We start from the raw sequence: 53664 nt of genomic DNA, 5'->3' as shown, positions 1-53664 counted from the left end.
GTCGCGATCGGCACCCACTGGGCCTTCCTCGTCTGCGCCGCCATCGCCGTCCTCGGCTTCCTCGCCGCCCTCTTCATCAAGGAAGTCCCCCTCCGAAGCACCAACCCCACCCCGGCGGACAGCGACACGAACGCGGACAAGGCCACCCCGGCCCTCCAGGACTCAACCGCCCACTGACCAACCCGGCCCCCCGGCCCCCCCCGGCCCCCCCCCGGCCCCCCGGCACCCCGGCCCCGAAGGACGAACCAGTCCTCCGGGGCCGGGCCGTTGCCGTGCCGCATGCCGCATGCCGCAGGCCGCATTCAGGAATTGGGCCCGCCTACCTGATCACGTAGTGGTCGTGCGGAACGGCGCGGCTCCAGACACCTTCGAAAGCCTCCGCGCAGAGTTTCGCCGCGGCCGGGTCCTCGCTCATCTCGCCGCCGGCGGACGAGCCGTCGCCGGTGAAGTGGTTCCAGCGGATCAGGCGGCCGTCGACGAGCCAGAAGTCGGTGCCGGGGAGGGCGAGGTCGCGGGCCTGCCTCCGAGCCAGCCAGCGCACGTCTTCGCCGGCCGCGACGTTCGTGAACGTTCCGTCGTACAGGAAACGGGTGTACTCGCTCACCGGCTCAGAGACGATCCGGGCCCGTCGCACGCTGACACCGCGGGCGACGGTGGCCGAGACGAGGTCGAGCCAGGGCCGCCACCATGAGGCCCGGTCGGCGGGGTCATGGCGGTGTCCGGCACGCCATTCGGCGAACGGTCCGGTCTCGTAGTCGACGGCATAGGCGTCGCGCATCTCGAGATGAACGACGGTGCGTTGCGCGGAGCCCAGCAGCTCAGGCCAGGTGGGGACGCTCAAGGGCATCGCAGGCCCCTCCCTCATGACGGCCACCGTCAGGCGGACTCGATGTTGGCGGCGGCCGTGGTGATTTCGCGGCCGGACGGGATACGGATGTACGCGAGCTCCACCCAGTGTTCGAGGCCGGTCGACGAGACGTTCTCGTTGACGACGGCCATCAGCTCGCCCTCGGCGCCCGAGGCGATGTCGCGGACGCGCGTGCGGAGCAGCCGGTGCGGTACGTACGCGTAGCGCTCACTCATCGGACTGGGCCGGCGCCGTCGCGGATAACCGCTCGAAGCCGGCCAGGGCGCGGTCGAGGAGCTCGGCACTGGGCTCCCGCATCGCGGTGAGAGCGCCGTCCGGGCTGTCGGGTGTGTCGAGGCTCAGTACGTTACGGGGGGTCGGGCTTGTCACGGGATGCTCCCTACCGTCGTCAGCGGGTGTTGAGACCAGCCTGACCACTTCCCGGGGGCACAGCGCTCACAGATCTGTGAGCGCTACAGGCCCACCCACCGGGCCAGCCCGCCCAAGCCGTCGGGCGCCCGCCGCGACATGTGCACCAGACCTCGGATCGTGGCTCGGGTGCCCGGTAGGTGCCGTGTCTGCTCCGGCGCCACCTTTCGAGCACCCGCCAGGTACTTCAGCGACGCCTTCGCGGACCCCGCCTCCATCTCCACGAGGGCGCGGTCAACCAGGTAGCGGGCGCGCCGGGACGTCAGGGTCGACGCCGGAAGCGTCAGCGCGCGGGCCTGGCCGAGGGCGGTGTCGAAGTCGCCCATGGTGATCGACGCGCCGAGCTCGTGCAGATGCACGTTGGTCCGCCCGAAGCTGAGCCAGTGCACGTCGCCGGCCTCGCCACCCACACGGTCCGCCAGGTCGCGTGCCGCAGCGAGATGGGACTCGACGGCGCTCGCGTCCCCGTCCTTCGCGGCCACCGTGGCGAGGCCCAGGTGAAGTTGACCGCTCACCGCGAGCGCTTCACGGCCGGTTCCGCCGGCGAGCAGGCTCTGTCCCGACAGGATCAGCGGTCGGCTCGTGGCACAGCGCCACAGGGTTGCCCGTTTGTACCGCTGCACCGCCTCGATGCACGGATCCGACGCCCGGCCGGCCGCCCAGCCCATTCGGTCCAGCGCCACTCGGGCGAGGTCCGGGTGGTCCAGTTTCAGCGCCACGTCGTGTGCGGTGCGGTATGAGGAGGCCAGAGCACGCCACGTCTCCGTGGAAGGGGTCGTCGACACGGTGTGCGTCAGTTCCACCACCAGGGACGGGAGCGCTGTGGCCACGGCATGCAGGCGAGTGGCACGAACCTGTCGGCACAGGAAGTCTGCTGCGGCGATCAGCTCGTGCTCGGGCCGGACGAGTGCGAGGTCGGGGTTGGGTCCGAGGTCGAACCGGTCGAGAGCTTCCCGAACGGGGGCCACCAGCGCGACCAGCCGGTCAGCGGGAACTGAGGCCATCGCGGGGGATCCGGTCAGCTTGGACGTGTCCACCCGGAGCGCTTGGGCGACCGCTGCCACGAAACCGGGCGTGGCAGGGCGCGCGCCGCACTCGACCTGGTTCAGGAGACTCAGGCTGTACGGGATCTTCTCGGCCAGCTCGCGTTGCGTCAGTCTCCTGAGGCGCCGCTGTTCGCGAATCCGGGAACCCGTGTGGCCGTCGTCAGGTAGAGGCATGCTCGTCTCCGTCCAGGGCTCGTCATCGAGGACGTTACCCGCGTGGCCGCCGCCCCATCGCCGATCACCCTGACTCCTCGTGCACGGGCGGTGGTTGCGTAGGGTCGGGTGCTATGACGACGAGGACCCTCCACCTGCTCTGCTCGGCCGCCCCGCCCGTCTTCGAGATCGCCGGCGTGGTGGAAGAGGCGCAGCGTCGGGGGTGGGACGTGTGCCTCGGGCTGACGCCGACCGCCGCGGAGTGGCTCGACGAGAGCCTGCCCGGCCTGGCCGCACTGACGGGTCATCCGGTGAGGACCCGCTACAGGCGGCCCGGGCAACCTGATGTGTGGCCGACGGCGGACGCGGTTCTCGTCGCTCCGGCGACCACGAACACGATCAACCGGTGGGCGCTGGGCATCACCGACACATGGCTCGTCGGGGTCGTCGCCGAGGGCCTCGGCAAGGGCATTCCGATGGTGGCGATGCCGTGCGTCAACTCGGCGTACGCCCAGCATCCGCAGCTTCCACTGTCGCTGGAGACCCTTCGCAGCGCCGGCGTCCGGGTGCTGTACGGGCCCGGTGGCTTCGAGCCGAACGCGCCCGGTGAGAAGCGGCCGTACCCGTGGCAGCTGGCGCTGGACGCGGTGGACGCCCTCGGGACGTAGCGGGATGTACGGACTCAGCACGACGCCCCCTCTCGCCCGGAGGCGGGAGGGGGCGTTTTCGTGTGCGGGGTCAGGGGCGGGGGCCGTTGGAGGGCGGCGTCGCCACCGTGGTCACGGTGTGAGGCCCGGCTGGGCCGACGGGACCGGGAGTTGGTCCGGGGCCGGCTTGGCGTCCGATGGCTTCGGGTCGGGCGGGGATGACGCGAGGGCTGCTCGGGCCGACAGGAGGGCCGGGCCGCACAGGGCGAGGGCCAGGAAGATGCCGCCGCCCGCGATGACGAAGACCAGGCGGGGGTTGCCGTCGGGGTTCATCAGGCTGCCGGCCAGGTAGCCGGCCGTGCTGCCGAAGAAGGCGGCGGAGGACAGCGTGCCGCCGACCCGGCCCAGTACCTCGGTGGGCACGGCCTTCTGCAGCAGGGTTTCCTCGCCGACGTTGGCCACGCCGTTGCCGAGACCCGCGATCAGCTGCATGGCGATCGCCGCGAACAGCACCGGAGCGGCGGCCGTCAGCAGCAGGCCGAGGCCCGTGAAGAACCAGCCCGCGAGCAGCACCCACACCGGCGAGCGGCTCTCGGCCGCGCGGACCAGCCACAGCGAGGCGGCGACCATCGCGACGCCGAAGGACGCGGACAGTACGCCGTACCCGGTCTCGCCGGTGTTCAGCGAGTGCTCGGCGAGGAAGACCAGCGCCAGGTTGTCCAGGGAGCCGAAGAACAGGCCGAGCAGGAGCAGCAGCACGATCGCGCGGGACACCCGGTGGTGGCGTACGAACTTCAGGCCCTCGACGGTGTCGCCCAGCAGGGTCCGGCGTTCGCCGGTGCGCAGCGGCTCCAGCGCCGGGATGCGCGTCAGCAGCAGGGCCGATACGACGAAGGTGCCCGCGTTGATCGCGAGCGCCCCGTACGCGCTGCCCCAGGCGGTGAACAGGCCGCCGAGGATCGGGCCGAGCGCGGCCTGGAGGTTGAAGGCTGTGCCCATCCACGCGTTGGCGGGCATCAGGTCCGCCTCGTCGACCAGGCGGGGGACCACCGTACGGCCGGCCGCGGAGAACACGGTGGACGCGGAGGCGGCCACCACGACCAGCGGCACCAGCAGGGCCAGGTCCGGGCGGGCCAGCACGATGATGCCGAAGACCGCGGCCTGCACCAGCTCGGCGGCGATCAGCAGGCGCCGCACGCCCATCCGGTCCGCGAGCGCACCGGCCAGCGGTCCGAAGAACCGCGGCACGGACTCGGCCAGGAGGATCAGCGAGACGGCGGTGCCGGCGTGCTCGCCGCGGCTCACCAGCAGGACGAGGGCCACCATGGCCGCACCGTCGCCGATCAGCGAGACCGAGCGCGCCAGCCAGAACTGGCGGAACAGCCGGTGGCGTCGGATCAGATTGGGTTCTGCGGCCAAGGCCTTGGTCCTTTCAAGGGGTGAAGGTGTCCGCCCGCGCGTTCCGCCCGGCGGTTGCGCCCGCGGACCGGGTCAGACCACGGCCCGGCCGTGCTCGCCGCGCCGGGATCCGGCGCTGCGCCGCAGGTCCGCGGTGAGGTTGATGCGCTTGAGCCAGCGGTCGGTGCCGTCGTAGCGGGCCGCGAACGGCCGGCGCCCGTGCACCGCGCGCTTGTTGTCGATGACGAAGAGGTCGCCGTTGCCGATCGTCACGTCGGTCAGCTTCGCCTCGATCGCGGCCAGCAGCGCGCTCTGCGCCTCGGCGGCCTGCGGGTCGAGCGGGTTGCTGTGCATGAACGGCGGGTCGACGCGCAGCCACGGGGCGGCGGGGTCGCCGTCCAGCAGGGCGATCGGCTCGGGCCGGTTCGCCATGGTGTCGATACGGCGGAACTGCTCGCCCTCGGTCGCCTCGGTGGCGTCGGCGGCGCCGGTGGCCTGGTTGAAGCTCTTGGTGTGCGACTGGTCCGGCAGGATCGCGAAGCGCTTCTCGAACAGGACCGTGCGGTGCTCGTCGGAGAGCTCGATGTCCTGCATGGCCGCGAAGGTCGTGGCGACGGCGTCGTGGTTGCGCAGGCCCATCAGCATCATCCAGTCCGCGCGGTGCGGGTGGAAGGCGTCCTCGGTGTGCCAGTCGAGCGTGGCCGTGGAGCCGGAGCCGAGCTGGTCGAACTCGTGCCCGGGGACCGGGTAGAGGTCGAGGATCAGCCGTCCGCGCTGCTGGCTGCTGAAGGAGAAGGGCTCGCCGAGCAGGGAGCCGATCAGCCGCAGCACGGCGTCGGCGTGCCGCAGTTCGGGGCGGTCGGGGCGCTCCTGGTAGCGCGTGGGGGTGGCCCCCAGCGCGTTCTCGTCGATGAGCAGCCCGCTGAGCAGGAATCCCGCGTGCGGGGTCCCGGCCAGGCGGAAGTCGGTCATCACCCGGCGCAGCGAGCGCGGCAGGTCGTGGGACATCAGGGCGGCGAGCTGGAGGGAGCGGCGGGCGTCGAGGTCCGCGGAGTCCCGCGCGTACTCGTGCGCGAGCGCGGCCACCCGGTGGCTTTCGTCGGGCAGGAGTTCGATGCGCGGGACGCCCGGTCCCGGCTGTGACACCGCGGCGGACGCCGCGGCAGGCGGTGCGATGGTGTGCATGGTGGCTCCTCAGGAGACGCGAGGTTGCCGCAGCCTCTCAGGGCCCACTCGATTCGCACTCGAAACGGCCCGTACGGCCGCCGGGCCGAGCCGCTCTACACCATGTTCCGGCCCCCGGCACCCGCTCTGGCCTGGATCTCTTGCGCTCTTCAAGCGGTCCTGTAGCCGAGCCGGTTGTGCTTCATCCCAGAACGCAACGGTCCCCCCGCCGGGACCGCGGCGACACGAGAACCCGATACGGGGACTCGACAGGGAACCCCGACACGGGAACACGGCACGGGAAGAGGTGAGCGAAGCATGAGCACGACGGTCACGGTCAACGCGGCGAAGCGCAGGATCTACGTATCCGCCTTCAGCCGGTCCGCCTACCTCCCCGCCGTCTGGGGCGCCCTGCGCTCCTACGCCGACACCCAGCCCGACCTCGTCGAGGCCTACACCTTCGAGCAGCCGTTCTTCCTGCCCGAGCAGGCCAAGGACCCGGTCTCGCTGATGGAGGACCCGGCGGTCTTCGCGATGTCCTGCTACCTGTGGAACTTCAACAAGAACATGGCGGCCTGCCGGGCCGTGAAGGAGCGCTTCCCCGACGCGGTCACCGTGGTCGGCGGCCCCCACGTGCCGGACAACGCCACCGAGTTCCTGGCGAAGCACCCCTACATCGACTTCGCCATCCACAAGGAGGGCGAGGCGCCCTTCTCCGAACTGCTGCGGGCGCTGCTCCACGACGAGCCCGACTTCGCCTCGGTCCCCTCGCTCAGCTACCGGGACCAGGACGGCAAGGTCCGCCGCAACCCGCTCGGCGGGCAGCTGCCCCGCGAGATCGACGTGCCCAGCCCCTGGCTCACCGGCCTGATGGACCCCTCCTTCGAGGCGGCCCGGGCGGCCGGCTACCAGCCGACCGTGCTGTGGGAGACCAACCGCGGCTGCCCCTACAGCTGCACCTTCTGCGACTGGGGCTCCGCGAACCAGTCGAAGATCCGCAAGTTCGACGAGGACCGGCTGCACGCCGAGATCGACTACTTCACCGAGCAGAACGTCTCGGCGATCCTGTGCGCCGACGCCAACTTCGGCATCCTCCCGCGTGACGTCGGCCTCGCCGAGCACCTCGTGCGCAACAAGCAGGAGAGCGGCTACCCGGGCAAGTTCGTCACGAGCTACGCCAAGAACGCCAACGACCGGATCGTCCAGATCAGTTCGATGTTCGCGCTCAACGGCATGTCGAACGGCACCATCCTCGCGATGCAGAGCGGCACCCAGGACGTGCTGGAGCAGGTCAAACGCTCCAACATGCCGGCCAAGAACTACGAGAAGCTCGCCGCCGCCTTCCGCGAGCGCGGCGTCGAGGCCTACACCGAGGTCATCGTCGGCCTGCCGAACGAGACCCCCGAGACCTTCGCCCGCGGCTTGTGCCGGATGCTCGAGATGGGCATCCACGACGACATCATGATCTACGAGTGCGTCCTGCTGCCGAACGCCGAGATGGGCAGCGCCGCCCATCGCGAGAAGTACGAGCTGGACACCATCACCCGCACCTACCTCCCGGACGACGTGGAAGAGGTCGAGGTCGTCGTCGGGCACTCCACGATGAGCCGCGCGGACTGGGTGCGCATGTACCTGTTCGGCGCCGTCCTGCAGGCCCTGCACAACCGCGGCATCACCCGGCAGCTCGCCACCTACCTGCACACCGAGGGAATCCTCGGCTACGAGGACTTCTACCGCTCGCTGGCCGACGCCGCGCTCGCCGACACCTCCACCGTCCTCGGCGAGGCCGTCGACCGGGCCCGCGCACTGCTCTGGGAGTACATCGAGTCGCCCACCGTCCCCAACGAGGGCAAGGTGGCCTCCCAGCCGGACATGATGGAGCGCCTCGCCCGCTGGGTGCCGGACAAGGAGTCCTGGCTCATCTACGAATGGTGTTGGGCGTACGTGCAGAACGAGCTGGACCGGTTCTACGGAGAACTGCGCGGCCAACTCGAAGGCGCCGGCGTGAAGATCGACGAACGCCTCGAGGAGCTGCTGCGCTACCAGCGCGCCTCGGTGTTCACCGTCGCCGAGTCGGGCACCAGCCGCGTCGAACTCTTCTCACACGACTGGACCGGCTACTTCCGCTCGCCCGCCGACGGGCTCCACCCCGGCGTGCACGTCACCAGCTTCGAACCTCCGGCCGGGAGGATGCGCTGATGAACACGAGCCTGGCGGCGCGCGTTCTGGACCGCGCCGCACGAGAACCGGACCGCACCGCGGTCGAACTCCCACGGACCCCCGGATCCCCGGGATCCCCGGGACAGAGCCTGACCTACGGCGCCCTGGCCGGCGCCGCCCGGGACCTGGCCGCCGAGCTGCACCGGCGCGGCGCCCGCCCCGGCGACACGGTCGCGCTGGTCGCCGCGAGCGTGCCCGAACTGGTCGTCGCCCTGCTGGCCACCGCCGGCGCCGGACTGGTGTGCGCGCCGCTCGACGACGCGCAGCCGCCCGCCCGGATCCGCAGCGCCATGCGGGTGGCCGGCGCCGGGATCGCCCTGGTCGCCAGCCCCGAGAGGGCCTCGTACTGGCTCGCGGAACTGGGGGAGCAGGCCGTCGACGTCGGCTCCGCAGCACCCCGCGGCGACGCGGGGCAGCCGCCCGGCTTCCCCGTACCGGTGGCCGCACAGGATCCCGCCTACCTGCTCTTCACCTCCGGCTCCACCGGAGTGCCCAAGGGCGTACGGGTCGCGCACGGCCCCTTCGCCCGGCACTGCGAGGTGGCCGCCGAGGCCTACGGACTCACCCCCGGCAGCGTCACGCTCCAGTTCGCCTCGCCCGGCTTCGACGTCGCGCTCGAGGAGATCTGGCCGACCCTGCTCTCCGGCGGACGGGTCGTGCTGCGCGGCGGCGGCCTGTGGTCGCTGCCCGAACTGCTCGACGTCACCGCCGCCCACGGCATCACCATGTGGCAGCTGCCCACCGCCTACTGGACCCTGCTGGGCGCCGAGGCCGCCGTCCGCGGCGACCTGCGCCCGCCGCCCTCGCTCGGCACCGTGCTGATCGGCGGGGAGGCCGCCACCACGGCCGCCGCCCGCCGCTGGCTCGGCTCGCCGATGGGCGCGGTCCGGCTGCTCAACGCCTACGGACCCACCGAGGGCGTGGTCACCTCCACGCTGTACGAGGTGCCGCGCGAGGCCGGGGCCCTGCCGCCCGGGGAGATCCTGCCCATCGGCCGGCCGCTGGCCGGACGGGGGTGCCTGGTCCTGGACGGGGAGCTGGAGCCCGTGCCGCCCGGCGGCACCGGTGAACTGTTCGTCACCGGGCCCTGCCTGGCCGACGGCTACGCGGGGGACGGGGCGGCGACCGGCCGCGCCTTCCCCACCCTGCCCGACGGCCGCCGGGCCTTCCGTACCGGGGACCTCGTCACCGAGTCCGCCGACGGGGTGCTCGTCTACCACGGGCGCCGGGACCGGCAGTTGAAGATCTCCGGCGTACGCGTCGAGCCGGGCGAGGTCGAGGCCGCGCTCGCCGACTGCGCGGGGGTCACGGCCGCCGCCGTCACCGTCGCCGGCGAGGGGGACCGCAGCCGCCTGGTGGCCCACGTGGTGCTGGCCGAACCGCCCGGCGACCCGGCGCGCCGCGCCGGCGACCTGCGCGGCGAGCTCGCCGGCCTGCTGCCCGCGGCCATGGTGCCGGCCCGCGTCGAGTTCCACGACCGGCTGCCGCGCACGGTCAACGACAAGGTCGACCACCACGCCCTGGCCGGCCCGCGCCCGTACCGAGAGGGAGGAGAGCCGGTGACCACCGCAGCCACGGCCGCCACGCCACCCGCGGCGAGCACACCGCCCGCGGCGACCGCACCACCCGCGGCAACCACGCCACCCCCGGCGACCACGCCACCCCCGGCCGCCGCGCCGCCCGCCGCGCCCAGCGCGGGCGCCCCGGTACGGGAGTTCGCACAGACTTTGGCCCAGGCGGAACTCGCCGACGCCGCCCGGGAGCTCGCCGCACTCGCGGACGCCCTGGACACCGCCACCGCCGTGCCCGAGCGGCCCGTGCCCGTACCGGGCTGGGTCGAGGTCACCGGCGAGGGCGAGGACGCGGCCGTCTCGATGGTGCCCGCCGGGGTCTCCCGACTGTACGAGGAGCTGTGCCGCATCGCGGACCCCGTGCGGCTGCGCGCCGCCGTGGTGCTCCTCCTCAACCTGAGCGTCCGCCTCCAGCAGGTACCCGGCGGCGCACAGGCCGCGGCCGCGGTCATGCAGTGCGGGGCGGAACTCGCCCCGGTGCTGGAGGCCGTCAACGGCGGCGCCCCGCCCCTGGTGGGACGCGCCGCGCTCCAGCTCACCGTCGAGGACGAGCAGGTGCTGCTCGCCGACGAGCAGGCGCGCTGGATCACCGCAGAGCTGGACCGGCTCCCGCCCGGCCCGCGCCGCCGGTCCGTCCTCGGACTCGCCGCGCTGGCCGAGCAGTTGGAGGCCGACCCGGACGCCACGCGGGCCGCTCTGGCCCTGCGCACCGTCGCGGCGGACGCCGCCCGCGCCCTGGAGGAGGAGATCCGATGATCACCAGCCAGACGCTCGGGACCACGCTCTATCCCGTCAGCATCGGCGGCCACCTCGTGGAGGCCGCCGTGGAACTCGCCCGAGGAGCGGCGGCCCGGCTCGGCGCCGGGCTCGACCTGGAACGGCTGCGCGCACACGGTGACGCCGCGGCCGCCCTCCTCCGCCTCACGGCAGCGGAACAACCCGCTCCGTGACCCACAGACGCCGGACCCCGCACAAGGCGGGATCCGGAGCTCCACCAGAACACGACTAGGAGTCGACATGACCAAGAACAACATGGACCAGCAGTCCGCCATCGAGCAGTCCGCCCAGGCCGGCAGCGAGTCCGCCGCCACCCCGGAGAAGGCGTCGATCAGCTCCCGCATCAGCAAGTACGGGAAGTACGACCGCCTCGAGGGCTGAGTTCAAGTCGTGTTCCGGGGTGCGAGTGCAGGCACTCGCACCCCGGCACGCCTTTACATGGAGGTTTCCTTGAGCACCGCACAGCCCGTACCGATCAGCCCGGAGCAGTTCCGCAAGGTGTTCGGGGGTGACCTCGGAGACGTCTTCCTCCTGGTCACGTCGCCGGGCGTGCGCAGCGCCCTCACCGTCGAGAACAGCGCCATCCCGGTTCAGGAGTACAACTGGACCGGCCCCGATTCCCGCGCGGGCCTGATCGCCGAGATGGCCGCCATCCGCGCCTCCGGCCGCCGCGCCTCCGTCCTGTGGATCGCCGACGACGAGTTCGTCCACTTCGAGGACGAGGACCTCGTGGGCATGGCCATGGGAGCCTTCTCCAGCTTCTCCGTGCCCTTCTCCGTCGAGAGCCTGCGCAACAACATCCGCGTCGTGGCCGAAGTCGACTACGAGCGCGAGCTCGGCATCGAGGAGGAGTTCCTGACCCTCCTGGACCAGGCCGACGACATGCTCTTCCTCGGCCGCGAGTTCGGCACCGAGGCCGTCTTCCAGCACCAGCTCTCCGAGCACTGGTTCTCGCTGCACGGCCCGCTCCTGCCCGGACAGCAGGTCGTCCTGCCGACCGGTGAGCTCAGCTCGCTCGTCAACGCCTCGGGAGAGTTCGAGCTCCACACCCACTTCACGCTGAACGGCGAGATCACCCTCCAGGGCGCGCCCATCGTCCACCGCGGCGGCCACGAGACCAGCCTCGCCGAGACGGAGCAGGTCTACCGCGACCTCTCCTCCATGGCCGACCAGCCGGCGATCATCACGCTGGCCGAGGGCCGCATCACCGCCGTCCGCCCGGCCGTCGCCGGCCGCGGCGAGTTCGCCGCCAACCTCGAGAAGCTGCTGGCGAAGGACGACCGCTACGCCAAGGTGCACGAGATCGGCTTCGGCACCAACACCAGCTGCGCCCCGCTGCTCCCCGGCAACCACTTCGCCAACGAGCGGCACCCCGGCGTCCACCTGGGCCTGGGCCTGGGCACGTTCACGCAGTACCACATCGACCTGATGAGCACCGCCATCGACGTGGTGATGCGGGGGGTCGAGGGCAAGGACGTCGCGCTCTTCCAGGCCCTGCGGGTGCTCCCGGAGCGGATCACCGCCGGGGTCTGATCCCCCCGGCTGTTCAGCCCGACGAGAGAGTGTGCCCGGCCGCTTCCAGAGCGGTCCGGGCGCGCTCGTACTTCTCGGCCGGTACGAGTACGAGATCCGCGTCGAACGTCGACGCGGCGAACACGCCGATCCCGGCCCCCGCCAGCGGCACGAGCAGGCCCGCCAGCATGCCGGGCAGGTCCAGGTGGTGGGCGTCGGCCCCGTACAGCCCGCGCCAGGGACCGCTGACGGACCCGGCGCCGGCCGGCAGGCGCCCGGCGCACACCACGGTGAGCCCGTCCCGGGCCCGGGTGACCGAGGACCACGGCTCGGCCGGCAGCGGGGGCACGGCGGCATCCGGGGGCAGTCGGTGCACCCACAACTGGTCAGGGAGGACGTAGAGGTGCTGCGGAACGATGGTGACGGAGAGTTCGGCCATGGGGACGACCCTAAGGGGGGTCGTGCCGCCGAACAGGCCGGATACTGGCTCCCGCGGCTGACCGGTGCCTGCCTCGAACCGCTCCTCGAACCCGAAGCCACCCCGGCCGCCGCCGTCGGAGGGCCCGCCGCGGTCGCCCCCGAAGCCGCCGCCGCCCTGCACGCGATGACCGGCGGCGCCCCCGAGGGCCTGCTGCTGCTCGCCGTCGCCGCCACCCGGATCGCCCTGGCCGGGCTCACCGGGCGCGCGGGCCTCACCGGACCCGCCGGCCAGGCCGCACCGGGGCGCGTCCCCGTGGTCGTACCGGCCTTCGGCCCGGCCGCCGGAGCCGGCGCCGCTTCCGGTCCGGGTGCCGGATCCGCCGCCCCGCAGCCCGAGTTCGCGCTGCTGGCCGCGCTGGACCCGGCCGCGCCCGCGACCGCCTTCCTGGAGGCCCTGCACGCCGAGCTGGAGCAGGCCGCCGCGCGCCCCTGGCAGGACCGGGACGCGCTGAGCGCCCGGCTCGACGCCGTCACCCCCGGCGCGGGCGCCGCCCTGAACCAGCTCGCCGTCGTCTGCCCGGCCCTGTACGGGGACCGCGCGCCGCAGCCGTCGGCCGCGCTGGTGCTGCGCGTCGCACACGCCCCGGACGGCGGCCTGTCCGTCTCCGCGCACGGCTCGGCCGCCCTCACCGGGGCACTGCCCCGCTGCGTGGCCGCCGTCCTCGAGGCCCTCGCGACCGACCCGCGCCGCAGTCCCGAGCACATCGACGTGCTCGGCGCCGCGCAGCGCGCCGAACTGCTGGACCTGGCCGCCCTGCCCGCCCCCGCCGACTTCGCGGCCACCACCCTCACCGGGCTCTTCGACGAGGCGGTCCGCCGCACCCCCGAGGCCGTCGCCGTCACCGGCGAGGGCCGCACCCTGACCTACCGGCAGCTCGCCGCCGAGGCCGCCGGCGCCGCCGCCGCGCTCGGCGCCCGCCACGGCATCGGACCCGGTGACGCGGTGTGCGTCCTGGCCCCGCGCGGCGCCGGCCTGCTCACCGCCTTCCTCGCCGTGCTGCGCACCGGCGCGGCGATCGTCCCGCTCGAACCCCGCCAGCCCGCCGCCCGCGTCGCCCTGCTGGCCCGCCTCAGCGGCGCCCGCCTCGTGCTGCGCGCCGAGGGCGTCGGACCCGCCGACGCGGAACTGCCCGTACCGGTGGCCGATCTCGCCGGCCTGCTCCCGGCCGGGACCGCGGACGGGACCGCGGACGGACCCGCCGGGGACGCGGCCGGGGCGGCGGACCGGGCCGAGCCCGGCGCGCCCGCCATGATCCTCTTCACCTCGGGATCCACCGGCACCCCCCGGCCCGTCGCCGTGTACCACGACCAGCTGGGCCACAAGGTGCTCACCGGGTCCCGCGCGCTCGGCATCGACGAGCGGACCCGTACCGCCATGCTCTCCGCGGTCACCTCCGACGCGACCGCCTTCCAGGTCTTCACCACTCTCTTCGCGGGCGGCACCCTCGTCGCCGTCGGCGACCCCGACCGGCTCGACCCCGACGCGCTGTGGCGGCGGGTGCGCGACGGCGAGGTCAACCTCGTCAACTGCGTGCCCGGCCTCTTCTCCGTCCTGCTGCGCGCCCTGCCCGAGGACGCCGGACTCCCGCTGCGCCACCTCCTGCTGGGCGGCGACACCATCCCGCGCGGCCTGCTGCCGCGCACCGTCGGACGGCTGCGCATCGGCACCTTCGCCAACCTGTACGGGCCCAGCGAGGCCACCGTCGAGGCCACCGTGTTCATCCGCGAGGGCGCGCTCGCCCAGCGGCTCGACCTGGTGCCCGTCGGCCGGCCCTCGCCCGGCTACGGCGTCTTCGTCGTCACCCCCTCCGGTGAGCTCGCCCCGCCCGGCGTCCTGGGCGAGATCCAGATCGCCGGACCCGCCGTCGCCCCCGGCTACCGGGGCGACGCCGAGGCCACCGCCGTCCGCTTCGGACGCTCCCCGCACGCCGGGGACGCCCGCGTCTTCCGCACCGGCGACCAGGGCCGCTGGAACACCGAGGGCGAACTGGAGTTCCTGGGCCGCTCCGACGGCCAGGTGCAGATCTTCGGCACCCGCGTCGAGACCGGCGAGGTCGAACAGACCCTGATCGGGCACCCCGGCGTGGTCGAGGCCGTGGTCGTGCCCCGTACCGCCGACGACGGCACCGTGACCCTGCACGCCTGGTATGTGGCCCGGCGCGGCCCGGCCGGCCCGCCGGAGCACGAACCGGTCGAGGCCGCCGCCCTGGCCGACTGGCTGCGCGACCGGCTGCCCGCCCCGATGCTCCCGGCCGGCCTGCACCGGCTCGCCACCCTGCCGCTCACCGTCCACGGCAAGGTGGACCGGGCGGCGCTGCTCGCACTGCCCACGGGGCCGAGGGGCGCCGTGTGGCAGCCAGTCGACCCGGTCGACCGGCTGGTCCACGACGCCTGGACCGAGGTGCTGGGCCGCCCGCCGCTCTCCGCCCACGAGGACTTCTTCCGGGCCGAGGGACACAGCCTCTCCGCCGTCCAGCTCGTCGCCACGCTCTGCGAGGGCACCGGCCGCCCCGACGCGGCCCGCGTCCACGAGGTGTTCGACCTGCGGACCCCGGCCGCGCTGGCCGACGTACTGCGCGAACGCGGGGCGCTGCCCCGCCCCCGTGCCGCGTCCGCCCCGGCCGCGGCGGAGGCCGCGCCCGTGCCCGCGCCCGCGTCCGGGAACACCTTCCCCGCCTCCAACGCCCAGCGCCGGATGTGGCTGCTGGACCGGATGGACCAGTCGCCGCTGCCCCCGTACACGATGGTCGAGGCCTACCGGCTCGACGGCGTCGTGGACGAGCCGCGGCTCGCGGCCGCCGTCGACGCGCTGGTGGCCCGGCACGCCTCGCTGCGCACGGTCCTGCGCCAGACCCCCGAGGGCCTGACCCAGGTCGTCCTCGACGCGCCCGCCGGAGTCCTGCGCACCGAGCGCGACACCACGCCGGAGGAGGCCTTCGCCCGGGCCTGCCGCCACCGCTTCGACCTCGCCGAGGGCCCGCTGGCCGAGGTCGCCTGGGTGCCCGACGGCCCGGCCGGCGGGGTCCTGATCTTCACCGTGCACCACGCGGTGTGCGACGGCTGGTCCTTCGGCCTGCTCATGCGCGACCTGCTGCGCTCCCTGACCGGCACCGCCGGGGACCGGGATCCCGCGCCCGCCTACACCGAGCACACCGAACGGCTCGCCGCCCGCCTGTCGGGCCCGGCGGGCGAGGCGCACCGCGCGTACTGGCGCGAGCGGCTCGCCGAGCTGCCCGAGCCGCTGGAGCTGCCCGCCGACCGCCGCCGCCCCGCCGCCCGCAGCGCCGCGGGCGGCACCGTACGCCTCGCCCTCGGCCCGGAGCTGGTCCAGGCGCTGGGCGAACTGTGCCGCGAGAGCGCGGCCACCTCCTTCATGGGCTTCACCGCGGCCCTGCGGGTGCTGCTGTGGCGGCTGTGCGCCGAGTCCGACGTCCTGCTGGGCACGGTCGTCGCGGGCCGGCCCGACCGGCGCTCCGCCGAGACCGTCGGACTGTTCGCCAACACCGTCGTCCTGCGCACCCCGGTGGACACCGCCGGCTCCTTCCGCGAGCTGCTGGCCGCCGTACGGACCACCGCGCAGGAGGCCATGACGCACCAGGAGTACCCCTTCGAGCAGCTCGTCGAGGACCTGGCGCTGCCCCGCGAACCCAGCCGCAACCCCGTCTTCGACGTGCTCGTCGAGACGGCCCTGGACGACACCGTCGCGGGCGCGGACGGCCTGGCCGTGCGCCACCTGCCCTTCGAGCAGCCCGTCAGCGACTTCGACCTGGCCTTCAGCTTCCTGGACGGCCGGGCCGGCGGCGCGGGCGAGATGTGGGTCGGCTACACCGACGACCTCTTCGACCGGGACAGCGCCCGGCGCATGGGCGAGCGGCTGATCCGGCTCCTCACCGGCCTGCTCGCCCGCCCGGACGCCCCGCTCGCGGAGATCCCCGTACTGCCCGCCGCCGAACGGCGGTTCCTGCTCGACGAGGTCAACGAGACCGCGGCCCCGTTCCCCGAGGACCGCACCCTCCTGGACCTGGTCGAGGAGCAGGTCGCCGCGCACCCGGACCGGCCCGCCGTCGTGCACGGCGCCACCGTGCTCGGCTTCGCCGAGCTCGACGCCCGCGCCGAAGCCGTCGCCGCCCGCCTGCGGGAGGCCTGCGCCGCGGGCCCCGGCGCGCTGGTGGCCGTGGTCACCGAGCGCACCGAGTGGATGGTCGTCAGCGCGCTCGCCGTCCTGAAGACCGGCGCCGCGTTCGTCCCCCTGGACCCGGAACAGCCCGGCGACCGGCTCGCGTTCGCCCTCGCCGACAGCGGGGCCCTCGCGGTGCTCGCCGACGGCGCCCACCACGCCAAGACCGCGGCCCTCACCGACCTGCCCGTCCTCGACCCGCGCACCGCCGCGACGGACGGCGCCGGCAGCCGCGCCGCACTGCCGCCGGCGGACCGGGCCACCCCGCGCGACCTCGCGTACGTCATCTACACCTCGGGCTCCACCGGCCGCCCCAAGGGCGTCATGATCGAGCACCGCGGCATCGTCAACACCGTCCACTACCGGGCCGGCTACTACGGGTTCGGGCCGGACGCCGCCGTGCTCCAGGTGCCGCCGCTGCACTTCGACAGCGGGGTCAACGACATCTTCTCGGCGCTGGTCGCCGGGACCCGGGTCGTGGTCCTCGGCAAGGACCGGCTCCTCGACGTCGAGCACGTGGCCGAGGAGATCGGGCGCAACCAGGTCACGCACATCATGCTCGTCCCCAGCCTCTACCAGCTGATGCTGGAACGCTGCGCCCCCCGGCTGGTCTCGGTCCGCCAGATCGTCCTCGTCGGCGAACGGCTCCCCGAGGCCCTCGCCGCCCGGCACGCCGAACTGCTCCCGGACACCGTCCTCTACAACGAGTACGGGCCCACCGAGGACAGCGTGTGGACCACCGTCCACAAGATCACCGACCCGGGCGCGGACATCCTGATCGGCCACCCCATCGCCAACAAGACGGTCGACGTCATCGACGCCCACGGAGACCTGGCCCCGGTCGGCGTCCCCGGCGAACTGTGCATCTCCGGCGCCGGCCTGGCCCGCGGCTACCTCGGCAACCCGGAGCTGACGGCCGACCGGTTCACGCCCCACCCGCTGCGCCCCGGCCGGCTCATGTACCGCACCGGCGACCGCGCGGCCCGCCGGCCCGACGGCAACCTGCTCTTCCTCGGCCGCATCGACGACCAGGTCAAGATCCGCGGCCAGCGGGTCGAGCCGGGCGAGGTGGCGGCCGCCCTGGCCGGGCACCCGGACGTACGGCGCTGCGCGGTCCTGGCGGTGCCCGACGAGCGCGGCGAACTGGGCCTGGTCGCCTATGTGGTGGGCGCGGCCGACCCGGCCGCCCTGCGGGCCTACCTCAGCGAGCGGCTGCCCGCCGCCATGGTGCCCGGGACGTACGTGGAGATCGCCGAGCTGCCGCTGAACCCGAACGGCAAGCTCGACCGCCGCGCGCTGCCGGCCCCGCCGTGTGCGGAGGCCGCACCGAGCCCGGGGCTGAGCCCCACCGAGGAGCGGGTGGCGAAGGTCTGGGCGGAGGTGCTCGGCGTGCCGGTCACCGACCCCGACGCGGACCTGTTCTCGCTCGGCGGCCACAGCCTGACCGCGGCCCGGCTCGCCGCCGCGCTCCAGGAGGAGTTCGGCGTCCGGGTCTCGCTGGTCACCGTCTTCCAGCAGCAGACCGTACGGGCCCTCGCGTCCTTCGTCGGCACGGCCACCGCGGCCCCGGCGGCCGGCGGCCCGGCGGCAGCCGCACCCGGCCTGCCCGCTGCCCACGGCTCCGCTGCCCACGGCCCGGCTGTCCACGGCCCGGCTGCCCACGGCCCGTCAGGCACCGGCCCGTCAGGCACCGGCCCGGTCGGCACCGGCCCGGTCGGCACCGGCCCGGCCGGGACCGGCCCGTCAGGCACCGGCCCGGTCGGCGCTGCCGCCCCGGCGCCGGCTCCCGTCGCGTCCGCCGGGCCCGCCACAGGCGTACCCGTCGCGCCCGCCGCAGGCGTACCCGGGGTGCCCGCCACCGCCCCCGACGGTGTCGTCCTGCCGCTCTCCCGGGCACAGCGGCGGATCTGGATGGCCGCGCGGACCAGCCCCAACCCCGTCGCCCTCAACATCACCGACGCCGTACGGGCCGGCCGGCCGCTGGACACCGGTCTGCTGCGGGCGGCCGTCGCCGCCCTCGCGGAGCGGCACGAGGTGCTGCGCACCCGGGTGGCCGTCGTCGGCGGCGCCGCCCGGCAGATCGTCATGGACCGGCTCCCCGATGGGCCGCAGCTGTCCGTCGTACGCGTCGGCGCCACGGACGAGGCGGTCGCCGAGGCGGTCACCGCCGCCCACTCCACGCCCTTCGCCCTGGCCACCGGACCGCTGTTCGCCGTACGGCAGCTGACCGGCCACCCCGGCGGCGACGTGCTGGTGATCACCGCCCACCACATCGTCTACGACGGCGACAGCGCGGCCCTGGCCGCCCGCGACCTGCTGGCGGCCTACGAAGCCCTCGAAGCGGGAGCGCGCCCCTGGGACGGACGGCCCGCCCGCCAGTACCGGGAGTGGGTGGCCGAGGAGGCCGCCTGGCTCGAGGGCCCCGAGGCCGCGCGCCAGCGCGCCTACTGGACCCGCACGCTCTCCGGGCCGCTGCCCCGGCTCGACCTGCCGGACAGCGGACCGCGCGCGGGCGCCGGCCGCCAGGGCGCGGGACTGGTCCGGCGCGCCCTGCCCGCCGCCGTGCTGCACGCCGCGGCCGAGGGCGGCGCGGCCACCCCGTTCAGCGCCCTGCTCACCGCCTGGGCGCTCGTACTGCACCGCCGCTCCGGCAGCGCCGAGGTGGTGATCGGCTGCCCGGCCGGCACCCGCGACCGTACGGACACGGCCGAGGTCCTCGGCTGCTTCGTCAACGCCCTGCCGGTGCGGCTCGCACCCGGCGAGGCGCACACCACTGCCGAACTGCTGACCCAGGTCCGCGACCGGCTCGCCGAGGCGTACGACCACGCCCGCTTCCCCTTCGACACCACCGTCGTGGAGATCGTGGAGCGCCCGGGCCCCGGCCGCCGGCCCGTCTACGACGCCGGGCTCAGCTGGGAGACGGCCGAACGCCTGGACGACGGGCCCGCGTTCCTCCCCGCGGACCCCGCGCAGGCCCCGCTCAGCGACGACCTGCGGATCTACGCGAGCGAGCGCGACGGCCGGGTCCTGCTCGAACTCGTCTACGACCGGGCGCTGTTCACCGAGGGCACGGCGCGAGAACTGCTCGACGACGTGGTCGGCGTGCTGCGCTGCCACCCGAACTGGTACCTCGCCGCCGCCGGACGGCCCTCGGACGGGCCCGCGGCGGACCGCGGCACCACCTGCACCGACGAAGCCGACAGACTGCAACCCGCAGGGAGCGTACGGCCATGACCGCAGCACCCCTCAGTGTTCCCGTCACCCGGGACCCGGCCACCGCGGCCGCCCCGGCCACCGTGCTGCGGCCCCGGCTGACCCGCGAAAGCGTCCCCGGGCACACCCGGCGCAGCCTGCCCCTGCCCGCCGCCTCCCGTACCGCCCTGCGCGGCGCCGGCGGGCACCCGGTGGACGAACTGGTGCTGCTGTGCGCGGCTGCGGCCCTCGCGCTGGGCGCCGCCGAGGACACCGACACCCCGGCCCTGACGGTCGCCGGCCCCGCCGGACCCGTCGGCGTCAGCGTCACGCTCGCCACCGGGCCCGGCGCCGCCACCGCCCCGGCCGGCGGCCAGGCCGAGGGCACGGCCGGAGCCCTGCTGCGGCGCGTCCGCGCCGAGCTGCTCGCCGCCCGCCCCGCCGGAGCCCGCGCCGGAGCCCTGACCGTCGCTGCGCAGGGCACGGCGCAGGCCGCCCCGGCCGGCGAGGCGCTGCTGCTCACCCTGGAGGGCTCCGGCGAGGACCGGGTCCTGCACGCCGACGTGGACACCGGGCGCTGCGAGACCTGGTTCGCGGACGCCGTGCTGCGCGTCGTCGCCCACCTGCTGGCCCAGCTCGGCGACCCCGGCCGTGAACTCGCCGCCCTCACCCTGGCCGACGCCACCGACCGGGAGACCGTCAAGGGCTGGGGCCGGGCCGGGTTCTGGCCGCCCGCCACACCGGGCACCCTGCTGGAGCGCCTGGACCGCGGCCACCTGGCGGGCGGCGAAGGCCTGGCCGTCGTCACCGGCGGGGGAGCGGGCGAGGGCGCGGCGGCCGGGGAGGCCACCGAACTGGGCCACGCCGCGCTGCGCGCCGAGTCCGTGCGCGCCGCCCGCCGCCTGCACCACGCGTACGGGGTGGGCCGCGGCGACCGGGTCGCCCTGCTCGTCGGCAAGGGCCGCCACGCCCTCACCGCGCTGCTCGGCACGGTCCGGGCCGGCGCCGCCTACGTACCCCTGGACCCGGCGCAGCCCGAAGAGCGGCTCGCCGCCGTACTCGCCGACGTCGGCGCCGCCGCCCTGGTGGCCGAGCCCGAACACCTCGAACTGGCCCGCGCGCTGGCCGGGCGCACCGGCCTGCGCCTGCTGTCCGCCGCCGACCTGGCCGCGGACACCGCCGACCTGGCCGCCCTGCCCGAGGAGGCGCCCGAGCCGCCGCGCCCCGAGGACACCGCGTACGTCATCTACACCTCCGGATCCACCGGCCGGCCCAAGGGCGTCGTCATCCGCCACTCGGCGATCGACAGCTACCTCGCCTGGAAGCACGACTACCACCGGCTGTCCGCCGACACCTGTCTGCTCCAGGTGCCCGCGCTGTCCTTCGACAGCTCCGTCTCGGACGTGTTCTCCGTACTCGGCGCGGGCGGCGCCCTGGTCCTGGTCGACGGGGTGCGCCGGCTCGACGGGGCCCACCTGCGCGGGCTCGCCGAGCGGTACACGGCCACCCACGTCACGCTCGTGCCCAGCCTCTACACCGCCGTCCTCGACGAGCTGGCCGCCGCGGGCACCCTGCGCTTGGTCACCGTCGCGGGCGAGGCCATGCCCGGCGAACTCGTCGCCCGCCACCAGCTCCAGCTGCCGCGCACCCGGCTGGTCAACGAGTACGGGCCCACCGAGAACTCCGTCGGGGCCACCGCCTTCGACTACCCCGCGCACCCGCTGCCCGGCACCCCGATCGGCTGGCCGCTGTCCCACACGGCCGTCGAGGTGCTCGACACCGCGGACCGGCCGGTGCCCCCCGGCTTCCCCGGCCAGCTGCACTTCTCCGGCCCCGGGCTCGCCGACGGCTACCTGCACCGGCCCGAGCTCACGGAGGCGGCCTTCCCCGCCGCGCCCGAGCAGCCCGGCGGCCGGCGCTACCGCTCCGGCGACCGCGGCTGGTGGCAGCCGGGCGGCACCCTGCAGTTCCTCGGCCGCGCCGACGACCAGGTCAAGATCCGCGGCAACCGGGTCGAACTGGGCGACGTGGAGGCGGCCTTGGCCGCGCTGCCCGCCGTCGAGGCGGCCGTCGCCGTGGTCTGCCGGGACGCGGGCGGCCGGCCCTCGCTCGTCGCCTTCGTCACCGGCCCCGCCGCCGAGACCCCCGCGGCCGTCCACGCGTACGCGGGCACCGTACTGCCCGCGGCCCTGGTCCCCGACCGGGTCCTGCCGCTGGACCGGGTGCCGCTCGGCACCAGCGGGAAGATCGACCGGCGGGAACTGGCCGAGCGGGCCCAGGCGGCCCACGCGGCCCACCCGGCACAGGCCTCCGCTCCGGCCGCCGGGACCGGACCGGCCGCCGCCCCCCAGGCCCCGCAGAGCCTGGAGGACCGCGTCGGCGCCGTCTTCCGGGAGGTGCTCGGCGTCGACGCGATCGGCCCCGACGACAACTTCTTCGCCTGCGGCGGCCACAGCCTGCTCGCCATCGACGTCATCACCACCCTCGAACAGCGCCACGGCCTGGCCCTGGGCATCGACGAGCTCCTCGACGGGCCCTCGGTCCGCGAGGCCTGCGCCGCCCTGCGCGGCCGCGGCGCGGACGACGGCGGTCCGGCCGCGGCCGGATCCTCGGCCGGGGCCGCGGAGGACGCGGACGGCGGGGACCACCCGCTGTCCGCCGCCCAGCGGCAGCTGTGGACCCTCGACCGGCTGGACGAGGGCGCGGACGGCGTCCACCACCTCACCGACGTCTTCCGGATCGACGGGCCGCTGGACGAACGCCAGGTCGCCCAGGCCCTCGCCGACGAGGCCGCCTGCGCGCCGCTCCTGCGCGCCCGCTTCTTCGTCCGCGACGGCGAACCCCGCCAGCGCTTCGTCTACGGGGACCGGCCGCCGCTCACCGTCCTGTGGCCCGCACCCGGCACCGACACCGACGCGATCCTGCGCGCCGAAGCCCGGCGCCCCTTCGACCTGGAACGCCGGCCGCCGCTGCGCGCCGTCCTGCTGCGGCTCTCCCCGACCAGCGCGCTCCTCGCACTGACGGCCCACCACATCGCCTGCGACGGCGAATCAGCCGTGCTGCTGGCCGAGCGGGTCTTCGCCCGGCTGCGCGCGCTGCGCACCGGCACGGCCGCCCCCCGGCCCGCCGAAGGCAGCTACCTCACCCACATCGCCCGCGAGGCCGCCGCCCAGGCCGGCCCCGAGGCGGAGCGCGACCGCGCGCACTGGCACACCGAGCTGGCCGGCCCGCTGCCGTTCCCGCTGCTGCCCGCCGACGGCCAACGCGGCGCCGCGCCCGGCCCCGGCGGCTCCAGCCGCTTCCGGCTCTCCGCACCGGACACCCTGGCCGTACGGGCGCTGGCGCGCACCTGCGGCACCAGCATGTACGGCACCGGGCTGACCGCCCTGGCCGAACTGCTCCGCCGGTTCACGGGCGAGGGCCGGATCCTCGTCGGCACGCCCGTCACCCGCCGCGACGACCCCTCGTACGCGGGGGTCGTCGGCCCGTTCCTCAACACGGTGGTGCTGTCCTGCGAGGTGGCACCGGACCTCGGCTTCGCCGAGCGCGCCGCCGCCACCCGCGCCGCCGTGGCCACCGCCATGGCCCACCGCGCCCACCCCTTCGAGCGGCTCGTGACCGAGCTGCCGGGGGCCCGCGACGGCGGCCGCACCCCGCTGTTCACGGTCATGTTCACCGCCGATGAGCGCGGCGCGGCCGGCACCGGCGACGGCAGCGACCTCGACGCCGGACCGGGACTCTCCGTACGGCGGGAGCCGTACGCCGATCACGCGGCCGCGTTCGAACTCAGCTTCCACCTCGACAACTCCGCCGAGCAGCTCGAACTCACCGCCGAGTACGACGGCACGCTCTTCAGCGCCGCCCGCGCCACCCGGCTGCTGCGGCACTGGGCCGACTTGCTGGTGCGCGCCGCCGCCGACCCGGGCCGCACTCCGGACGGTACGCCGCTGCCCGACGCCGAGCGGGCGGAACTGGCCGCGCTCGCCGACCGTTGCGCGGCGTACCCGGGAGCCCGGATCAGCGACGCCGCCGGGCGGCCCGTACCGGTCGGCGTCCCCGGCGACCTGAGCACCGGCGCCGGGGCGGCCGGGCTGCGGGCCCACTGGTCCGAGCGCGGCGAGCTGGTGCCGCGCGGTCGCGCCGGCCGGCTCGTGCCCGACCCGGGCCGCCCCGGCACCCACCTCGACCCGGCCGAGGCCGAACTGCTGCTGCTGGCGCACCCGTCGGTGCGCGCAGCCGAGGTCCGCGCCGCGGCCCCGGGCGAGCCGGGCATCCTGACCGCCCGCGTCACCGCGCACCCCGGGCACACCGTGAGCCCCGGCGCGCTGCGCACCCTCCTGCGCCGGGCGCTGCCGCTGCGGCTGACCCCGGCGACGGTCCACGTCACGGCGGGGGACGCGGGGGAGCGGACGCCGGAGCCGTCACCGGTGGCGGCCGCGCCGACCGGATCCGTGCCGACCGGGTCCGTGCCGACCGGGTCCGTGCCGACCGGTTCCGTGCCGACCGGGTCCGTGCCGACCGGTTCCGCGGCGACGGGGTCCGCGGCGACGGGGTCCGCGCCGACGGGGTCCGCGCCGACGGGGTCCGCGCCGACGGGGTCCGCGGCGACGGGGTCCGCGCCGACCGGTTCCGTGGCGACCGGTTCCGCGCCGATCGGGTCCGCGCCGATCGGGTCTGCGGCGGAGGACGCCGCGGGGCCCGTCGGGCTCGTCGCGCAGGCCGTCGCCGAGGCGCTCGGGCACGAACGGGTCGGGCCGGACGAGGACTTCTTCGACCTCGGCGGCGGCTCCCTGGACGCCGTCGCCGTCGCCGCCCGGCTGCGGATCGCGCTCGGCCGGGACGTCCCGCCCCGGCTCGTCTTCGACTCCCGCACCCCGGCGGCGATCGCCGAGGCCATCGCCGCGGCCGCGCCCGCCGACACCGCCGTCGTGGTGGCCGAGGACGGGCCGGTGCGCGCACCGGCCGCCGGCCCGGCACCGCTCAGCACCGAGCAGGCCGAGATCTGGCAGGCCCTGCGGGGCGGCGCGGCCCCAGCCGCGTTCGTCGTGTTCGAAGCTCTGCGCGCCACTGCCCGGACCCTCGACCCGCACGCCCTGCGGCAGGCCGTCGAGCACACCGCCGCCCGCCACGACGCCCTCTGCTCCCGGCTCGTCACCACCGGCGACGAGCCCCGGTGGCAGCCGCTGACCGTGCCGCGGACCGGCTGGGCCGAGGACGACCTCTCCGCGCTCCCCGGGGCCGACCGGGCCGCCGCGCTCGACGCGCTGGCCCAGCGGCACCTGGAGGAGCCCTTCGACCTCGCGGCCGGAGTACTGCTGCGGGCCCGGCTGGTACGCCTGGCCGACGACGAGCACGTCCTGCTGCTCGCCGTGCACCACATCGCCGTCGACGGCCGCTCCATGGAACTGCTGGTACGTCAGATCACCGCTGCCTACGAGGAGTTCGCCGCCGGGCGCTGGCCCGACGACCCCGCCGGCCAGCCCCCGCTGCGGCTGGCCGACGTGGCCCGCTGGCAGCAGGAGCGCACCGCGGCCGGCGCGGACGGGCACTGGCGCCGGGCGCTGGCCGCCGGCGGGCCGCCGCGGCTGCCGCTGCCGTACGACCGGCCCCGGCTGGTGCGCGGCGCGCTGATGCCGACGGAACTGCCCTTCGCGTTCGCGGCGCCGGGCACCGGGGCCTTCGGCCGGGCGGACGGCCTGAGCCCGTTCGCGCTCGGCCTGAGCGCGCTGGTCGCGGCCCTGGCCCGGGGCGCCGGGGACCCGGCCGGGACCCCGGACGAGGTGTGGCTCGCCACCGTCCTCAGCACCCGCTCCCGGCCCGGCCTCGCCGATGTCGTCGGCCCGCTCACCGGCACCGCCCTGCTGCGCGTGCCGCTCGCGGACACCCGTACGCACCGCGAGCTGGCCCGCGCCATCGGGCACGCCCTGCTCGCCGCCCACGACAGCCCCGCCGCGGCCCTCGGCTCCGTCGCCGCCCTCGCCGAGGGCGAGTACGGCGTGGACCGGGCCCTGCTCAGCCAGGTCCTGGTGGTCGCGCAGGAGGACGCGGCACCGGCACCCGGCGCCCTGTTCGCCCCCGACGGCTCGATCGCCGCCGCCCGCCCCACCGCCACCGCCTTCGACCTCGTCTGGTCGCTGCGGACCGGTGAGGACGACGCGGACGGCGTCCTCACCTACAAGGGCGAGCTCTTCGACGACACCACCGCCCAGGGGCTCGTGCAGCGCACCCGGCAGGCCCTCGAAGCCCTGGTGAACCACCCCGACGCGCTCTGGAGGGAGCAGCCGTGACCCCCGAACCCGGAGCCGCGACCACCGTGACCACCGTGACCGACGCCCCCGCCGACCCCGCATGGACCCCGGCCGCCTGGCAGCGGACCCTGGCCGCGCTCAACGACACGGCCGCGCCCGTCCCGGACGGGCCGGTGGCCGAGCTGCTCGCCGAGCGGGCCCGCCCGGTCGCCGGCCGGCCCGCCGTGGTGGCCCGGGACCGCGTCCTCAGCCACGGCGAACTGCACACCCGCGCCGAGGAGCTGGCGGTCCGGCTGCGCGCCCGCGGCGCCGGGCCCGGCGTACTGGTCCGGGTCTGCCTGCCCCGCTCCGCGGAGCTGGTCGTGGCCGTAATGGCGGTGCTGCGGGCCGGCGCCGCGTACGTGCCGCTCGACCCGGACCACCCGGCCGAGCGGCTCGCCCTGCTGGTCGACAGCGCCCCCGCGCCGCTCACCCTGACCACCACCGCGCTGGCCGGGCTGTTCCCGGGCCCGGGGGTGCTCACCGTCGACCTCGGCGCTCCCGCCGGCGCCACCGGTGTGGCCGACGTGTCCGTTCCGCCGGTCGGCGGCCCGCTGCCGGGACCGGCCGATCTCGCGTACGTCATCCACACCTCCGGATCCACCGGCCGCCCCAAGGGCGTCGCGATCGAACAGCGCTCCCTGGCCAACCTGCTGGAGGCCACCGCCGTCCCCTTCGGCCTCGGCCCGGACCGGCGCGTGCTGCAGTTCGCGAGCCCCGCCTTCGACGTCTCTGTGTGGGAGATCCTCGCGCCGCTGTGGGCGGGCGCGGCCGTCGTCGTCTTCGACGAGCCCGTCGCCTCCGCCGAGGCCCTGGCCGCGCTCGTCCGCGAACGCCGCGCCGACACCTTCTTCCTGCTCGCCGCACTGCTGGCCCAGCTGGACCCGGCCGCCTTCCCGGCCGTGACCACCGTCGTGACCGGCGGCGAGTCCTTCAGCCGGGCGCTGGTGGACCGCTGGGCCCCGGGCCGCGACCTGATCTACGTCTACGGGCCCACCGAGGCGACCGTGTTCCAGTCCTGGCACCGGTGCCCGCCGGGCCTCCCGGACGAGCCGCCCACCATCGGCCGTCCCATGGCCAACCTGCGCTACTTCGTGCGCGACGCCTCCGGGGCGCAGGTCGGCCCCGGGGTGGAGGGCGAGCTGTGGATCGGCGGCATCGGCGTGGGCCGGGGCTACCTGGGCCCCTCCGACGCGGCCGAGGCACGCTTCGTACCCGACCCCGGCGACCCCCGCCCCGGCGCCCGGCTCTACCGGACCGGGGACCTGGCCCGCCACCGCCCGGACGGCACCCTCGACTTCCGGGGGCGGGCCGACCGGCAGGTGAAGATCCGCGGCTTCCGCATCGAGCCCGGCGAGGTGGAGGCGGCGCTCGCCGCGCTGCCGGGCATCGCGGCCGCCGCCGTGGTCGTGCCCGAGGGGACGGCGCAGCCGCTGCTCGCCGGGTACGTCGTCACCGACGGCCCGCTGCCCGCCGACTGGCGGGCCCGGCTGGCCGAGCGGCTGCCCTACTACATGGTCCCGGCGGCGGTGATCCCCGTGGAGCGGATGCCCAGCACCCCCAACGGGAAGATCGACCGCCGCGAACTGGCCGCCCGCCCGCTGCCGCAGACCCCGGCCGGGCCGTCCGACACCTCGTCCGACACCTCGCCCGAGGTCTCGGGCGGGGTGTCGGACGAGGCGTGGGACGAGGCATCGAGCGAGGGGGAGCACGCCGTACGGACGGTGCTGCGCGGCCTGTTCGCCGAGGAGCTCGGCCGGCCCGTCGCGGACGACGGCGACTTCTTCCTCCTCGGCGGCACCAGCCTGAAGGCCGCCTCCCTGGCCGCCGCGGCCGCCGGGCTGCTGTCCGCGCCGGTGCGGATCCGCGACGTGTTCGACCGCCCGAGCATCGCCGCCCTCGCCGCGCTGCTCACCCCCCGCGCGGGCACCGCGCCCGCCGCCGGGGCCGGTTCGGCCGCTGGGGCCGTCGCCGCCGCCGGGGCCGGCTCCGCAGCTGGGTCCGGCTCCGCCGCCGGGGCCGGTTCCCCCGCCGGAGGGCCCCGGCAGGCCTCCGCCGTCCAGCGCTGGCTCTGGCTGGAGGACCGCACCCGCAGTGCGGGGACGGCGGGCACCGCCGCCTACCACGTGCCGATGCTGCTCGACTGCCACGGCACCGCCGATCCCGAGGCCCTGGGCGCCGCGTTCACCCGGCTCCAGGAACTCCAGCCGCAGCTGCGCACCGTGTTCCACGAGGAGCGCGGCGAGCCGGTGCCGCGCCCCGCGCCCGAGCCCGCCCGCCTGGAGGTCGTCGACCTGCCCGACGAGGCCGCGTGCGAGGCCCTCGTGCGGGAACGGGCCCACCGGCCCTTCGACCTGGCGGCCGGGCCGCTGGTCCGCGCGGCCCTGCTGCGCCGTCCCGGCGGCCCGGACCGGCTGCTGGTCGTCCTGCACCACATCGTCGCCGACCAGACCTCGCTGGAGGTCGTCGCCCGCGCGCTGGCCGGGACCGGGGGACAGCGGGCCGAAGCCGCCGACGGGATCGCCGCGCCGGGCCCGCACGAGCCGTCGTACGACACCCAACTCGCCTACTGGCAGGACAGGTTGACCCCGTCCGCGGCACCCCTCCCGCTGCCCGTGGACCGGCCGCGCAGCGGCCCGGCGGGCCGCGGCACCGCCGTCACCACCGTCCGCCTCGACGCCGCGGAGCTCGGCGCGCTGGAGCGGCTCGCGCGCGGCCACCGCACCGGCCTGTTCGGGGTGCTGGCCGCCGCCGTGGCCGCCACCCTGCACGAGGCGACGGGCGCCGGCGACATCAGCCTGGGCACCGCCGTCAGCCGCCGCCCGGCCCTCGGGCGCGCCGACGTGGTGGGCTGCCTGGTCAACACCGTGGTGCTGCGGACCGCCGTGCACGGGGAACTGCCCTGCGCGGATCTGATCGCGGACCTCGCCGGCACGACGGTCGGCGCACTGGACCACGGCGGGCTGCCCTTCAGCGAACTCGTGCGCGCCCTGGACCCGCCGCGCCCGCCCGGCCGCAACCCGCTCTTCGACGTGTGGGTGACGCTCTGGGACGAGATCGACACCGGGCCGCGCCCGCTGCGGCTGACGGGCGGTCCGATCCCGCTGGACGAGGGACTGTTCGACCTCTCGTTCCAGTTCGCGCGGTCCGCGCGCGGCCTGACCCTGCTCCTCCAGTACGACTCCGCGCTCTACGAGCCGGACACCGCCCGCTCACTGGCCGAGAAGGCAGCCGACGCCGCCCGCCGCCTCGCGACGGCCGACCCCTCGGCCCCCGTCCGCTCCCTCGTGCCCGAGGCCCCGGCCCCGGACCTCCCGGCCGACGGGCCGGCGTTCGCGGGATTCTCCTGGGCCTGAGCCGCGGGCCCGATCCGCGGGCCCGATCCGCGGGCCCGATCCGCGGTCCGGGAGCGCGCGTGACGAAGCCCCGGCCGGCGCATGGCCGGCCGGGGCACTCTTCGGCGGGGTTCAGCCGATCCGGCGGTAGCTGGTCAGGAGCATGTCGCGGTAGCCGTACGCGCGGCCGGCCGCCGGGTCCAGGCGGACCGGTTCGGTGCCGTGCAGGATGCGGGTGTCGTCCGCGTACAGCGAGTCCAGCGGCGCGGCCAGCAGGGGGCGGGCCAGCGGGCGCCGCGCCGGGTCGCAGATGATGCTGCGGCCGCCGGTCACCCCGGAACGGCCGATCAGGTGCAGGGAGATGTAGTCGAAGCCGTCCCGGTGCACGCCCTCGGGCGAGGGCAGCCCCTCTTCCTGGGCGCTGGCCCGGATGCGCACCAGGTGCACGTCCACCTCCCAGTCCAGGGTCCGCCCCGGCTCGGCCCCGGCCAGCCCGGAGAACACGTCGACGCCGTGCAGCAGCAGCCGGTGCAGGAAGGGGTTGACGCGGACCGCCCCGGTGACGGGCGCGAACCAGCGCGGCGAGCCGCCCGCGAAGGGGTTCACCTCGGCGCTCTGGTGGTAGGGGCCCGGCGGATGCGCGCGCAGTACGCCCTGCGAGACCGCCCGGTGGGTGTAGCGGACGTGCCGGCGGAAGCGGTACGCCCCGCCGTCGGCCAGGTATGCGTCCGGCTCGAGGTTCCCGTAGGCCTGGCTCAGCTGCCGGAATTCCTGTGCCCGGGTACCGGTGTCGAAGCCGGCTCCCGGGGCGAACACCCAGCCCTGCTTGCGGATCCCCTCTCCGATGTCCGTACGGGTCAGCGGGCCGGGAAGAACTGCGGAGGGCATAAGAGGTCTCCTTGCGTCAGCCTCGTCGAATACGGAGAAATTCGGTCGGCCGGCATGCGGTGGCAGTAATGTCCCTGACTCGCCCCGCGGCAGGTTCCCCATGGATTCCGCCGCGCCGGCGAGAATCGTGTCCGGCATCTATGGCCGATTCGAACCGAGCGTGTACCGACAGCCCTTCCAGGCCTCTGATCTGCATCAATGGTCTCCTTAAGCTCGGTTCGCGCTCGGTCCGCGACTCTTTTTCGGGGGAATGGAAAGGAATGCGAATAGAGCAGGGACGGCTTCGGGGAGTTCACCCCGCCACCCTGTGGCTCGAATGGAAAATTCGCTCTTCCTAGGCCTGCCGGTCATCTGCATAATGGCCTGGTGACTGTATATACCGCTGCGCTTGAGCCGGGGTCGAGACCGCTTGACCGGTGCAACGCGCCCGCCGTAGAGCTCCCCTTCTGGGGTCGGCTGCGGCCGGAGGTCTGCGTGCTGCGGGGCAATGCCTCCGGCACCGCGCAGTTCTACCTCTGGGACCGGGCCGGCGGCGGCGTCCGCCAGCTCACGGACGCCCCGCACGGGGTCGAGCTGGGCCTGCTCGACCCGGCCGGACGCTGGCTGTGGTGGTACCACGACGAGGACGGCACCGAGCACGGCACCTGGATGCGGGCCCCGCTGCGCGGCGGCCCCGCCGTACCGGCCCTGCCCGGCGTGCCGCCCGGCACCCCCGAGGGCCTGGCCGTCGGCGCCTCCGGCCTCGCCGTCGCCGGGATCACCGCGGCGGACGGCCGTACGGACATCCACCTGCTGCGGGCCGGCGCGGACCGGGCCGAACCGCTGTACGGCGCGGACACCCCGCTCTACCTCGGGGGCCTCAGCGACGACGAGGCGTACGTACTGGTGCTGCACGCCGAGTACGGCGATCCGCAGCGGCCCTCGCTGCGCGTCCTGGACCAGGGCGGCGCGCTGGTGGGGGAGCTGAGCGACTGGCCGCACGGCGGGCTGCACGCCGTGCCCTACGGCTCCCCCTTCCTGCCCGGCGGCCGGCTCGTGCTGGCCACGCACACCCGGCGCGGGCGGCCCGCCCCGCTGCTGTGGGACCCGGTCACCGGTGAGGTGCGGGAGATCGACACCGGCCTGCCCGGCGACGTACGCGCCGAGTTCGTGCCCGACGGCACCGCACTGCTGCTCCACCACCGCACCCACGGGCGCAGCGAGCTCTACCGCTACCGGCTCGCCGACGGGCACCTGGAGCCGCTGCCCGTGCCGCGCGGCACCGTGCACGCCGCCGCGGCCCGGCCCGACGGCGACTGCTGGTACACCTTCTCCTCGGCGTCCGCCCCGGCCGTCCTGCGCGACCTCGCCGGCCGGGAACCGCTGTCCGTGCCCGGCCCGGCCGTCCCGGCCGCGCCCGTCACCGAAGTCCCCGTACCGCACGGGGAGCTGACCGTCCCGGTCTTCCTGAGCGTGCCGGCCGCCGGCGAAGCCCCGTACCCGACGGTCTTCCTGCTGCACGGCGGCCCGCACACCGCCGACGGGGACGAGTACAACGGCCCCGCCGCCGCCTGGAACGACGCCGGCTACGCGGTGGCCCGCGTCAACTACCGCGGCTCCGCCGAGAGCGGCACGGCCTGGCAGTTCGCCCACCGCGAGGCCGTCGGGCACACCGAGCTCTCCGACGTGGCCGCCGCCCGCGCCCACCTGGTCGCATCCGGTGTGGCCGATCCGGACCGCTGCGTGCTCGCGGGCAGTTCCTGGGGCGGCTACCTGACCCTGCTCGGCCTCGGCACCCAGCCCGAGCTGTGGGCCTGCGGGCTCGCCGAAGGGGCCGTCGGGGACTACCCGGCCGCCTACCGCGAGCAGTTGCACACCCTGCGCTGGGTGGACCGCGCCATGTTCGGCGGCACCCCCGACGAGGTGCCGGCGCGCTATGCCGCCGCCTCCCCCCACACGTACGCCGACGCGGTCCGCGCACCCCTGCTGGTGCTCGCCGGGGACCGCGACGCGCGCTGTCCGGTCGGCCAGATCGAGTCGTACGCACGGGCGCTGGCCGCCCGCGGCGCGGACATCGACTTCCGGCTGCGCTCCACCGGCCACGCCAGTGCCCGCGCCGATGTCGGCGCGGACGCCATGTCAGCACAGATCGCCTTCGTACGGAGCCGCACCGACGGCCCCGCACCGACCCGAAAGAAGGAAGCATGACCGAGCAGAACACCACCCCCGCCGCGGCCGACACCACCACCCCCGGCACGGGCACCCCGGAGGCCGCCTCCGCCCCCGCTCCGCGCCGCCGCTTCAACGTCCAGCGCGGCGGCTGCGGCTGCGAGAGCCGGCCGGCGCCGAGCGCCCAGGCCAAGTCCGCGTCCGCAACCGCAACCGCAACCGCGTCCGCACCTGCGCCCGCGCCCGCGGAGAACAGCTGATGGCGGCGCCGGAACCCGACCATGCCGCGCTCGCCCCGCTCGGCTGGCGCGGCGACCTCGCCCAGGCCTGGCCTGAGCGCCTGGCCGCACTCGGCGGCCAGGCGCCCGGCGGGACCCGCTTCCCCGGCCGCGTCGGCCAGGTCGACCGGGGCGCCGCCACCGTCCTGACGCCCGACGGGGAGCTCCGGGCCCAGCTCGGCCCCCGGCTGTTCAAGGACGGCGAACCACCGCTCGGCGGGGCCCAGCTGGCCACCGGCGACTGGGTCGTGGTGGGCGGCCCCGCCCCCCACCTGATCCTCGACGTGCTGCCGCGCCGCTCCGCCTTCGTCCGCGGCACTGCCAACCGCAGGACCGAGTCCCAGATCGTCGCCACCAACGTCGACACCGTCTTCGTGGTCGCCGCGCTCACCGGCGAGCAGCGGCTGCGCCGCATCGAGCGCTACCTGGCCGTCGCCTGGCAGAGCGGCGCCCAGCCCGTCGTGGTGCTGAGCAAGGCCGATCTGCACCCCGATCCGGCCGGCGCGGCCGAGGAGGTGGAGCGCATCGCGCTCGGCTCGCCCGTCCACACCGTGTCCTCCCGTACCGGCGAGGGCCTCGACGCCCTGGACCGGTACGTCGAACCGGGCCGCACCGTCGCCCTCGTGGGCCTGTCGGGCGTGGGCAAGTCCACGCTGACCAACCGGCTGCGCGGCGAGGAGGTGCTCTCCACCCAGGAGGTCCGCTCGGACTTCAAGGGCCGGCACACCACCACGCACCGCGAACTGGTCCCGCTGCCCGGCGGCGGCCTGCTCATCGACACCCCCGGCATGCGGGCGCTGGCCGTGTGGGACGCCGAGGAGGGCATCGACAAGGCCTTCGCGGACGTCGAATCCCTCACAGGGGGCTGCCAGTTCCGCGACTGCCGCCACCAGGACGAGCCGGGCTGCGCCGTCCGGACCGCGGTCGTCACCGGCTCGCTCGACGCGGACCGGCTCGGCAACTGGGAGAAGCTGCGGCGCGAACAGCGCATGCTCGAACTGCGCCAGGACGCCCGCGCCCGCTCGGAGGACAAGCAGCGCATCCGCACCCGCGCCCGCGCCCTGAAGAAGCGCCCGCACCGCTGACCCGTGCGGGGCCCGCGGCGCGGGCCTGGGTCCGGGGCCTGGGTCCGGGGCCTGCGTCCCGGGCCTGCGTCCCGGGCCCGCTTCCCCGACACGCTTCCCCGACACGCTTCCCGGGCCCGCTTCCCGGGCCCGCTTCCCGGGCCCGTATCCCGGGCCCGTATCCCGGGCCCGTATCCCGGGCCCGCTTCCCGGGCCCGAGGTCGGCCCTCGCGGCCGGGGCTCGAGCGAGCCTCAGGCCGCCCACCAGCGGCTTTTCCCCGGGCCCCGGCACACTGCCGGGAGCGGCACCGCACGGGGGGAGAGCCGATGACACCGAGGCCGCAGGAACTGGTGCGGCGGGACCGGGAACTCGGCCGGCTCCGGGAGCTGCTCGCGGTGACCCGGCGCGGCGAAGGCCGCGCCGCCCTGGTCACCGGCAGCCCCGGCACCGGCAAGACCGCGCTCGTACGGGCCTTCACCGCCGAGGCGGCGCAGGCCGGGGCGTTCGTCCTGCACGCCTCCGCCTCCCCGGCGGAACAGGGCATCCCGCTCGGCGTCGCCGGCCAGCTGCTGAGCGCCGTACCCGGATTCACCGGACCCGACCCCGATCCCGACCCCGCCGCCGCCCTGCCCGTCGTACGGGACGTCCTGGCGGAGCTGGCCGCCACCGCGCCGGTCGTCGTCGCCGTCGACGACATCGAGTACACCGACGAGCTCTCCGCGCGCTGCCTGCTGTACCTGTGCGGCCGGATCGGGGCCGCGCGCATCATGCTGCTCGGCACGGGCTCCGCCCACCAGCCGCCGCACCCGCCCGCCGCCGCCCTGCCGGCCGCCCTGCCCGTCGCCGAACTCGCCCGCCACCCGCGGTGCCTGGCCATCGCCCTCACCACCCTCGACGAGGACGGCGTCGCCGCGTTCCTGCGCGCCCCGTACGGAGGGGCCGCGGACCCCGCCGAGGCCCGCCGGCTCGCCCCCGCCTGGCACCGGGCCACCGGCGGCAACCCCCGGCTGCTGCACGCCCTCGCCGAGGACCGGCCGCAGTGCGGACCGCTGCGCTCCGACCGGCCGGTGGCCTCCGCCGCCTTCAAACGGGCCGTCACCGGCTGCCTGCGCCCCGGCGGCACCCTGGACGCGGCCCGCGCCCTCGCCGTGCTGGGCCCCTCCGCCACCCTCACCACCCTCGCCCGGCTGCTCGGCGTCCACGAACGGGCCGTGGGGCCGCTGATGGACGTACTCACCGACACCGGGCTGCTGGAGTCCGGACGGTTCCGCCACGAGGCCGCGCGGGCCGCCGTACTGGAGGAGCTCCCGCCCCGGGAGAGCGCCCGGCTGCGCACCGGGGCCGTCGCGCTGCTGCGCGCCGACGGCGCCGGAGCCGAGACCGTGGCCCGGCACCTGGTCGCCGCCGACGGGCCGGGCCCGTCGGCCGCGGAGCCGTGGGCCGTGGACGTACTGGCCGAGGCGGCCGGGCAGGCGCTGCGGGCCGGCCGGCCCAGGGCGGCCGCGGGATTCCTCGACGCCGCGCACCGCCGCTGCCCCGACCCGGTACGCCGGGCAGCGCTGCTCGACGCGCTGGCCGGCGCCGAATGGGAGAGCGACCCCGCCGCCGTGACCCGCCACCTCCCGGCCCTCGAACAGGCCCTGGACGCAGGCCTGTTCGCGGCCGACCGGGCGGCGGGCCCGGTGGGCCAGCTGCTGTGGCACGGCCGTCCGGGAGCCGCCGCCCGCGCACTCGACGCCCTCGGCGGGGGAGCGGGGACCGGGCGGCTGAGGGCCGAAGCGGCGTACGTCTACCCGGAACTGGGACCGGAGCCCGGACCGCCCGCGCCGCCCGGCGAAGCCGACGGCACGGCCGCCGTGGAGCGGGCCGCGGCGGCCCTCGTGGCGCGCCAGCACCCGGCCCCCGGTGTGACGGCGGCCCTGTGCGCCCTGCTGTACGTGGGAGAGAGCGACCGGGCCGAGCACTGGCACGCCCTGCTGCGCGAGACGCGGACCACGCCGGGAGCCCTGGACACCCCGGCCCGCCGGGCGGTGGCCGCGGCCGCCGCGGCGCTGGTGCACGGCCGCCTGGGCCGGCACGCGGAGGCGGCCGCCGAGGCGGAGCGGGCGCTGGGCCTGCTGGCGCCCGAAGCCTGGGGGATCGCGGTCGGGATGCCGCTGGCCGCGGCGGTGCTGGCCGCGACGGGGCTCGGCGACCACGAGGAGGCGGCGCGGCTGCTGCGGGTGCCCGTGCCGGAGGCGATGTTCCGCAGCCGGGTCGCCCCCCACTACCTGCTCGCCCGCGGCCGGTTCAGGCTGGCCGCCGAACAGCCGGTGGCCGCCCTGGGCGACCTGCACGCCTGCCGGGACCTGATGGCCCGCTGGGGCATCGACCCCTGCGAGGCCCTCGACTGGAGCACCCCGGCGGCCCGGCACCAGGACCCCGTGGCCCGGCTGAGCCGGGCGGAGCGACGGGTCGCGGTGCTGGCCGCCCAGGGCTGCACCAACCAGGTCATAGCCGCCCGGCTGTTCGTGACCGCGAGCACGGTCGAACAGCACCTCACCAAGGTCTACCGCAAACTCCGCGTACGCTCCCGCACGGACCTCGCCGACCTGGTCGGCCCGGGCCGCCCCGCCTAGGCGGGGCGGGGGCCGCGGTCAGCCGGGGTGTTCAGCCGGGGTGTTCAGCCGCGGCGTTCGCCCGTGCGGAAGCCCTGTTGGTTCTTGCGGCCCAGTGCGCCGGCCGTGACCAGTTCGGACAGGGCGGGGGAGGGGACCAGTTCCGGCAGGGCGAAGCTCTCGTAGAGGCGTTCCTGGATGGCGAGGGAGACGTCCAGGCCGATCGTGTCCAGCAGGGCGAAGGGGCCCATCGGGTAGCCGTAGCCCTGCTCGACGGCCGCGTCCGTCGCCGCGATGTCCGTGTCCGCCCGCTCCAGCAGGTCCAGCGCGTCACCGAGGTACGGGAACAGCAGCCGGTTGACGATGAACCCGGTCCGGTCCGGGCATTCCACGGCCGTCTTGCCCAGGTCGCGGCAGAGCGCCCGCGCGGTCGCCAGGGCGTCCTCGTGTGCTTCCGCCGTGTACGCGAGCTCCACCAGCCGCATCACCGGGGCCGGGTTGAAGAAGTGCAGGCCGATCACGTCCGCCGGGCGGCCCGAGGCCTCGGCGCAGGCGGCGACGGACAGGCTCGAGGTGGTGGTGGCCAGGACCGTGCCCGGCGCGCACACCTCCCCGAGGCGGCCGAACAGCACCCGCTTCGCGTCGAGGTCCTCGACGATGGCCTCCACGACCAGGTCGCAGCCGGCGAGCGCCGCCAGGTCGTGGGAGGTCTCCAGCCGGGCCAGCGCCGCCTCCCGCTCCGCGGGAGCGATCCGGCCCCTGCGCACCCGGCGGGTCAGCGAATCGCCGATGGCCGCGAGCGCCCGCTCGGCCTGCTCCGCGCCGCGCGCCACGAGCAGCGTGGGCCGGCCGCCGGCCGCCATGACCTCGGCGATGCCGCGGGCCATGGCGCCCGAGCCGACCACGCCGACGCGGGTGACCGGCCGGGCCGTGCCCGCGCCCGGGCCGCCGGCCGGCGGTGTCACCACGGCGCCCAGTTCGTCGTAGGCGGCGAAGCCCTCGCCGCTCTTGCGGCCCAGGCGGCCGGCCGTGACCATCCGGCTGAGCAGCGGGGACGGTTCGAAGGCGCAGTCGCCGGTGCGCCGCCAGCGGGCGAGCAGGGCCGCGTGGACCGAGTCGATGCCCATGAGGTCGAGGGTCTCCAGCGGGCCCAGCGGAAGACCGCAGCCCAGCCGCATCGCGGTGTCGATGTCCTTCGCGCTCGCGTAGCCCTCGTCGCACAGGATCGCGGCCCGGTTGAGGTAGGCGAGCACCAGGTCGTCGGCGTCCGCGGCGGACGGGGCCGTCACGGAGACGGGCCGCAGGCCGAGCTCGGCCACCAGGGCGTCGAGGGCGGCCGCGGTGGCCGCCGAGGCCAGCGGGGAGTGGACGGGCAGGACGGGCCCGCCGGCGGCGGGCGGCGTGAAGAAGCGCAGGCCGGCGACCGCACCGGGACGGCCCGAGGCGATGGCCAGGCGGGGCACCGACAGGGTCGTCGCGGTGGTGAGGACGGGCACGCCGGGCGCGCACCGCGCGACGATGTCGCCCAGCACGGCCTTCTTGACGGCCTCGTCCTCGGAGACGGCCTCGATGACCAGCTCCGCCCGGGAGAGGGCGGCCGGGTCCGTGGTCAGGGTGACGGCGGGCCCGGCGGCCGGGCCGCCCTCGCCCGTGCGCGCGGCGTCGGCGGCCTTGAGCCGCCGGGCCGCGCGGTCCAGCGCGTCCAGGGCGGGGTCGACCGCGATGACCTCATGCCCGGCCTCGTGGGCCAGGCGCAGCAGGGCCTCGCCGAGCGTGCCCAGTCCGACGATCCCGGTGATCGGGGTGTGCTGCGCGGTCACTGGCCGGCCTCCTGCGTGTCGTCGTCGCTGCGGAACCGGTTGATGGCCTCGACGTGCGTGGCGCGCAGTTCGTGGTTCCGTACGCCCAGGCCCTCGCGCGGGGCCAGCGCCAGGACGCCGACCTTGCCCTGGTGCAGGTTCTGGTGGACGTCGTAGGAGGCCTGGCCGGTCTCCTCGAGGGAGTACACCTTCGAGAGGGTGGGGTGGATCTTGCCCTTGGCGATGAGGCGGTTGGCCTCCCACGCCTCGCGGTAGTTCGCGAAGTGCGAGCCCACGATCCGCTTCAGCGACATCCACAGGTAGCGGTTGTCGAACTCGTGCATGTAGCCGGAGGTCGAGGCGCAGGTGGTGATCGTGCCGCCCTTGCGGGTGACGTAGACCGAGGCGCCGAAGGTCTCGCGGCCCGGGTGCTCGAAGACGATGTCCACGTCCTCGCCGCCGGTCAGCTCGCGGATGCGCTTGCCGAAGCGCTTCCACTCCCGCGGGTCCTGGGTGGCCTCGTCCTTCCAGAACTTGTAGCCCTCGGCATTGCGGTCGATGATCGCGGTCGCGCCCATCCGCCGGCAGATCTCCGCCTTCTGCGGACTGGACACCACGCACACGGGGTTCGCGCCGCCGGCCAGGGCCAGCTGGGTGGCGTAGGAGCCGAGGCCGCCGCTGGCGCCCCAGATCAGGACGTTGTCGCCCTGCTTCATGCCGGCGCCGTTGCGGGAGACCAGCTGGCGGTAGGCGGTGGAGTTGACCAGGCCGGGGGAGGCGGCCTCCTCCCACGTCAGGTGCTCGGGCTTGGGCATCAGCTGGTTGGACTTGACCAGGGCCAGCTCCGCCAGGCCGCCGAAGTTGGTCTCGAAGCCCCAGATGCGCTGCTCGGGGTCGAGCATCGTGTCGTTGTGGCCCTCGGCGGACTCCAGCTCCACGGACAGGCAGTGGGCCACCACCCGGTCGCCGGGCTGCCAGCGGTTCACGCCGGGGCCGGTGCGCAGCACCACGCCGCACAGGTCGGAGCCCAGTACGTGGTACGGCAGGTCGTGACGTTTGGTCAGCTCGCTGAGCCGGCCGTAGCGCTCCAGGAAACCGAAGGTGGCCAGCGGCTCGAAGATCGAGGACCAGACGGTGTTGTAGTTGACGGCGCTCGCCATGACGGCGATCAGCGCCTCGCCGGGCCCCGGCTCGGGGGTCGGCACGTCCTGCAGGTGCAGGGACTTGCGGGGGTCCTTGTCCGCCGTCGCCATGCCCTCGAACATGCCGATGTCTTCCTTGCGGACCACATTGCCGCGGTAGCTCTCCGGCAGCCGCAGCTGCTGGAAGTCACCCGGGGCCGCGTCCTCGGAGAGCAGAGCACTGATGATCTCGTCCACGTGATGTCCCTTGAAGTCGAGGAGCGCCTCAGCCAAACGTAGGAACGCCCTGCCCGGTCCCGGCACCCCAGACGTGCCCCTAGGCCCGGGCGGGGCCGCGGCCAGGGGGGTGCCAGGGGATCCGGACACGGCGGGCCCGCCCGCACGCTGGGCTTCGAGCTCTGTCCGTGGATGAGGAGATCCGATGACGCGAACGACCGACGGAAGTCCCTGGTTCAGGAACTACCGGCCCGCACCGCAGGCGCCCGTCCGGCTGTTCGCGCTGCCGCACGCGGGCGGGTCCGCGAGCTACTTCCACCCGCTGGCCGGCGCGCTCTCGCCCGCCGTGGACGTGTACGGGGTGCAGTACCCGGGCCGCCAGGACCGCCGCGCCGAACCGGGCGAGACCTCGCTGGAGCGGCTCGCCGACCGGATCACCGCCGAGCTGCTGGCCCTCGACGACGGCCGCCCGTACGCGCTGTTCGGGCACAGCATGGGCGCGATGCTGTCCTTCGAGGTGGCCCGCCGCACGGAGGCGGCCGGACGGGGCCCGGCCCACCTGTTCGTCTCCGGCCGTCCGGCCCCCTGCCAGGACGAGTACGAGGCCTGGTTCCCGCGCACCGACGAGGAGGTCGTCGCGGAACTGCGCGCGTTGAACGCGACGGACGACGGACTGCTCGACGACCCCGAGGTGCGCAGCATGCTGCTGCCGCCCCTGCGCACCGACTACCGGGCCGTGCGCGAGTACCGCTTCCGCCCCGGCCCGCCGCTGCACACCGCGATCACGGCGCTGACCGGCGACTCCGACCACATGGCCGAGGTCGGCAAGGTGGACCGGTGGCGCGACCACACCCGGTCCGCGTTCGGCCTGTGGGTGCTGCCGGGCGGCCACTTCTTCCTCAGCGACCGCCTGGACGAGATCGCGGGCGCCGTCACCGACGCGCTGGCCCGGCCCGAGGCGCTGACCCGGCCCGGCGCGTTGGCCGGGCCCGGCGCGCCGACCCGGCCCGGCGCGCCCGTGCGTCCCGCGGCGCCCGTGGGCCCTGCGGCGCCCGTGGGCCCTGCGGCGCCCGTGGGCCCTGCGGCGCCCGTGGGTCCCGCGGCGGTGGCCGCGTGAGCGTCCACTCGCCGGGCCTGGGGTCCGTCGGCATCCTCGGCACGGGCTCGTACCTGCCCGGGCGGATCGTGTCCAACGAGACGATCGCCGCCCGGGTCGGCGTGACCCCCGCGTGGATCGAGCGCAAGACGGGCATCAGGGAACGGCGGTACGCGGCCCCGCACGAGGCCGCCTCCGACCTGGCCGCCGAGGCCGCCCTGCGGGCCCTGGAGGCCTCCGGCACCGACCCGGAGGACCTCGCCTGGATCGTGGTCGCCACCTCCACCCCCGACTACACCCAGCCGGCCACCGCCGCCCTCGTACAGCACCGGCTCGGCGCCCGCCACGCGGCCGCCTTCGACGTCAACGCCGTGTGCAGCGGCTTCGCCACGGCCCTGCACACCGGCGCCCGGCTGCTGGCCGCCCCCGAGGCGGACGGCCGCCGCCGCCCCGTCCTGGTCGTGGGGACCGACGTCTACTCGCGCATCGTCGACCCCGCCGACCGCAGGACCGCCCCCCTGTTCGGCGACGGCGCCGGAGCCGTCGTCCTCGGCCCGGTGCGCGAGGGCCACGGCCTGCTCGGCACCGGCCTGCGCACCGACGGCAGCCTGCACGGGCTGATCGGCGTCGGCGCGGGCGGCAGCCGCAAGCCGGCCGCCCTGAAGACGGTGGCCCGCGGCGAGCACTACTTCGCGATGCGCGGACGCGACGTACGCGACTTCGTCGAACGGGAACTGCCCGGCGCGGTCGAGGACATCCTGCGCACCTTCGGGGTCCGCCCCGAGGACGTGGACCACTTCGTACCGCACCAGGCCAACGGCGAGATGCTCCGCTCCCTGGTCGGGCCGCTCGGCCTGACCCGGGCCGCCGTCCACCTGCCCGTGGAGTTCCACGGCAACACCGGCGCCGCCTCCATCCCGCTGGCCCTGGACCACGCCGTGCGCGGGGACGGCGGACCGGCCGACGGGGACCTCGTCCTGCTCGCCGGGTTCGGCGGCGGCATGAGCGTGGGGACCGCCCTGGTGCGCTGGGGTGGCTGATTCCCGCCTTGCACGGATCTTCTAGCCGTGCTCCAGACCGAGCGGCGAGGCTCGCAGTACTGAAAGCCGTTATGCGGTGCGGCCGTTCTGCGGTGCGAGCCCGCCCGGCCCCGGCCTGGAGGAAAAACAGTGAAGGACAGTCGATGAGACGGGTAGTCATCACCGGTATAGGTGTCGTCGCCCCGGGCGGAGTGGGCACCAAGGAGTTCTGGGAGCTGCTGACCGCAGGCCGTACGGCGACCCGGGCCATCACGCTCTTCGACGCGTCCTCCTTCCGCTCCCGGATCGCCGCCGAGGCCGACTTCCACCCCGCCGCCCACGGGTTCGACGCGCAGGAGGCCGCCCGCCTCGACCGCGCCGCCCTGTTCGCGCTGACCAGCGCCCGCGAGGCGATCGCCGACAGCGGCGTCGCCGACGGGCTGGACCCGCTGCGCACCGGTGTCAGCCTCGGCAGCGCCGTCGGCTGCACCACCGGCCTCGACAACGAGTACGCGGCCGTCAGCGAGCTGGGCCGGCTGTGGAACGTGGACCACGCGCGGGCCGTCGCCCACCTCTACGACTACTTCACCCCCAGCTCCCTGGCCGCCGAAGTGGCCCGGGACAGCGGTGCGCAGGGACCCGTCTCGCTCGTCTCCACCGGCTGCACCTCCGGGCTCGACTCGATCGGCCACGCCGTCGAGCTGATCCGCGAGGGCGCGGCCGACGTGATGGTCACCGGCGCCACCGAGGCGCCGATCTCGCCGATCACCGTGGCCTGCTTCGACGCGATCCGCGCCACCTCGACCCGCAACGACGACCCGGCGACCGCCTCGCGGCCCTTCGACCGCACCCGCAACGGCTTCGTCCTCGGCGAGGGCTCCGCCGTCCTGGTCGTCGAGGAGCTGGAGCGCGCCCGCCGCCGCGGCGCCCGGATCTACGCCGAGATCTCCGGCTTCGCCAGCCGCAGCAACGCCTACCACATGACGGGGCTGCGCTCCGACGGCGCCGAGATGGCCGCGGCCATCACCGCCGCGCTCGACGAGGCCCGGCTGGACGCCTCCGCCATCGACTACGTCAACGCCCACGGCTCCGGCACCAAGCAGAACGACAAGCACGAGACCGCGGCCTTCAAGCGCAGCCTGGGGCAGCGCGCCTACGAGGTGCCCGTCAGCTCCATCAAGTCGATGATCGGGCACTCGCTCGGTGCGATCGGCGCGCTGGAGGTGGCCGCCAGCGCCCTGGCCATCGCGCACAACACCGTCCCGCCCACCGCCAACCTGCACGAGGCGGACCCGGCCTGCGACCTGGACTACACCCCGCTCACCGCCCGCGAGCAGCGCACCGACGCCGTCGTCAGCGTCGGCAGCGGCTTCGGCGGCTTCCAGAGCGCCATGGTCCTCAACAGCCCGAGCCTGAAGGAAGCCGCATGACCGCCGCCGCACCCGTCCCGTCCGGCGCCCCGGCGCGGACCGCCACCGCCGTCTTCACGGGCGTCGGCGTCACCGCCCCCAACGGGCTGGGCGCGGAGGCCTGGTGGGAGGCCGTCCTGCGGGGCGAGAGCGGCATCCGGCCGCTGACCCGGTTCGACGCGAGCGGGTATCCCGTACGCCTGGCCGGCGAGATCCCGGGCTTCGTCGACGAGGACCACGTCCCCAGCAGGCTGCTGCCGCAGACCGACCGCGTCACCCGGCTCTCGCTCGCCGCGGCCAAGGAGGCCCTCGACGACGCGGGCGCCGACCCCGCCCAGCTGCCCGAGTACGGCGCGGGCGTGGTCACCGCCTCCTCGGCGGGCGGCTACGAGTTCGGCCAGCGCGAGCTGGAGGCCCTGTGGAGCAAGGGCGGCCAGTTCGTCAGCGCCTACCAGTCCTTCGCCTGGTTCTACGCCGTCAACTCCGGGCAGATCTCCATCCGGCACGGGCTGCGCGGCCCCAGCGGCGTCATCGTCACCGAGGGCGCGGGCGGCCTGGACGCCGTCGCCCAGGCCCGGCGCCAGCTCCGCAAGGGCGCCACCCTGATGGTGACCGGCGCCGTCGACGCCTCGCTCTGCCCGTGGGGCTGGGCCGCGCACCTGGCCGAGGGCGGCATGAGCCAGGTCCCGGACCCGGCCCGCGCCTACCTGCCCTTCGACGCCGAGGCCACCGGCCACATCGTCGGCGAGGGCGGCGCCCTGCTCGTCCTGGAGGACGCCGAGGCCGCCCGCGCCCGGGGCGCCCGTACGTACGGCTCCTTCGCCGGGTACGCGGCCACCTTCGACGGCCCGGACACGCCCCGGCTCGCCGACGCGGCCCGCCTCGCGCTCGCCGACGCCGGCCTGACCGCCGCCGACGTCGACGTGGTCTTCGCCGACGCCGCGGGCGAACGCGCCGCGGACCGTGCCGAGGCCGAGGCGATCACCGCCGTGTTCGGCCCGCGCGGGGTCCCGGTCACCGCCCCCAAGTCGATGACCGGACGGCTCCTGTCCGGCGGGGCCTCCCTCGACCTCGCCGCCGCCCTGTTCAGCCTGCGCGACCAGGTGATCCCGCCGACCACCGGCACCGCGCGCCCCGCCGACGACTGCCCGCTCGACCTGGTCACCGGCGCCCCGCGGACCGGTACCGCCCTGCGCACCGCCCTGGTGCTGGCCCGCGGCCGGGGCGGCTTCAACGCCGCCGCCGTGGTCCGCGCCGCCTGAGGCCGCGCACCGCACCCGCACGTCGCACCGCACCCGCATCCGCACCTGCCCGTCCCGAACACCGAACCGCCAAGAGGAGATCCCATGCGGCACCTGGAGCTGACCGATCTGACCCGCCTGCTGCGCGAGTGCGCCGGTGCGGACGAGGGCGTGGACATGGACGGCGCCGACGTCCTCGACACCCTCTTCCTCGACCTCGGCTACGACTCGCTGGCGCTCCTGCAGACCACCGGGCTCATCGAGCGCGAGTACGAGATCACCCTCGACGAGGAGGCCATCGACGAGGCCGAGACCCCCCGCCAGTACCTCGCGCTCGTCAACCGGGTGCTCTCCGCCCGCGTCACCGCCTGAGCCACCGCCCGAGCCCCTGCCTGAGCCCCCGCCCGAGCCCCCGCCCGAGCCCCCGTCCCGCCACCCGGGCGCCCTCCCGCGCCCTGCCCCGCGCCCTGTCCCGCCACCGGGTCCGCACCGAAAAGGAAGCATCATGACCGCTCCAAGCCGTCGGCGCTTTGTCGCCGGTACGATCACGGCCGGCGCCGCCGCCGGGCTCGCCGCGGCGGGCGTGACGCCCGCCCTGGCCGCCCCCGCGCGGCCCGCGGGCACGGACCCCGCAACCGGTGCCGGCGGCGCGGAGCCCGCCGCGGACATCACCCCGGCCGATCCCCGCTACGAGGACCTGGCCACCCGCGGCAGCAACAAGCGCTTCACCGCCCGGCCCGCCGCCTTCCGCCTCGCGACCACCACCGAGCAGGTCGTCCAGGCCGTCGGCGAGGCCGCGCGGTCGGGCCGCCGCGTCGCCGTGCGCAGCGGCGGCCACTGCTACGAGAACTTCGTCGGCGAGACCGCCGTCCGCCTGGTCATCGACCTCGGCCAGATGACCGCGGTCCGCTACGACGAGGCCAAGCGCGCCTTCATGGTCGAGGCCGGCGCACGCCTGATGGACGTCTACAAGACGCTGTACTACGGCTGGGGCGTCACCCTGCCCGGCGGCGCCAGCGCCACCGTGGGCCTGGGCGGACACATCACCGGCGGCGGCTACGGCGCCCTCTCGCGCCGCTTCGGCCTCGCCGCCGACCACCTGTACGCCGTCGAGGTCGTCGTCGCCGACCGGTCCGGGCGCGCCCGCGCGGTCGTCGCCACCCGCGAGCCGAACGACCCGCACCGCGAGCTGTGGTGGGCGCACACCGGAGGCGGCGGCGGCAACTTCGGCGTCGTCACCCGCTACTGGTTCCGCACCCCGGGCGCCACCGGCACCGACCCGGGCCGGCTGCTGCCCCGCCCGCCCGCCACGCTCCTGAGCAGCGCCGTCCTCTTCCCGCGCGAGGGCATGGACAAGGCCGCCTTCCGCCGCCTGGTGCGCAACCACGGCCAGTGGCACGAGCGCAACAGCTGCGCCGACTCCCCGTACGCGGGCCTCTACGGCGGCCTCGTGCTGTTCGGCAAGCTGAAGGAGAACGACCCGGGCCAGAGCGCCATCAGCTTCGCCCACATGGACGGCACCCGCCCCGACGCGGAGAAGCTGCTCGCCGACTACACCGCCGCGCTCACCGAGGGCGTCCCGGTGACCCCGTACGACATGGGCATCACCCGCGACTCGTGGCTGAACGCGACCGTCGCGCTCGGCGAGTCCCAGGACATGGACAAGGGCCGGCAGAAGATCAAGTCGGCGTACCTGCGGCGGACCTGGACCGAGGCGCAGACCGACGCGCTGTACGCCCACCTCAACAACACCGACCACAGCTACGAGTCGGCGTCCGTCTCGCTCCAGTCCTACGGCGGCCGGGTCAACACGCCCCACGGGTCGGCCACCGCCACCGCGCACCGCGACGCCGTCCTCAACGTGATCTTCATGAACACCTGGCAGGACGCGGCCGGCGACGCCGAGAACATCGGCTGGCTGCGCCGCGCCTACCGCGACGTGTTCGCCTCCACCGGCGGGGTCCCGGTGCCCGGCCGCGGCAGCGACGGCTGCTACATCAACTATCCCGACGTGGACATGGCCGACCCGGCCTGGAACACCTCGGGCGTGCCGTGGCACCGCCTCTACTACAAGGACAACTACCCGCGCCTGCAGCGGGTCAAGGCGGCCTGGGACCCGCGCGGCGTCTTCGGCCACGAGCTGGGCATCAGCCCCGCCCGAGGACAGGGAGACACCGCGTGATCGCCTTCATCAACCGCTTCGAGGTCACGGGCTCCTGCCGGGAGTTCGAGGAGGCCTTCGACCGGACCTCCGCGTTCTTCGCCGCGCAGCCCGGCTTCATCCGGCACCGGCTGCTGCACCACATCAACGATCCGGAGCTGTACGTCAACGTGGCGGACTGGGAGGACGAGGACTCCTTCCGGCGGGCCCTGGCGCAGCCGGAGTTCGTGGAGCACCGCACCGCCCTGCGCGCGCTGAGCAGCAGCGACCCCAACCTGTACACCCCGATGCTGGAGCGGGTCGCGCGCTGACCTGCGGGTCCACCACGGCTCGAGGAGCGCTGCGGGAGCGGCTGCCAGGATCGCCAGCGGGCGGACCTGACCGTCCGACTCCCGCTCGCACCACAGAAGGAAGCTGACGTGGACTCGACCAGGCCGGCAGTGATCGCTGAAGGGCTGCGCAAACGGTACGGCAAGCGGTACGTGCTCGACGGATTCGACCTCACGGTCGAACAGGGCACCGTTCACGGCCTCCTCGGCCCCAACGGCGCGGGCAAGACCACGTCCGTCGGAATCCTCTCCACCCTGATCCGGCCCGACGAGGGCCATGCCCGGGTGGCGGGGTTCGACGTGGTCTCCCAGTCGGCCGAGGTCCGCTCCTCCATCGGCATGGTCGGCCAGTACGCCGCCGTCGACGAGGTGCTCAGCGGCCGCCAGAACCTGGTGATGTTCGGCCGCCTGCACCACCTCTCGCCGCGCGGCGCCCGCCGCCGCGCCGACGAGCTCCTGGAGCGCTTCCGGCTCCACGACACCGGCAGCAAGCCGGTCAAGAACTTCTCCGGCGGCATGCGCCGGCGCCTCGACCTCGCGGCCAGCATGGTGCTCGCCCCGCCGGTCCTCTTCCTTGACGAGCCCACCACGGGCCTCGACCCGCGCAGCCGCAACGAGGTCTGGGAGGCCGTGCGCGACCTCGTCGGCGGCGGTACCTCGGTCCTGCTGACCACGCAGTACCTGGAGGAGGCCGACCAGCTCGCCCACGGCATCTCCGTGATCGACAGCGGCAAGGTCATCGCGAGGGGAACCCCCGACCAGCTCAAGAGCCAGGTCGGCGGCGACCGCATCGACGTCGTGGTCCGCCACGCCGAGGACCTCGCGGCCGCGGCCGGAGCGCTCGGCCGGATCGCCGAGGGCTCCCCCGACACGGACCCCGACAACCGGCGGGTCAGCGTCCGCGTCACCGAGCGCACCAGCGCCCTGGGCGAGACGGTGCGCGCCCTGGACCACGCGGGCATCGAGGCGGAGGACATCGCCCTGCGCCGCCCCACCCTGGACGAGGTGTTCCTGCACCTCACCGGCCGCACGGCCACCCCGGCCGACGATGCGGCCGCCGACGCCGAATCCGGCCGAAAGGCAGTCGCAGCATGAGCGCCACCACCCCGTTCCAGCTCCCCCAGATGCCGGTCATCCCGCGCGGCCCGCTCTCGCGGCTGCGCTGGGCCGTCGCCGACGGCTGGACCGTCACCCTGCGCGGCATGACGCACTGGGTGCGCGAACCGGGCACCCTGGTCGGCGCGCTGACCTTCCCCATCCTGATGGTCCTGATGTTCGGCTACTTCTTCGGTGGCGCGATGCAGGTCCCCGGCGGCGGCGACTACAAGGAGTTCCTCGTCCCCGGCATGTTCGTGATGACGATGGTCTTCGGCATGGGCGAGACGGTCACCGCCGTCGCCGCCGACAAGAACCGCGGCATCACCTCCCGCTTCCGCACCCTGCCGATGTCCCCCTCCGCGGTGGTCGTCGGACGCGCCGTCACCGACATGATCAGTTCGGTGCTCGCGCTGGCCGTCCTGATGGGCGTCGGCCTGCTGATGGGCTGGGAGGCCCACGGCAGCGCCGGCGACACCGCCCTCGCCGTCGGCCTGCTGCTGCTCCTGCGCTTCGCGCTCGTGTGGGCCGGCGTCTACCTCGGCCTGCTGATGAGCGGACCCGAGGGCATCACCATGGTGCAGACCCTGGAATTCCCCATCGGCTTCCTCACCAGCGCCTTCGTGGCCCCCTCCACGATGCCGGGCTGGCTCGGCACCATCGCCGAGTGGAACCCGCTGTCCTCGACCGTGCTCGCCACGCGTGAGCTGTTCGGCAATCCCGGCTTCGGCGGCGACTCCTGGATCGCGCAGAACTCCCTGCTGATGGCCGTGGTGTGGCCGGTGGTCCTGACCGCCGTCTTCTTCCCGCTCTCCGTACGCCGGTTCAGGAATCTGACAACCTGATCACCGGCAGGGGCACGGACCGAACGACCGAGGAACGGACGCATGGTGTGGATTGCGCGTGAACAGGCCGGACTCCTGGCGCGGTGCGCGGCCGTCTTCGAGCCGGGCGACCCGGCCCGGACCGGCCACGTCCTGCTGTGGAACCCGGACGGATCCCCGCCGCCGGACGTGCCAGGCGGCCGGGCCGGCGAGGCCGTCCTGCTCACCGCCGACGGGGAGCGCGCCCTGCCGGTGCTCCGCCTCGCCCTGGCGGACGCGCTGCCCGTGCTCGCCCACGCCCGCCGCGCCCACGAGGAGCGGCTGACCGCCGGGCCCGTCCCCACCGCCCCCGTTCCCACCGCCCCCGTCCCCGCCGCCGGGCCCGTCCCCACCGCCCCCGTCCCCGCCGCCCCCGTCCCCGCTGCCGGGCCCGTCCCCACCGCCCCCGTTCCCGCCGCCCCCGTTCCCGTCGCCGGCCCCGTCCCCACCGCCCCCGTTCCCGTCGGCCCGGTCCACCCGGCCGCCGCGTTCTGGGGCGGTGCCCTCGCCCTCGCCCTGCACCTCGCCGCCCGCGAACGGCTCCTGCCCGGCGTCTCCGCCGGCGGCTACGACGCCTGGCGGACCGGCCCCTACGACCCCGACGACGTGCTGCGGCTGCGCGCCCTGGCCGCCGCGGCGCCCCCCGAGGCGCTGGCCCTGCCCGTCGCCCCCGGCTCCGGGCTGCTGCCCGAGGCCGACACCGTCCTGCGGGCCTTCCTCGACGCCGTCGCCGACGTGCTGCCGCGCACCCCGGCCGCCGAGACCGCCACCGGCCGCGCCGCGTTCGCGGCCACCACCCCCCAGCACGTGCCCCAACTGCGCGCCTGGGCCGAGGAGATCTCCCAGGGCGTCGACTCGGGCGTCCGGGTCTCCCTGCGCGTGGTCGTCGGCGACGGCGACGGCGACGGGGACGGGGACGCCGAACCGCGCGTACGGATCGAACCGCGGGTCGCGAGCCTCGCCGACCCCACCGTGTCCCTGGCCGCCGCCGAGCTCTTCGACGGCGCCCCGGGGACCCTGGGCCCCCGCGCCCAGACCGACACCGTCCTCGCCGTACGCCGCGCCGCCGGCGTGTGGGAGCCCCTGCAACGGCTGCTCCCGGTGCCCCGCGAGACCGTCCTCGACGACCGCGAGACCACCGCGCTGCTCGGCGACGCCGGAGCCCGGCTGCGCGCCCACGGCGTCGACGTCCACTGGCCGGCCGACGGAGCCCGCGGCCTGAGCGCCCACGCCCTGGTCGGCGCCGACCGCGAACCCCCGGCCGACCTGCGCGCGTTCATGGGAGACGGCACCGTCGACCTGCGCTGGCAGCTGCGCCTGGACGGCGAGCCGCTCACCGAGGAGGAGACCGCCAAGATCGCCGACGAGGGCCGCCCGGTGCTGCGGCTGCGCGACCGCTGGGTCTTCGTACCGGCCGAGCTCGCCCGCAAGGCCCGTACCCGCGAACTGAAGCCGCTCACCGCCATCGAGGCGCTCTCCGTCGCCCTCGGCGGCTTCACCGAGATCGCCGGCGAGCAGGTCCCCGTCGTCCCCGGACCCTGGCTGGTCGCCCTGCGCGCCCGCCTCGCCGAACCCGACGGCGGCGACGAGCAGACCGCCGCGCCCGCCGCCCTCGCCGCCACCCTGCGCGACTACCAGCTGCGCGGACTGCGCTGGCTGGACCGGATGACCTCGCTCGGCCTCGGCGGCTGCCTCGCCGACGACATGGGCCTGGGCAAGACCGTCCAGCTCATCTCGCTCCACCTGCTGCGCCAGGAGGACCCGCGCAGCCAGGGCCCCACCCTGGTGGTCTGCCCGGCCTCGCTTCTCGGCAACTGGGAGCGCGAGGTGGGCCGGTTCGCGCCCGGCACCCCCGTACGCCGCTTCCACGGCCCCGGACGCAGCCTGGACGGCGCCGGCAGCGGCTTCGTCCTCACCACCTACGGCACGATGCGCCTGGACGCCGAGCTGCTGGCCGCCCACACCTGGGGCATGGCCGTCGCCGACGAAGCCCAGCACGTCAAGAACCCGGCCTCCGCCACCGCCCGCGCCCTGCGCCGGATCCCGGCCGGTGCCAAGGTCGCGCTGACCGGCACCCCCGTCGAGAACAGCCTCTCCGAGCTGTGGGCCGTCCTCGACTGGACCACCCCCGGACTCCTCGGCACGTACGGGCACTTCCGCCGCCGCTGGATGGCCCCGATCGAGGCCGAGCGCACCGGAGCCGTCACGGCCGAGGAGGGAGCGGACACCGCGGCCCGGCTCGCCGGCCTCGTACGGCCCTTCCTGCTGCGCCGCCGCAAGTCCGACCCGGGCATCGCCCCCGAACTGCCGCCCAAGACGGAGACCGACCGTCCCGTCGCCCTGACCGGCGAGCAGAGCGCCCTGTACGAGAAGCTCGTACGCGAGGTCATGGCCGAGATCCGGTCCACCGAGGGCATCGCCCGCTCCGGCCTGGTCCTGAAACTGCTCACCGGCCTCAAACAGATCTGCAACCACCCCGCGCAGTTCCTGAAGGAGGCCGCGGACCAGGAGGCCGGCGCGGTCCGGCTCACCGGCCGCTCCGGGAAGCTGGAGCTGCTCGACGAACTCCTCGACACCATCACGGCGGAGGACGGGGCCGTCCTCGTCTTCACCCAGTACGTCGCCATGGCCCGGCTGCTGGAGGCCCACCTGCGCGAGCGGGGCGTACCGGCGCAGCTGCTGCACGGCGGGACGCCCGTGCCCAAGCGCGAGGAGCTGGTGCGCCGCTTCCAGGACGGCGAGGTGCCGGTCTTCCTGCTCTCGCTCAAGGCGGCGGGCACCGGGCTCAACCTGACCCGCGCCGACCACGTGGTGCACTACGACCGCTGGTGGAACCCGGCGGTCGAGGCACAGGCCACCGACCGCGCCTACCGGATCGGGCAGACCCGCCCCGTGCAGGTCCACCGGCTGATCGCCGAAGGCACCATCGAGGACCGGATCGCCGCGATGCTGGCGTCCAAGCAGGAGCTCGCCGACGCCGTACTCGGCTCCGGCGAGCAGGCGCTGAGCACGCTCGGCAACGATGAGCTGGCGAACCTGGTCGAGCTGAGGAGCACTTGAATCCTCCCCTCCCTGAAGGGAGTCAATTTCTCACCCTCCAGGACTGATCTGGGGATTTCTGGCTCAGGCAGCCACGCGGGGCAGCGCCCCACGTGGTCTTGCGCCCTCAGCACCAGCCGGGTTGAGACCAGCCCGGACTAGCATCACGCGGGCGGAGTTCTTGTCCCTGGGGGACACGGCTCCGCACGTGGTGCAGGTATAAGTTCGTTCTGAGAGGGGGAGTGCGTGCTTGGTTCTCGCTCCGCACTGCGCGCAATCCATGGTGGTGTGCGCGGGGTGTACCAGGTGCACGGTCCGGCCGTGCTTGCGGCTCATCTCGACCAGGGCCGCCTTCGTCGCGGAGATCGCCGCATCGGCCGCCTTGCGGGCCATGGTGGACTTGGCGAGAAACTTCGGACGGAAGTCCTCTACCGCGATCTGGTCGAAGTCGCGGACGACGGACTTGGCCCACTTACGGCCGGTGTCCTGGCGTTGCCGGGCCACTTTCTTGTGCAGCTTCGCGACTCGCTTCTTCGCCGCTCGGTAGCCCCTCGAACCGGGCTTGTTCTTCGCCGGTTTCCGGCGAGCCATGATTCGCTGGTAGTGCGCGAGGCCGACTGCGGCCTTCTTGCCGTGCTCGGCGTGCGGGAGGTCGTGGTCGTCGCTGGTAGTGGTCGCGGTCTCCTTCACTCCCCAGTCGATGCCGATCACCGCGTCGGTTTCGGTAAGCGGCTCGATCTCGGCGGGGACAACAAAACTCGCGTACCAGTGGCCGAGACTGTCTTGAAAGACACGCACGCTGGACGGTTCAGCGGGGAGGTCCCGAGACCACACCACCGTCAAGGAGATCCCGCCCGCCAGGTGCAGTCTCCCGTCCTTCAACCGAAAACCCCGCTTGGTGTAGTTGAGGGACGGCAGCGCTTCCCGCTTCTTCTTCCACTTCGGCATCCCCGCCCGCTGCGCCATGGGCAGCCGGTCCTTGATGTCCTTCTGCGCCTTGGCACGGGACTTGCCGAAATCCCGGATCAACTGCTGCTGCGGAACCGAGGACCCTTCGCGAAGCCATGTGTTTCTGGTACGGGCTTCTGTCAGCATCTTGTCGAGCTGGGCTGGGCCGCAGGTGCGCTTGTCCGTCCCTTCAGGCCGGTCCTTGTTCCACAGGTGTGTCTGCTTCGACTTCGTGCAGCACTCGTTCCACACCCACCGGCACCGGTTCCACTCCGCGTTGAGCAGCGCGAGCGCGGTGGACGACACACGCAGGCGGAAGGTCCACCGGGCATGCCCGGCAGCCCCCGCCGTCGGAGTCGCAGTCATCCCAACAATCTATCCCCCACTACTGACAACAACCGAAAGCACAGGTCAGACCAGATGCGAACCGGCCTCTGGCGCTCCGCGCCTGCCCCCCAAGGACCCATTCCTCTCCGGCCTGAAGGCTGCGGCCTGGGAGAAATCTGGTGATGGCCGAAGGACACGACAGCGCACGGGGGTTCGCCGCCTTCGCCGCGCGCAAGGGCGGCCGGGCGCGCGGCAAGTCCTGGTGGGGCGGACAGTTCGGGCAGGCCGTCGAGGACCTCTGGCCCGAGGAGGACCCGCTCAAGCGCGGCCGGACCCTGGCCCGCTCGGGCCGGATCGGCCCGCTCACCGTCAGCCCCGGCCGGATCGCGGCCCAGGTCCACGGCGCAGAGGACGGCCCGTACGCCGCCGAGCTGACCCTGCGGGTGTTCGAGGACGAGGAGTGGGACGCGCTGTGGGAGAAGACCGCGGACCGGCCCGCCGAGGCCGAGGCGCTCCTCGCGGGTGAACTCCCGCCCGATCTGCTGGAGGCGGCCGAGGACGCCCGGCTGGGGCTGCTGCCCGGCTACGGGGACCTGGAGCCGGACTGCGACTGCGACGACCCGGACCATCCGTGTGCGCACGCCGTCGCGCTGGCCTACCAGTTCTCGTGGCTGCTGGACGAGGAGCCGGGCCTGCTGCTGTTCGTGCGCGGACGCGAGGCCGAGGAGGCGGCGCAGGAGCTGGGCTCGGTGCTGATGCTGCGGGCCAT

35 protein-coding genes (1 of these 35 cut by a window edge) are annotated in these 53664 nt (G+C 75.1%); 24 read left to right on the top strand and 11 right to left on the bottom strand.

Features of this window, described 5'->3' with window-relative positions:
• Positions 1-319: 319 nt before the first annotated feature.
• The 4 genes from ACFWP3_RS10320 to ACFWP3_RS10305 form a co-directional block, all read right to left on the bottom strand.
• Complete coding sequence (locus tag ACFWP3_RS10320; RefSeq protein WP_384218425.1) at positions 320-847, bottom strand: DUF6879 family protein; 528 nt, start codon at positions 845-847, stop codon at positions 320-322.
• A 29-nt stretch (positions 848-876) separates the two neighbouring features.
• Positions 877-1083 (bottom strand): hypothetical protein, encoded by a 207-nt coding sequence (locus ACFWP3_RS10315; RefSeq protein ID WP_384218423.1) that lies wholly within the window; start codon positions 1081-1083, stop codon positions 877-879.
• Positions 1076-1237 (bottom strand): hypothetical protein, encoded by a 162-nt coding sequence (locus ACFWP3_RS10310; RefSeq protein ID WP_384218421.1) that lies wholly within the window; start codon positions 1235-1237, stop codon positions 1076-1078. Before ACFWP3_RS10310 ends, ACFWP3_RS10315 begins: the two co-directional genes overlap by 8 nt.
• A gap of 83 nt (positions 1238-1320) precedes the next feature.
• On the bottom strand, positions 1321-2496 hold the full coding sequence (locus ACFWP3_RS10305; RefSeq protein ID WP_384218418.1) for a helix-turn-helix domain-containing protein: 1176 nt from the start codon (positions 2494-2496) through the stop codon (positions 1321-1323).
• Between the two features lie 113 nt (positions 2497-2609).
• Here ACFWP3_RS10305 and ACFWP3_RS10300 point away from each other — a divergent pair, with 113 nt between their 5' ends.
• A complete protein-coding gene (locus tag ACFWP3_RS10300) occupies positions 2610-3143 on the top strand; it encodes a flavoprotein (protein ID WP_384218416.1) in 534 nt (177 codons plus the stop codon).
• Positions 3144-3254: 111 nt separating this feature from the next.
• Here ACFWP3_RS10300 and ACFWP3_RS10295 read toward each other — a convergent pair whose 3' ends face one another.
• Both ACFWP3_RS10295 and gntD read right to left on the bottom strand, forming a co-directional pair.
• Complete coding sequence (locus tag ACFWP3_RS10295) at positions 3255-4541, bottom strand: MFS transporter (protein WP_384218413.1); 1287 nt, start codon at positions 4539-4541, stop codon at positions 3255-3257.
• 72 nt (positions 4542-4613) lie between these two features.
• Positions 4614-5705, bottom strand: a complete 1092-nt coding sequence (gene gntD, locus ACFWP3_RS10290; protein ID WP_384218411.1) for a guanitoxin biosynthesis L-enduracididine beta-hydroxylase GntD — start codon at positions 5703-5705, stop codon at positions 4614-4616.
• 297 nt (positions 5706-6002) lie between these two features.
• Between gntD and ACFWP3_RS10285 the strand changes: the two genes are divergently transcribed.
• The 5 genes from ACFWP3_RS10285 (at position 6003) to ACFWP3_RS10265 (ending at position 11785) form a co-directional block, all read left to right on the top strand.
• On the top strand, positions 6003-7883 hold the full coding sequence (locus ACFWP3_RS10285) for a B12-binding domain-containing radical SAM protein (RefSeq protein WP_384218409.1): 1881 nt from the start codon (positions 6003-6005) through the stop codon (positions 7881-7883).
• On the top strand, positions 7883-10231 hold the full coding sequence (locus tag ACFWP3_RS10280) for an amino acid adenylation domain-containing protein (protein WP_384218406.1): 2349 nt from the start codon (positions 7883-7885) through the stop codon (positions 10229-10231). The genes ACFWP3_RS10285 and ACFWP3_RS10280 overlap by 1 nt, the downstream gene beginning before the upstream one ends.
• The gene (locus tag ACFWP3_RS10275; protein ID WP_384218404.1) at positions 10228-10425 is read left to right on the top strand and encodes a hypothetical protein; all 198 of its coding nucleotides are present in this window, start codon (positions 10228-10230) and stop codon (positions 10423-10425) included. The genes ACFWP3_RS10280 and ACFWP3_RS10275 overlap by 4 nt, the downstream gene beginning before the upstream one ends.
• A gap of 67 nt (positions 10426-10492) precedes the next feature.
• A complete protein-coding gene (locus ACFWP3_RS10270; protein ID WP_384218401.1) occupies positions 10493-10633 on the top strand; it encodes a hypothetical protein in 141 nt (46 codons plus the stop codon).
• Between the two features lie 69 nt (positions 10634-10702).
• Positions 10703-11785 (top strand): hypothetical protein, encoded by a 1083-nt coding sequence (locus tag ACFWP3_RS10265; RefSeq protein ID WP_384218399.1) that lies wholly within the window; start codon positions 10703-10705, stop codon positions 11783-11785.
• 13 nt (positions 11786-11798) lie between these two features.
• Here ACFWP3_RS10265 and ACFWP3_RS10260 read toward each other — a convergent pair whose 3' ends face one another.
• A complete protein-coding gene (locus tag ACFWP3_RS10260) occupies positions 11799-12203 on the bottom strand; it encodes an ACT domain-containing protein (protein ID WP_384218396.1) in 405 nt (134 codons plus the stop codon).
• Between ACFWP3_RS10260 and ACFWP3_RS10255 the strand changes: the two genes are divergently transcribed.
• The 3 genes from ACFWP3_RS10255 to ACFWP3_RS10245 are packed head-to-tail and all read left to right on the top strand — an operon-like array spanning position 12168 to position 29256.
• On the top strand, positions 12168-19655 hold the full coding sequence (locus ACFWP3_RS10255) for an amino acid adenylation domain-containing protein (RefSeq protein WP_384218394.1): 7488 nt from the start codon (positions 12168-12170) through the stop codon (positions 19653-19655). The two genes, ACFWP3_RS10260 and ACFWP3_RS10255, sit on opposite strands and share 36 nt — an antisense overlap.
• Complete coding sequence (locus tag ACFWP3_RS10250; protein WP_384218392.1) at positions 19652-25900, top strand: amino acid adenylation domain-containing protein; 6249 nt, start codon at positions 19652-19654, stop codon at positions 25898-25900. Before ACFWP3_RS10255 ends, ACFWP3_RS10250 begins: the two co-directional genes overlap by 4 nt.
• Complete coding sequence (locus ACFWP3_RS10245) at positions 25897-29256, top strand: amino acid adenylation domain-containing protein (protein ID WP_384218389.1); 3360 nt, start codon at positions 25897-25899, stop codon at positions 29254-29256. Before ACFWP3_RS10250 ends, ACFWP3_RS10245 begins: the two co-directional genes overlap by 4 nt.
• 111 nt (positions 29257-29367) lie before the next feature.
• Here ACFWP3_RS10245 and ACFWP3_RS10240 read toward each other — a convergent pair whose 3' ends face one another.
• The gene (locus ACFWP3_RS10240; protein WP_384218387.1) at positions 29368-30123 is read right to left on the bottom strand and encodes a 2OG-Fe dioxygenase family protein; all 756 of its coding nucleotides are present in this window, start codon (positions 30121-30123) and stop codon (positions 29368-29370) included.
• Positions 30124-30597: 474 nt separating this feature from the next.
• Here ACFWP3_RS10240 and ACFWP3_RS10235 point away from each other — a divergent pair, with 474 nt between their 5' ends.
• The 4 genes from ACFWP3_RS10235 (at position 30598) to ACFWP3_RS10220 (ending at position 36232) form a co-directional block, all read left to right on the top strand.
• Positions 30598-32310, top strand: coding sequence for a prolyl oligopeptidase family serine peptidase (locus ACFWP3_RS10235; RefSeq protein ID WP_384218384.1), 1713 nt, complete (start codon positions 30598-30600; stop codon positions 32308-32310).
• Positions 32307-32531 (top strand): hypothetical protein, encoded by a 225-nt coding sequence (locus ACFWP3_RS10230; RefSeq protein WP_384218382.1) that lies wholly within the window; start codon positions 32307-32309, stop codon positions 32529-32531. Before ACFWP3_RS10235 ends, ACFWP3_RS10230 begins: the two co-directional genes overlap by 4 nt.
• Positions 32531-33634 carry a ribosome small subunit-dependent GTPase A gene (gene rsgA / locus ACFWP3_RS10225; protein WP_384218380.1) on the top strand — a complete coding sequence of 368 codons (1104 nt, stop codon included), beginning with the start codon at positions 32531-32533 and terminating at the stop codon, positions 33632-33634. Before ACFWP3_RS10230 ends, rsgA begins: the two co-directional genes overlap by 1 nt.
• A gap of 306 nt (positions 33635-33940) precedes the next feature.
• Positions 33941-36232 (top strand): AAA family ATPase, encoded by a 2292-nt coding sequence (locus ACFWP3_RS10220; RefSeq protein WP_384218377.1) that lies wholly within the window; start codon positions 33941-33943, stop codon positions 36230-36232.
• Between the two features lie 44 nt (positions 36233-36276).
• On the opposite strand, the gene ACFWP3_RS10215 is transcribed toward ACFWP3_RS10220, so the two are convergent.
• Both ACFWP3_RS10215 and ccrA read right to left on the bottom strand, forming a co-directional pair.
• Positions 36277-38031, bottom strand: a complete 1755-nt coding sequence (locus tag ACFWP3_RS10215) for a 3-hydroxyacyl-CoA dehydrogenase family protein (RefSeq protein WP_384218375.1) — start codon at positions 38029-38031, stop codon at positions 36277-36279.
• Positions 38028-39389, bottom strand: coding sequence for a crotonyl-CoA carboxylase/reductase (ccrA, locus tag ACFWP3_RS10210; RefSeq protein WP_384218427.1), 1362 nt, complete (start codon positions 39387-39389; stop codon positions 38028-38030). The genes ACFWP3_RS10215 and ccrA overlap by 4 nt, the downstream gene beginning before the upstream one ends.
• A 184-nt stretch (positions 39390-39573) precedes the next feature.
• Here ccrA and ACFWP3_RS10205 point away from each other — a divergent pair, with 184 nt between their 5' ends.
• The 10 genes from ACFWP3_RS10205 (at position 39574) to ACFWP3_RS10160 (ending at position 51641) form a co-directional block, all read left to right on the top strand.
• Positions 39574-40485, top strand: a complete 912-nt coding sequence (locus ACFWP3_RS10205) for a thioesterase II family protein (RefSeq protein ID WP_384218372.1) — start codon at positions 39574-39576, stop codon at positions 40483-40485.
• Complete coding sequence (locus ACFWP3_RS10200; RefSeq protein ID WP_384218370.1) at positions 40482-41504, top strand: 3-oxoacyl-ACP synthase III family protein; 1023 nt, start codon at positions 40482-40484, stop codon at positions 41502-41504. Before ACFWP3_RS10205 ends, ACFWP3_RS10200 begins: the two co-directional genes overlap by 4 nt.
• A 143-nt stretch (positions 41505-41647) precedes the next feature.
• Positions 41648-42913: a beta-ketoacyl-[acyl-carrier-protein] synthase family protein gene (locus ACFWP3_RS10195; RefSeq protein WP_384218367.1), complete on the top strand. Its 1266-nt coding sequence runs from the start codon at positions 41648-41650 to the stop codon at positions 42911-42913.
• Complete coding sequence (locus ACFWP3_RS10190) at positions 42910-44154, top strand: ketosynthase chain-length factor (RefSeq protein ID WP_384218365.1); 1245 nt, start codon at positions 42910-42912, stop codon at positions 44152-44154. The genes ACFWP3_RS10195 and ACFWP3_RS10190 overlap by 4 nt, the downstream gene beginning before the upstream one ends.
• An 84-nt stretch (positions 44155-44238) precedes the next feature.
• A complete protein-coding gene (locus tag ACFWP3_RS10185) occupies positions 44239-44505 on the top strand; it encodes an acyl carrier protein (protein WP_384218362.1) in 267 nt (88 codons plus the stop codon).
• Positions 44506-44638: 133 nt separating this feature from the next.
• Entirely contained in the window at positions 44639-46315 is a 1677-nt protein-coding gene (locus ACFWP3_RS10180) for an FAD-binding oxidoreductase (protein WP_384218360.1), read from the top strand.
• Positions 46312-46605 (top strand): antibiotic biosynthesis monooxygenase family protein, encoded by a 294-nt coding sequence (locus ACFWP3_RS10175; protein WP_384218357.1) that lies wholly within the window; start codon positions 46312-46314, stop codon positions 46603-46605. The genes ACFWP3_RS10180 and ACFWP3_RS10175 overlap by 4 nt, the downstream gene beginning before the upstream one ends.
• A gap of 108 nt (positions 46606-46713) precedes the next feature.
• Positions 46714-47718: an ATP-binding cassette domain-containing protein gene (locus ACFWP3_RS10170; RefSeq protein WP_384218355.1), complete on the top strand. Its 1005-nt coding sequence runs from the start codon at positions 46714-46716 to the stop codon at positions 47716-47718.
• Complete coding sequence (locus ACFWP3_RS10165; protein WP_384218352.1) at positions 47715-48563, top strand: ABC transporter permease; 849 nt, start codon at positions 47715-47717, stop codon at positions 48561-48563. The genes ACFWP3_RS10170 and ACFWP3_RS10165 overlap by 4 nt, the downstream gene beginning before the upstream one ends.
• A gap of 42 nt (positions 48564-48605) precedes the next feature.
• Positions 48606-51641, top strand: coding sequence for an SNF2-related protein (locus ACFWP3_RS10160; RefSeq protein ID WP_384218350.1), 3036 nt, complete (start codon positions 48606-48608; stop codon positions 51639-51641).
• A gap of 63 nt (positions 51642-51704) precedes the next feature.
• Here the strand turns inward: ACFWP3_RS10160 and ACFWP3_RS10155 are convergent, their stop codons facing one another.
• Entirely contained in the window at positions 51705-52934 is a 1230-nt protein-coding gene (locus ACFWP3_RS10155) for an RNA-guided endonuclease InsQ/TnpB family protein (protein ID WP_384218347.1), read from the bottom strand.
• 143 nt (positions 52935-53077) lie between these two features.
• Here ACFWP3_RS10155 and ACFWP3_RS10150 point away from each other — a divergent pair, with 143 nt between their 5' ends.
• Positions 53078-53664 carry the start of a hypothetical protein gene (locus ACFWP3_RS10150; RefSeq protein WP_384218345.1) on the top strand. It continues 739 nt past the right edge of the window, so only the first 587 of its 1326 coding nucleotides appear in the window; its start codon is at positions 53078-53080; the stop codon falls past the right edge of the window.

This window comes from Streptomyces sp. NPDC058525, assembly GCF_042719495.1.
Lineage (GTDB): Bacteria > Actinomycetota > Actinomycetes > Streptomycetales > Streptomycetaceae > Streptomyces.
This window is presented reverse-complemented; position numbering and strand designations above follow the sequence as displayed.

Coding starts and splice junctions, on each gene's coding strand:
- ACFWP3_RS10320 (WP_384218425.1), bottom strand. CDS start 847: ATGCCCTTGAGCGTCCCCACCTGGCCTGAGCTGCTGGGCTCCGCGCAA.
- ACFWP3_RS10315 (WP_384218423.1), bottom strand. CDS start 1,083: ATGAGTGAGCGCTACGCGTACGTACCGCACCGGCTGCTCCGCACGCGC.
- ACFWP3_RS10305 (WP_384218418.1), bottom strand. CDS start 2,496: ATGCCTCTACCTGACGACGGCCACACGGGTTCCCGGATTCGCGAACAG.
- ACFWP3_RS10300 (WP_384218416.1), top strand. CDS start 2,610: ATGACGACGAGGACCCTCCACCTGCTCTGCTCGGCCGCCCCGCCCGTC.
- gntD (WP_384218411.1), bottom strand. CDS start 5,705: ATGCACACCATCGCACCGCCTGCCGCGGCGTCCGCCGCGGTGTCACAG.
- ACFWP3_RS10285 (WP_384218409.1), top strand. CDS start 6,003: ATGAGCACGACGGTCACGGTCAACGCGGCGAAGCGCAGGATCTACGTA.
- ACFWP3_RS10280 (WP_384218406.1), top strand. CDS start 7,883: ATGAACACGAGCCTGGCGGCGCGCGTTCTGGACCGCGCCGCACGAGAA.
- ACFWP3_RS10275 (WP_384218404.1), top strand. CDS start 10,228: ATGATCACCAGCCAGACGCTCGGGACCACGCTCTATCCCGTCAGCATC.
- ACFWP3_RS10270 (WP_384218401.1), top strand. CDS start 10,493: ATGACCAAGAACAACATGGACCAGCAGTCCGCCATCGAGCAGTCCGCC.
- ACFWP3_RS10260 (WP_384218396.1), bottom strand. CDS start 12,203: ATGGCCGAACTCTCCGTCACCATCGTTCCGCAGCACCTCTACGTCCTC.
- ACFWP3_RS10250 (WP_384218392.1), top strand. CDS start 19,652: ATGACCGCAGCACCCCTCAGTGTTCCCGTCACCCGGGACCCGGCCACC.
- ACFWP3_RS10240 (WP_384218387.1), bottom strand. CDS start 30,123: ATGCCCTCCGCAGTTCTTCCCGGCCCGCTGACCCGTACGGACATCGGA.
- ACFWP3_RS10230 (WP_384218382.1), top strand. CDS start 32,307: ATGACCGAGCAGAACACCACCCCCGCCGCGGCCGACACCACCACCCCC.
- rsgA (WP_384218380.1), top strand. CDS start 32,531: ATGGCGGCGCCGGAACCCGACCATGCCGCGCTCGCCCCGCTCGGCTGG.
- ACFWP3_RS10220 (WP_384218377.1), top strand. CDS start 33,941: ATGACACCGAGGCCGCAGGAACTGGTGCGGCGGGACCGGGAACTCGGC.
- ACFWP3_RS10205 (WP_384218372.1), top strand. CDS start 39,574: ATGACGCGAACGACCGACGGAAGTCCCTGGTTCAGGAACTACCGGCCC.
- ACFWP3_RS10195 (WP_384218367.1), top strand. CDS start 41,648: ATGAGACGGGTAGTCATCACCGGTATAGGTGTCGTCGCCCCGGGCGGA.
- ACFWP3_RS10190 (WP_384218365.1), top strand. CDS start 42,910: ATGACCGCCGCCGCACCCGTCCCGTCCGGCGCCCCGGCGCGGACCGCC.
- ACFWP3_RS10185 (WP_384218362.1), top strand. CDS start 44,239: ATGCGGCACCTGGAGCTGACCGATCTGACCCGCCTGCTGCGCGAGTGC.
- ACFWP3_RS10180 (WP_384218360.1), top strand. CDS start 44,639: ATGACCGCTCCAAGCCGTCGGCGCTTTGTCGCCGGTACGATCACGGCC.
- ACFWP3_RS10165 (WP_384218352.1), top strand. CDS start 47,715: ATGAGCGCCACCACCCCGTTCCAGCTCCCCCAGATGCCGGTCATCCCG.
- ACFWP3_RS10160 (WP_384218350.1), top strand. CDS start 48,606: ATGGTGTGGATTGCGCGTGAACAGGCCGGACTCCTGGCGCGGTGCGCG.
- ACFWP3_RS10155 (WP_384218347.1), bottom strand. CDS start 52,934: ATGACTGCGACTCCGACGGCGGGGGCTGCCGGGCATGCCCGGTGGACC.